45 protein-coding genes, 1 pseudogene and 1 riboswitch are annotated in these 44,932 nt (G+C 69.0%); of the genes and pseudogenes, 22 read left to right on the forward strand and 24 right to left on the reverse strand.

The features are described from left to right. The coding region (locus tag WU80_RS11515) for a glycosyltransferase 87 family protein (protein WP_156371789.1) at positions 1–649 on the reverse strand (649 nt) is incomplete at its 3' end. A gap of 158 nt (positions 650–807) precedes the next feature. On the opposite strand from WU80_RS11515, the gene WU80_RS11520 reads away from it, so the two are divergent. Both WU80_RS11520 and WU80_RS11525 read left to right on the forward strand, forming a co-directional pair. After that, on the forward strand, positions 808–1,470 hold the full coding sequence (locus WU80_RS11520) for a hypothetical protein (protein WP_055398851.1): 663 nt from the start codon (positions 808–810) through the stop codon (positions 1,468–1,470). A gap of 50 nt (positions 1,471–1,520) precedes the next feature. Next, complete coding sequence (locus tag WU80_RS11525; RefSeq protein WP_055398951.1) at positions 1,521–2,636, forward strand: hypothetical protein; 1,116 nt, start codon at positions 1,521–1,523, stop codon at positions 2,634–2,636. 61 nt (positions 2,637–2,697) lie between these two features. Here the strand turns inward: WU80_RS11525 and WU80_RS25395 are convergent, their stop codons facing one another. Continuing rightward, positions 2,698–2,844 (reverse strand): DUF1059 domain-containing protein, encoded by a 147-nt coding sequence (locus WU80_RS25395; protein WP_067277197.1) that lies wholly within the window; start codon positions 2,842–2,844, stop codon positions 2,698–2,700. Beyond that, entirely contained in the window at positions 2,841–3,428 is a 588-nt protein-coding gene (locus WU80_RS11530) for an HhH-GPD-type base excision DNA repair protein (RefSeq protein WP_055398853.1), read from the reverse strand. Before WU80_RS11530 ends, WU80_RS25395 begins: the two co-directional genes overlap by 4 nt. 82 nt (positions 3,429–3,510) lie before the next feature. On the opposite strand from WU80_RS11530, the gene WU80_RS11535 reads away from it, so the two are divergent. Continuing rightward, positions 3,511–4,044, forward strand: a complete 534-nt coding sequence (locus WU80_RS11535) for a nuclear transport factor 2 family protein (protein WP_055398953.1) — start codon at positions 3,511–3,513, stop codon at positions 4,042–4,044. Positions 4,045–4,077: 33 nt separating this feature from the next. Here WU80_RS11535 and WU80_RS11540 read toward each other — a convergent pair whose 3' ends face one another. After that, positions 4,078–4,266 carry a DUF5302 domain-containing protein gene (locus WU80_RS11540; protein ID WP_055398855.1) on the reverse strand — a complete coding sequence of 63 codons (189 nt, stop codon included), beginning with the start codon at positions 4,264–4,266 and terminating at the stop codon, positions 4,078–4,080. 37 nt (positions 4,267–4,303) lie between these two features. After that, positions 4,304–4,747, reverse strand: a complete 444-nt coding sequence (locus tag WU80_RS11545; RefSeq protein WP_055398857.1) for a PPOX class F420-dependent oxidoreductase — start codon at positions 4,745–4,747, stop codon at positions 4,304–4,306. A gap of 32 nt (positions 4,748–4,779) precedes the next feature. Between WU80_RS11545 and WU80_RS11550 the strand changes: the two genes are divergently transcribed. Beyond that, positions 4,780–5,295 carry a DUF1697 domain-containing protein gene (locus WU80_RS11550; protein WP_055398859.1) on the forward strand — a complete coding sequence of 172 codons (516 nt, stop codon included), beginning with the start codon at positions 4,780–4,782 and terminating at the stop codon, positions 5,293–5,295. Between the two features lie 18 nt (positions 5,296–5,313). Here WU80_RS11550 and WU80_RS11555 read toward each other — a convergent pair whose 3' ends face one another. Next, positions 5,314–5,679 (reverse strand): GntR family transcriptional regulator, encoded by a 366-nt coding sequence (locus WU80_RS11555; RefSeq protein WP_055398860.1) that lies wholly within the window; start codon positions 5,677–5,679, stop codon positions 5,314–5,316. A 37-nt stretch (positions 5,680–5,716) separates the two neighbouring features. Here WU80_RS11555 and WU80_RS11560 point away from each other — a divergent pair, with 37 nt between their 5' ends. Then, positions 5,717–6,430, forward strand: coding sequence for an NAD-dependent deacylase (locus WU80_RS11560; protein ID WP_055398862.1), 714 nt, complete (start codon positions 5,717–5,719; stop codon positions 6,428–6,430). Between the two features lie 12 nt (positions 6,431–6,442). On the opposite strand, the gene WU80_RS11565 is transcribed toward WU80_RS11560, so the two are convergent. Next, positions 6,443–7,072, reverse strand: coding sequence for a bifunctional 2-polyprenyl-6-hydroxyphenol methylase/3-demethylubiquinol 3-O-methyltransferase UbiG (locus tag WU80_RS11565; RefSeq protein ID WP_055398864.1), 630 nt, complete (start codon positions 7,070–7,072; stop codon positions 6,443–6,445). A 73-nt stretch (positions 7,073–7,145) separates the two neighbouring features. Then, positions 7,146–9,464, reverse strand: coding sequence for an MMPL family transporter (locus tag WU80_RS11570; protein ID WP_055398866.1), 2,319 nt, complete (start codon positions 9,462–9,464; stop codon positions 7,146–7,148). A 311-nt stretch (positions 9,465–9,775) separates the two neighbouring features. Here WU80_RS11570 and WU80_RS26545 point away from each other — a divergent pair, with 311 nt between their 5' ends. Continuing rightward, positions 9,776–9,898: a hypothetical protein gene (locus tag WU80_RS26545; protein ID WP_003878506.1), complete on the forward strand. Its 123-nt coding sequence runs from the start codon at positions 9,776–9,778 to the stop codon at positions 9,896–9,898. A 131-nt stretch (positions 9,899–10,029) separates the two neighbouring features. On the opposite strand, the gene WU80_RS11575 is transcribed toward WU80_RS26545, so the two are convergent. Together WU80_RS11575 and WU80_RS11580 are read right to left on the reverse strand one after the other, a co-directional pair. Beyond that, positions 10,030–10,782 carry a 3-hydroxyacyl-CoA dehydrogenase gene (locus WU80_RS11575; RefSeq protein ID WP_055398868.1) on the reverse strand — a complete coding sequence of 251 codons (753 nt, stop codon included), beginning with the start codon at positions 10,780–10,782 and terminating at the stop codon, positions 10,030–10,032. 43 nt (positions 10,783–10,825) lie between these two features. Further along, positions 10,826–11,911, reverse strand: coding sequence for a CaiB/BaiF CoA-transferase family protein (locus tag WU80_RS11580; RefSeq protein WP_055398955.1), 1,086 nt, complete (start codon positions 11,909–11,911; stop codon positions 10,826–10,828). 88 nt (positions 11,912–11,999) lie between these two features. On the opposite strand from WU80_RS11580, the gene WU80_RS11585 reads away from it, so the two are divergent. Continuing rightward, positions 12,000–12,809 (forward strand): enoyl-CoA hydratase, encoded by an 810-nt coding sequence (locus WU80_RS11585; RefSeq protein ID WP_055398870.1) that lies wholly within the window; start codon positions 12,000–12,002, stop codon positions 12,807–12,809. An 85-nt stretch (positions 12,810–12,894) separates the two neighbouring features. Next, positions 12,895–14,238: a DUF2867 domain-containing protein gene (locus WU80_RS11590; RefSeq protein ID WP_055398872.1), complete on the forward strand. Its 1,344-nt coding sequence runs from the start codon at positions 12,895–12,897 to the stop codon at positions 14,236–14,238. Here the strand turns inward: WU80_RS11590 and WU80_RS11595 are convergent. Further along, a complete protein-coding gene (locus WU80_RS11595; RefSeq protein ID WP_055398874.1) occupies positions 14,235–14,957 on the reverse strand; it encodes a CPBP family intramembrane glutamic endopeptidase in 723 nt (240 codons plus the stop codon). The genes WU80_RS11590 and WU80_RS11595 overlap by 4 nt on opposite strands. Continuing rightward, positions 14,954–16,099: an NAD(P)H-binding protein gene (locus tag WU80_RS11600; RefSeq protein ID WP_055398876.1), complete on the reverse strand. Its 1,146-nt coding sequence runs from the start codon at positions 16,097–16,099 to the stop codon at positions 14,954–14,956. Before WU80_RS11600 ends, WU80_RS11595 begins: the two co-directional genes overlap by 4 nt. A gap of 179 nt (positions 16,100–16,278) precedes the next feature. Between WU80_RS11600 and WU80_RS11605 the strand changes: the two genes are divergently transcribed. Further along, on the forward strand, positions 16,279–16,779 hold the full coding sequence (locus tag WU80_RS11605; RefSeq protein WP_055398878.1) for an isoprenylcysteine carboxyl methyltransferase family protein: 501 nt from the start codon (positions 16,279–16,281) through the stop codon (positions 16,777–16,779). Continuing rightward, the gene (locus tag WU80_RS11610) at positions 16,776–17,792 is read left to right on the forward strand and encodes an NAD(P)/FAD-dependent oxidoreductase (protein WP_055398880.1); all 1,017 of its coding nucleotides are present in this window, start codon (positions 16,776–16,778) and stop codon (positions 17,790–17,792) included. The genes WU80_RS11605 and WU80_RS11610 overlap by 4 nt, the downstream gene beginning before the upstream one ends. A 5-nt stretch (positions 17,793–17,797) precedes the next feature. Here the strand turns inward: WU80_RS11610 and WU80_RS11615 are convergent, their stop codons facing one another. Beyond that, a complete protein-coding gene (locus WU80_RS11615) occupies positions 17,798–18,544 on the reverse strand; it encodes a crotonase/enoyl-CoA hydratase family protein (RefSeq protein ID WP_055398957.1) in 747 nt (248 codons plus the stop codon). A gap of 47 nt (positions 18,545–18,591) precedes the next feature. After that, positions 18,592–19,740, reverse strand: coding sequence for a thiolase family protein (locus tag WU80_RS11620; RefSeq protein WP_055398882.1), 1,149 nt, complete (start codon positions 19,738–19,740; stop codon positions 18,592–18,594). Between the two features lie 196 nt (positions 19,741–19,936). Between WU80_RS11620 and WU80_RS11625 the strand changes: the two genes are divergently transcribed. Continuing rightward, positions 19,937–20,284 (forward strand): hypothetical protein, encoded by a 348-nt coding sequence (locus WU80_RS11625; protein ID WP_055398884.1) that lies wholly within the window; start codon positions 19,937–19,939, stop codon positions 20,282–20,284. A gap of 22 nt (positions 20,285–20,306) precedes the next feature. On the opposite strand, the gene WU80_RS11630 is transcribed toward WU80_RS11625, so the two are convergent. From WU80_RS11630 to WU80_RS11660, 7 genes are all read right to left on the reverse strand, one after another. Next, the gene (locus tag WU80_RS11630; protein WP_055398887.1) at positions 20,307–21,791 is read right to left on the reverse strand and encodes an aldehyde dehydrogenase family protein; all 1,485 of its coding nucleotides are present in this window, start codon (positions 21,789–21,791) and stop codon (positions 20,307–20,309) included. A gap of 90 nt (positions 21,792–21,881) precedes the next feature. Beyond that, positions 21,882–23,096, reverse strand: a complete 1,215-nt coding sequence (locus WU80_RS11635) for a cytochrome P450 (protein WP_055398889.1) — start codon at positions 23,094–23,096, stop codon at positions 21,882–21,884. A 10-nt stretch (positions 23,097–23,106) separates the two neighbouring features. Next, positions 23,107–24,099 (reverse strand): SDR family oxidoreductase, encoded by a 993-nt coding sequence (locus tag WU80_RS11640; RefSeq protein WP_055398891.1) that lies wholly within the window; start codon positions 24,097–24,099, stop codon positions 23,107–23,109. Next, the gene (locus tag WU80_RS11645) at positions 24,092–25,228 is read right to left on the reverse strand and encodes a spirocyclase AveC family protein (protein WP_055398893.1); all 1,137 of its coding nucleotides are present in this window, start codon (positions 25,226–25,228) and stop codon (positions 24,092–24,094) included. Before WU80_RS11645 ends, WU80_RS11640 begins: the two co-directional genes overlap by 8 nt. After that, on the reverse strand, positions 25,228–26,346 hold the full coding sequence (locus WU80_RS11650; protein ID WP_055398895.1) for an ABC transporter substrate-binding protein: 1,119 nt from the start codon (positions 26,344–26,346) through the stop codon (positions 25,228–25,230). Before WU80_RS11650 ends, WU80_RS11645 begins: the two co-directional genes overlap by 1 nt. A gap of 90 nt (positions 26,347–26,436) precedes the next feature. After that, complete coding sequence (locus WU80_RS11655) at positions 26,437–27,279, reverse strand: CbbQ/NirQ/NorQ/GpvN family protein (protein ID WP_055398897.1); 843 nt, start codon at positions 27,277–27,279, stop codon at positions 26,437–26,439. 98 nt (positions 27,280–27,377) lie between these two features. Next, the gene (locus WU80_RS11660; protein ID WP_082459678.1) at positions 27,378–29,027 is read right to left on the reverse strand and encodes a nitric oxide reductase activation protein NorD; all 1,650 of its coding nucleotides are present in this window, start codon (positions 29,025–29,027) and stop codon (positions 27,378–27,380) included. A gap of 132 nt (positions 29,028–29,159) precedes the next feature. Between WU80_RS11660 and WU80_RS25825 the strand changes: the two are divergent. The 8 genes and pseudogenes from WU80_RS25825 to metE all read left to right on the forward strand — a co-directional run. Further along, a pseudogene (locus tag WU80_RS25825) lies at positions 29,160–29,276 on the forward strand (short-chain dehydrogenase); the annotation flags it as partial. Positions 29,277–29,362: 86 nt separating this feature from the next. Beyond that, positions 29,363–30,508 carry an acyl-CoA dehydrogenase family protein gene (locus tag WU80_RS11670; RefSeq protein ID WP_055398904.1) on the forward strand — a complete coding sequence of 382 codons (1,146 nt, stop codon included), beginning with the start codon at positions 29,363–29,365 and terminating at the stop codon, positions 30,506–30,508. Continuing rightward, the gene (locus WU80_RS11675; RefSeq protein ID WP_055398906.1) at positions 30,505–31,605 is read left to right on the forward strand and encodes an acyl-CoA dehydrogenase family protein; all 1,101 of its coding nucleotides are present in this window, start codon (positions 30,505–30,507) and stop codon (positions 31,603–31,605) included. The genes WU80_RS11670 and WU80_RS11675 overlap by 4 nt, the downstream gene beginning before the upstream one ends. Further along, positions 31,605–32,252, forward strand: coding sequence for a nitroreductase family protein (locus tag WU80_RS11680; RefSeq protein ID WP_055398909.1), 648 nt, complete (start codon positions 31,605–31,607; stop codon positions 32,250–32,252). Before WU80_RS11675 ends, WU80_RS11680 begins: the two co-directional genes overlap by 1 nt. Positions 32,253–32,390: 138 nt before the next feature. Further along, positions 32,391–33,671, forward strand: a complete 1,281-nt coding sequence (locus WU80_RS11685; RefSeq protein WP_055398911.1) for a TetR/AcrR family transcriptional regulator — start codon at positions 32,391–32,393, stop codon at positions 33,669–33,671. Between the two features lie 77 nt (positions 33,672–33,748). Then, positions 33,749–34,591 (forward strand): SDR family oxidoreductase, encoded by an 843-nt coding sequence (locus WU80_RS11690; protein WP_055398959.1) that lies wholly within the window; start codon positions 33,749–33,751, stop codon positions 34,589–34,591. Positions 34,592–34,629: 38 nt separating this feature from the next. Next, positions 34,630–35,271, forward strand: a complete 642-nt coding sequence (locus WU80_RS11695) for an SDR family oxidoreductase (protein WP_055398913.1) — start codon at positions 34,630–34,632, stop codon at positions 35,269–35,271. A 51-nt stretch (positions 35,272–35,322) separates the two neighbouring features. Further along, positions 35,323–35,516, forward strand: a riboswitch (cobalamin riboswitch). A gap of 137 nt (positions 35,517–35,653) precedes the next feature. Beyond that, positions 35,654–37,924, forward strand: a complete 2,271-nt coding sequence (metE, locus tag WU80_RS11700) for a 5-methyltetrahydropteroyltriglutamate--homocysteine S-methyltransferase (RefSeq protein WP_055398961.1) — start codon at positions 35,654–35,656, stop codon at positions 37,922–37,924. A 39-nt stretch (positions 37,925–37,963) separates the two neighbouring features. Here the strand turns inward: metE and WU80_RS11705 are convergent, their stop codons facing one another. Continuing rightward, positions 37,964–39,712: a DUF3556 domain-containing protein gene (locus tag WU80_RS11705; RefSeq protein WP_055398915.1), complete on the reverse strand. Its 1,749-nt coding sequence runs from the start codon at positions 39,710–39,712 to the stop codon at positions 37,964–37,966. 125 nt (positions 39,713–39,837) lie between these two features. Between WU80_RS11705 and WU80_RS11710 the strand changes: the two genes are divergently transcribed. Then, positions 39,838–40,056, forward strand: coding sequence for a hypothetical protein (locus WU80_RS11710; RefSeq protein WP_055398917.1), 219 nt, complete (start codon positions 39,838–39,840; stop codon positions 40,054–40,056). Between the two features lie 116 nt (positions 40,057–40,172). Here WU80_RS11710 and prpD read toward each other — a convergent pair whose 3' ends face one another. Beyond that, a complete protein-coding gene (prpD, locus tag WU80_RS11715; protein WP_082459679.1) occupies positions 40,173–41,672 on the reverse strand; it encodes a 2-methylcitrate dehydratase PrpD in 1,500 nt (499 codons plus the stop codon). Positions 41,673–41,789: 117 nt separating this feature from the next. Between prpD and WU80_RS11720 the strand changes: the two genes are divergently transcribed. Then, the gene (locus WU80_RS11720) at positions 41,790–43,154 is read left to right on the forward strand and encodes a flavin monoamine oxidase family protein (protein ID WP_369808513.1); all 1,365 of its coding nucleotides are present in this window, start codon (positions 41,790–41,792) and stop codon (positions 43,152–43,154) included. 6 nt (positions 43,155–43,160) lie between these two features. Here the strand turns inward: WU80_RS11720 and WU80_RS11725 are convergent, their stop codons facing one another. Further along, positions 43,161–43,670: a DoxX family protein gene (locus WU80_RS11725; RefSeq protein WP_055398923.1), complete on the reverse strand. Its 510-nt coding sequence runs from the start codon at positions 43,668–43,670 to the stop codon at positions 43,161–43,163. Positions 43,671–43,861: 191 nt separating this feature from the next. On the opposite strand from WU80_RS11725, the gene WU80_RS11730 reads away from it, so the two are divergent. After that, positions 43,862–44,932 (forward strand): pyruvate, phosphate dikinase (locus WU80_RS11730; RefSeq protein WP_055405759.1); only part of this gene is annotated, 1,071 nt, incomplete at its 3' end.

Consider the following 44,932-nt stretch of genomic DNA (forward strand, 5'->3'; position numbering starts at 1 on the left):
ATGTGTATAAGAGACAGAGGTAGACGCCCGCGATCGCTGGCGTCAGCTTGATTCCGGCCGCCACGCCGACGAGTAGACCGGACAACCACCACCTCGAAGTCCATACCGCCCACAGCACGGCCAGCATCAGCAACACGTTGACCTGCCCGTAGTCGAACGTGCTGCGCAGCGGCTCGATCCAGATGGTGACGGCGGTCCACAGCATGGCCAGGCGGCGGCCCTCGGCGCCGCCCGCATCGCCGATCAAGCGCTGGCTGATCCGGATCGCACCGTACAGCGCGGCCATCGTCGCGATCTGCCACGCGAAGGCGACCAGGCCGAACGGCAGCCGGGTCAGCGGGTAGAACACGACCGCCGCGAAGGGCGGGTAAGTGAATGGCAGCGGGAAGTCGGGCGTCTGATCCGCGTACACGTAGCTGTAAAGCGTGCCGGGGTGGTCGATTGCGGCGGCACCGCCGAGGTAGACGTGCAGGTCGACGAAGTTCGCGCCGTGCGGCGCCAGATACGTCCAGGCGAACCGGGCGGCCACGCTCGCGACCAGCAGCGCGGGCGCCGCGGCCCGAAGCAGGCTCGCGAACCGCCGGCGCGGGGATGCCGCCGGGGCGGCCGAGGTGGTGTCTATCCGCCCGACTTTAGCGATCCGGGCCAACCGACCCGCACATCCCCGCGGGCCCGGTCGCCGGGCGTTCGGTCACCGCCATCACTCGTATCAATAACGATCAAATAAATGCCACACGTGTCACTTGAGTCCCATCTGTATCAACGTAACTTCGGCCCTGGACCCGTAATCCACAACCAGGGAGAGTCATGCCAACCATCTGGACTTACTTGCGTGCAGCGGCCGTCGTAGTCGGTTCGTCCGCGGCACTACTGACGGGCGGTATCGCCCACGCCGACCCCGTGCCGGCTCCGCCTATCCCGAACATTCCGCAGCAGCTGATCAGTTCGGCGGCCAACGCACCCCAAATCCTGCAGAACCTCGCCACCGCCCTCGGCGCCACCCCGCCGGCCGCGCCGGCCGCTCCCGGCATCACCTTCCCGGGTGTTCCGTCGGCGGCCGCCACGTCACCGGCGACTTCGGCGACCGTGCCCTCCATCCCCGGTCTGGCGCAGGCGCCGACGCCGTCCGCACCGACGACGGCCCAGGGCCTGCAGGGGTTGATCCCCGGCCTGACCCAGCCGGCGCCCGCGGCGCCGGCCGCCCCGGCCACGTCGTCCATTCCCGGACTTCCGGCCATCCCGGGGCTGTCGACGCCGACCGCCCCCGCCACCCCGCCGACCCCGCAGCTTCCTCAGGCGAAGGTCGACATGCCGGCGTTCCTGCCCAATCTGCCGGTCAGCGTGCCCGCGCAGATGACCCTCCCGCAGGATCTGACGGCGCTGGCCGGGGCTCCCGCGGCGCCGGCCGCACCGGCCGCACCGGCGACCGGGGCCAACCCGGTGGCTCCGCTGCTCGCCGGCCTGCCCTGAGTAATTAGCCAGACAGCAACGCCAACCCCCTAATGACCGGAGGACACACCGTGGCAACCACTTGGAATCTGTCCAAAGGTTTGGCCGCTGTCGTCACGGCATCGGCTGCCGCGTTCGGGCTCTGCCCGAACGCGGCGGCCGACCCGGCGGCACCGCAACCGAACTCGACTCAAGAACTCCCGGGCCTGCCGGCGCTGTCGCAGCTGAGCCCGATCATTCAGCAGGCCGCCACCAACCCCGGGCAGGCGACGCAGCTGCTCATGGCCGCAGCGCAGGCCTTCAGCCACAACCAGGGCGCGCCCGGCGAGTCCCGGAACGTTGCCCAGTCGGTGAACCAGTTCCTGGCGATGCCGGGCACGCCGGCCGATCCCGGCACGGCGCTTCCCGACGGTGCGCCCGTTCCGCACGTCCCCGCCGCGGGCGTCGAACCCGGCGCCCAGTCACACCTGCCTACCGGCATCGACCCCGCGCACGCGGCGGGCCCGGGGCCGGTCGCGGCCACACCGGCCGCGCCGCAGGCCCACCTTCCGGCCGGCATCGACCCCGCACACGCGGCGGGTCCCGGACCGGTCGCCGCTCCGCCGGCCCCGTCGGCACCGGCGCCCGGCACGGTCGCACCCGTCGCGGCGCCCGCGCCGTTGCCGCCCACGCCGGCCGCTGCCGCACCGGCGGCCGCACCGGCGGCCGCACCGGCCGCTGCCGCACCGGCGCCCGACGCCGCACCCGCCCCGGCGGCGGCTCCGGGTTTCGGCCCTGACGCCCCACCCACGCAGGACTTCATGTACCCCTCGATCGGCACCAACTGCCTGGCGGACGGCACCAGCGCCATCGCCACCGCGTTGTCGGTGGCGGGGCCGGCGAAGATCCCGACCCCCGGGCCGGGCCCCGGCCAGACCGCCTACGTGTTCACCGCCGTCGGCACCCCCGGCCCCGCCGAGGTGCAGAAGCTGCCGCTGAACGTCACGTGGGTGAACCTGACCACGGGCAAGTCGGGCACGGTGGCGCTCAAGCCGCGCACCGACATCAACGCCGACGGGCCGACGACGCTGACCGCGATCGCCGACACCGGGTCGGGCAGCATCATGTCGACCATTTTCGGGCAGGTCACCACCAAGGAAAAGCAGTGTCAGTTCATGCCCACGATCGGCTCCACGGTGGTGCCGTAGGGCCAGACCCCGGGCGCGCGTGTCCCTTCGGGGGGCACGCGCGCTCGCTTTGTTCGGGCGGCTAGTAGGCCATGAACAGGATCGCGTCGCGGTCGTACTCGAGACCCGGATGATCGCTGGCCAGGTGCGCCTGGGTCAGCTCGACCAACTCGTCCTCGTCCTTGCCGACGATGGCTTCCCCGCACGGACACGTCAGGTGTGTCTTCACGTTGCCGCCCTTCCCTTCTCACCCTTGGCTGCTGCCTTCATCTGCTTCTTGTAGGAACGCACTTCGGCCATCGATTGCGCGTCGACGATGTCGGCGACGGAGATGTGCGTGCCGGCCTTGCCGAACTGCCCGGCCGCCGCGCGCCAGCCCTTGACGTTGACGCCGTACTGCTTGCCCAGCAACGCCAGGAAGATCTGCGCCTTGACCTCGCCGAAACCGGGCAGCCCTTTGATTCGCCGCAGCAGCTCCGCGCCGTCGGGGTCGCCGTGCTTCCACAAGCCGGCGGCATCGCCGTCGTAGGAGTCCACGATGATCTGGGCCAGAGCCTGGATGCGTTTGGCCATGGATCCCGGAAAGCGGTGTATCGCAGGCCTTTCCGAGCACAGCGCGGCGAATTTGTCGGGGTCGTATTCGGCGATCTCATGAGCACCGAAGGCGCCCATCCGGTCGGCGATCTTCTTCGGACCCGCGAAGGCCGTCTCGAAGGGCACCTGCTGATCCAGAACCATCCCGATGAGCAGGGCCAGCGGATTCTCGTCCAGCAGCTCGTCGGCCTCGGGATCTTGAGCGAGCCACAGTTTCACCGTCAACGATCAACCCTTCCGTGCAGCACCTTTGGAACAGACTACTGCGCGCCAATCAGATGACCACCGGGGTTATCGTGACCTGGTGGTGGACGAGGCCCGATTGGCACTGATGCTGGCCCGCGACGAACTGCACGCGCTCGTCACCGCTTACTGCCGGGCCGTCGACCGTGCCGACTATGAGGCGTTACGGGCCCTGTATCACCCCGACGCGACCGACGCGCACGGCTCGTTCTCGACGGGCGGCGTCGAAGAGTTCATCGCCCAGCTGCGCGCCGCCGAACCGTATGTGCGTGTCTCCCAACACAACATCACCACGACGAACTTCGCGATCGACGGCGAGGAGGCCCGCGGCGAGATCTACTGCCTGGTGTTCCACACCTTCGCCGGGCCGGACCACGACCTGGACGTCCTCATCGGCGGCCGCTACCTGGACGAGTACACCAAACACGACGGCCGCTGGAAGTTCCGTCGCCGCACCATCGTGGCGGACTGGGCATACCAGAACGACCCGTCCCAAGTGAACTTCGGACACCCCAGCACCCGGGGAAGCCTGCGCGGCAGACCCGGCCAAGACGACCCTTCGGTCGGCCTATTCACCCCGCCGAAAGGCTGAAGCCGTTGCCGCGCAACGCATGACGCGCGTCGATCACCCGCTCTTGCGGCGGAATTCGCGGCGGTTCTCCACCGGGCCGTGCGCCCGCGACTGCTTGTCGCCACTGTTCTTGTGGTCGGACCCGCCCGACGACTTGGCCATCTTGCGGTCGAGGGCCTCACGGAACTTGCGCTTGGTGTCGTCGTCCGATGCCGGCGCGTCGGGCGACTTCGATTCAGCCATACCGGAAGCCTAGCCCGGGACCGTCGAAAAGGGGCGGCTACCGCACGCCGGGCGGCATGCCGTACACGTGCGCGATCGGCAGGGTCAGCAACACCCGCCGATCGGTGACCATCGCCTGGCGGTATTCGTCCCAGTCGGGGTGTTCGCCGGCGATGTTGCGGTACAACGCAATCAGCGCTTCGACCGTGTCGTCGCCGGGGGCGGCCGCCGGCGGCGTCAGTATCGCCGTGCCCTCGGCCACCGCGTACGACCACCCGTCGTCGGCGTCCACCAGGATCGACGCCCGCGGATCGCGGCGCAGGTTGCGGGTCTTGGCCCGCGGCTCGGTGATGGACACCCGCACCGCCAGGTCACGCGGGTCGAAGTGGTAGCTGACATTCGACAGTTGGGGCCGCCCGTCGCGTTTGATGGTGGCCAGCACCCCGAGGGAGTTGCCACTGATCACGGCCAACAGCTTGTCGTCGAAGACTTGGCGTCCCATGGGGAGAGCCTACGTCGTGGTGAAATCGGGGCATGACCAAATATGCGGCGTTCCTGCGCGGCGTCAACGTCGGCGGGGTCAACCTCAAGATGGCCGAGGTCGCGAGCGCGTTGACCGACGCCGGATTCGCCGATGTGCGCACCATCCTGGCCACCGGAAACGTCCTGCTGGAGTCGTCCGCGCGGGCGGCGTCGGTGCGCAAGAAGGCCGAGGCCGCGCTGCGCGAAAGGTTCGGCTACGACGCGTGGGTGCTGGTCTACGACCTCGAAGCGGTGCGGGCCATCGTGAACGCCTACCCGTTCGAGCCCGAGGTCGACGGCTATCAGTCCTACGTCACCTTCGTCGCCGAACCGGCGGTGCTCGACGAGCTCGCCGGGCTGGGCGCGGCCGACGACGAGAAGATCGCCCGGGGCGACCGCGTCGTCTATTGGCAGGTCCGTAAGGGCGCCACCCTGGACAGCACGATCGGCAAGACCATGGGCAAGCCGCGCTACAAGTCCTCGACGACGACGCGCAACCTGCGCACCCTGGCGAAGGTATTGCGTTGAGTATCAGCCGGTTTCGGCTCAGTCTTCCGGCACGTTGGTGAGGTAGCGCATCGCGTCGGACTTGGTCAGCCCCAGCGCCCGGGCCACCTCGACGTACTCCTTGGCGGCCGCGGCCATCGCCGCGTCCGTCGGGTCGAAGCGCGAAATGAAGGTGCCGAAGCGCCCCCGTGTTTCGACGATCGCCGCCGACTCCAGTTCCCGGTAGGCCCGGGCGACGGTGTTCGCGGCGACCCCCAGCTGGCCGGCCAGGTCGCGCACGGTCGGAAGCCGGGTCCCGGGCGGCAGCGCGCCGGCGCGGACGCCGTCGATGACTTGGGTCCTGAGCTGGTCGAACAGCGGCTTGCCCGCCTTCACGTCGACCTTCAGCAAATCCCGCAGCTCCACGTCTTCAGTATGTCCCACGCACGGCTATCTTTGGGGGATGCGAGTAGCGGTGCTGAGCGGCGCGGGGATCTCCGCGGAGAGCGGGGTGCCGACGTTCCGCGACGACAAGAACGGGCTGTGGGCCCGCTTCGACCCCTACGAGCTGTCCAGCACGCAAGGTTGGCGCGCCAATCCCGAACGGGTCTGGGGCTGGTATCTGTGGCGTCACTACCTGGTGGCCGACGTTGCGCCCAACACGGGGCACCGCGCCATCGCCGCCTGGCAGGACGGCGCCGAGGTCAGCGTCATCACCCAGAACGTCGACGACCTGCACGAGCGCGCCGGGAGCATGCCGGTTCACCACCTGCACGGCAGCCTGTTCGAATTCCGTTGCGACCGTTGCAATATGCCTTACACCGGCGCCCTACCCAAGATGCCCGAGCCGACGCTGGAAGTGGAGCCGCCGGTCTGCCACTGCGGCGGCCTGATCCGGCCGGACATCGTGTGGTTCGGTGAGCCGCTGCCCGAGGGGCCATGGCAGCGCGCCGTCGAGGCGACCGAGGCCGCCGACGTGATGGTGGTCGTCGGAACCTCGGCCATCGTCTACCCGGCGGCCGGGCTGGCCGAGCTGGCCCTGGCCCGCGGCACGGCCGTCATCGAGGTCAACCCCGAGGTCACGCCGCTGTCCAGAAACGCGACGATCAGCATCCGCGAGACCGCCGGCCAGGCGCTGCCCGGATTGCTGCAGCGGCTGCCCGCCCTGCTGGGATAGTCCCGGCGCGAACTACGGCTTGCGGGCGCGGCCCAGCAGGAGTTCCGACACCGGCAACGGCGCCCACGGCGGCAACGTGAGCTCGCGCCGGGAAACGTTGACCTCGAAGCCGGCCTCGACGATCGCGCGCTCGGTGTCTCGGTGGGTGTGGCAGTTGCCGAACAACCTGGGCCACAACGTCGCGTCCGCGAACCGCTGCAGGCGGCCGCGGGCGCCGGCGCTCGCCACGTGCTCGAGGTAGCGCAGCTCCCCGCCCGGCCGCAGCAACGCGTACAGGCGGCGCAGCACGTCGTCCGGGTCGCGCACGGAGCACAACACCAGTGAGCACACCACCGCGTCGAACGGCTCGTCGCCGCTGACCCCTTCGGCCGTCTGGTCCGTCACCACGACGCGCACGGGCACCACGTCGGCCGCGGCCCGGGCCTGGGCCACCAACCGCGGCTCGGGCTCCACCGCGACCACCTCGCGTACCGACTCCGGGTAGTGGGGAAAGTTCGTCCCGATCCCCGCGCCGACTTCCAGCACCCGCCCCGACAGCCCGGCCAGATTCTCCCGCCGCAGGGCCCGGATCGCGTCGGTTTCGTGGGTGGCGACGACGGGCCAGATGCGCGCGAAGAACGGGTTGTCCACCGCCGTTGTCATAGAAGCCAACCTTCCGACTCGTGGCCAAATCCGACTCTGGCCAAAGGATAGGTGCGACGGACCGACCGCCGCCTCAACCGACGTTGGGCACGGGTTCGGCGACCGGGCCCGCGTCGAGCTGGGCCGGCTCGACGTGGTCGGCGGCCGCCCCTGACTCGCTGATGCCGAACCGATCGTGCAGCCACGCCAGTGGCTTGGGCGCCCACCAGTTCCACCGGCCCATCACGTGCATGAACGCCGGCACCACGACCATCCGCACCAGCGTGGCGTCGGCGAAGACGGCGAGCACCAGGCCGAGGCCGAACATCCGCATGAACGACACGTGGGCGGCGATCAGCGCGGCGAAGGACATCGACATCACCAACGCGGCCGCCGTGATCACCCGCCCGGTGCGGGCGACGCCGAGCGCGACGCTCTCGTCGTTGGCGGCGTGCGCCTCCTTCGCGCTCGGCCGTGCCGGCCGGGCGGCCCCGGACGCGAGCCAGTACTCGCGGATCCGCGAGAGCAGGAACACCTCGTAGTCCATCGACAGCCCGAACGCGATGCAGAACAGCAGCACCGGCATGTTGTTGACCAGCGTCCCGCTCGGTGTGGTTCCGAGCGCGCCGAGGTGCCCGTCCTGGAAGATCCACACCAGCGCGCCGAACGCGGCGGTCAGCGACAGGAAGTTGCAGGCGAGCGCCTTGGCCGGCAGCAGCACGCTGCCGGTGAGCAGGAACAGCAACACGAAGGTGACCGCGGCCATCAGCCCGAGGACCAGCGGCAGGATGTCGGTGACGGCGTCGACGCTGTCGCGGTTGACCTGGGCGACCCCGCCCATCATCACGGATCGGCCCGCCGGCCCGGGCACCTCGTGCAGCCGCTTGAGTTGCGCCTCGTTCGCCGGGGAGAAGAGCGGGGCCGTGCTGCTGACGGTAAGGAAGGCGCTGCCGTCGGCCAGCCAGGTGGCCCCGGCCGGGGGTGCCGTCCGGTTGCCGGCGACGAACGTCCCGCCGGGGGCCGACACCGCCGACACGTCGGGCACCCGCGACAAGGCGGCGGCGTAGGAGTCGAGGTCGGCCGGGTCCAGGCCGCGCGCGTCGGGGACGACGATCGGCACGGCCGTCGCGGAGTCGTGCGCGAAGTCGTTGCGCAGTCGGTCGCCGACTTGATGGGACGACGCCGAACGTGGCAGCACCCGGTCGTCCGGGAAGCCCCACTTCACCCCCATGAACGGCGACCCGAGCAGCAGCAGCAGCGCGACGACGGTGAGGCCGATCGGGGCCCAGCGGCGCATCACCAACTTGGTCGACCGGTACCAGAACAGCTGCTCGACCGGCTTGTGCACCGGCTCCGGACGCCGGAACACCCGGCGCATCAGCCGGCGCACGTCCAGTGCGTCCAACCGCGGGCCCAGCAGCACGATGGCGGCCGGGGTTATCACGATCGAGGCCGTCGCGACGAAGGCCACGGTCGCCACCCCGGCGTAGGCGAACGACTTGAGGAAGTACATCGGGAACGCCACGGTCGCCGACATGGACAGCGCCACGGTGACCGCGGAGAACAACACCGTGCGCCCGGAGGTGGCCATGGTCCGGATCAGCGCCTCGTCCCGGTCGCTGCCCTCGGCCAGCTCGTCGCGGTAGCGGCTGACGATCAGCAGGGTGTAGTCGATGGCAAGCGCCAGGCCCAACGCGGTGCTCAGGTTGAGCGCGAAGATCGACACCTCGGTGGTGAACGTGATCAGCCGCAGCACGGTCATCGAGCCGACGACCGCCAGGGCGCCCAGCGCCATCGGCAGCGCCGCCGCCAGCAGCCCGCCGAAGACCCAGATCAGGATCAGGAAGCTCAGCGGAAGCGCGATCATCTCCATCACCAGCAGGTCGGCCTGGTTCTGCGTGTTGATCTGGGCGTACTGCATCGCGGCGCCGCCGGCGCGCACGGTGACGCCGTCCCGGTCGTGGATGTATTGGTCCGCCAGCGTCTGGGCGTTGCTCTGGGCGTAGTTTTCGCCGCCCTTGAGGTTGACGATCAGCAGGCCCGACTTGCCGTCGCGGCTGACCAGGTCGGCCGCCGCTTGCGGCGGGACCGTCCACGGCGACGTCACGTTGTATACCAGCGGCGACGCCTGCAACTGGTGCACCAGGTCGGTGCCGACGTCGCGGGCCTGTGCGCTGTCGGTGCCCCCGGGGGCCGTCACCAGGATCAGCAGCTGCTGACCGCTCTGGCCGAACTTGTCGCTCAGCACACCGATCGCGCGGGCGGACTCCGAATCGGGGTCCTGGAACCCGCCGGGGGACAAGCTCTTGGCGACGGGGATGCCGAACACGGCGGCGGCGATGAAGACGAGGACACCCAAGGCGATGATGCGGCGCGGCGCCGCGATGGCCATTCGGGCGATCCCCTGCAGCATTTTCAGCCCTTCCGCCGCCGGTGCCGATCGCACCTGGCGCTGGCGTACCTGCGACAACGTAACAAACGCTAGTTTTCACGAGTCAAACAGCGTCGTTCTTAAACACGGAAGGCGGCGGCCGCGGGGTTCAATCGCGACGTTCTAAACCGCTGCGACGCTAAGAGTCCGGCCAGAAAATTGTGCGGCAACTAAGCAGGTCAAGGGGCTAAATGCCGCGCTCGACGGTGTACAACCTACCCGCCGGTAAATTGCCACCATTTTCCGAATCGTGACTCAAAGATTCCTTAATGGTGGCCCATACGCTCAGTGTCATGTGGATCGACGACACAAGTGCCGACGTCATCAAGGTTGACTTCGAAGCCCTCTACCACGGCGACGTGCTGGTGGAAGGCGAGACCTCCGAGCAGTTCGACGAACTGCAAGCGGCGAGCTGAGGTACGACCATGAGCATGCTCGCACGCCTGCTGATGGCCGAACCCGCCGTCAGTCGATGGTTCCGTAAATAAGTTTTCTCTCTGCTACGAAAGCCCCCCGCTAGTCGCGGGGGCTTTCGTGTCTGCGGGTCTCAGCGCGGCGCCATGCGGATCGCGCCGTCGAGGCGGATCACTTCGCCGTTGAGCATCGGGTTTTCGATGATGTGCACGGCGAGCGCGCCGTACTCGTCGGGATCACCCAGCCGGGCCGGGTGCGGCACCTGCTTGCCGAGCGAGGCCTGCGCCTCCTCGGGCAGCGATCCCAGCAGCGGGGTCTTGAACAAGCCGGGCGCGATCGTCACCACGCGGATCAGCTCCCGCGACAGGTCGCGCGCGATGGGAAGCGTCATGCCGACGACGCCGCCCTTGGACGCCGAGTAGGCGGCCTGGCCGATCTGGCCCTCGAACGCGGCGACCGAGGCGGTGTTGATGATGACGCCGCGCTCCTCGCCGATCGGTTCGGTCTTCGCGATGCGCTCGGCCGCCAGCCGCAGCACGTTGAACGTGCCGATCAGGTTGACCTCGATCACCTTCTTGAACCCGTTCAGCGGGAACGGCCCGTCCTTGGACAGCGTCTTGATGGCGTTGCCGATGCCCGCGCAGTTGACGTTGATGCGCAGCGGGCCCAGCGACTCGGCGGTGTCCAGCGCCTCGCCGACGGCGGCCTCGTCGGTCACGTCGGCCTCGACGAACCGGGCGCGCTCGCCGAGCTCTTGGACCGCCTCCTCGCCCCGCAGGTCGATGACCACGACCTGCGCGCCTGCGTCCAGCAGCCGCTTGGTGGTGGCCAGGCCCAGGCCCGAGGCGCCCCCGGTGACGACGGCGACGGCGTCCTTGATTTCCATGCGAGTCCTTTCTCGGGATTCCAGCCAACCAGTTGGTTGGCGACTATACCCAGTCGTTCAGCACGGCCTCGGCGTCGGGCAGCGGCGCCGCCGGCGGGCGCGGCACGTCGGGCGTGGTGCGGGAGAACCGCGGGGCGGGCAGCGGCTGCAGGCCGCCGTCGGCGTCGTAGAACGTCTTGCGCTCGGTGATGTGCGGCTCGGTGTGCACCTCGCCGAACGCCAGCACCGGGGTCACGCAGGCGTCGGAATCCGCGAACACCTTGGCCCAGTGGTCGCGGTCGTGCGCGGCGAAGGCCGCCGTCAGCGCCCCGCGCAACTCGGGCCAGCGGGTGACGTCGTTCTGCGGCGGCAGGTTCGCCGCCTCCAAGCCCAGGCCGGCCAGCATGGCCGCGTAGAACTGCGGCTCGATGGCGCCGACGGCGACGTAACGCCCGTCGGCGCACTCGTAGGTGTCGTAATAGGGGGCGCCGCCGTCGAGCATGTTGGTGCCGCGCACGTCGGTCCACATGCCCAGCCCCCGCATGGCCCACATCATCTGGATCAGCACGCTGGAGCCGTCGACCATGGCGGCGTCGATCACCTGACCCTTGCCGGAGTTCTGCCGCTCCCACAGCGCGGACAGGATCCCGACGAGCAGGAACATCGAGCCGCCGCCGAAGTCACCGACGAGGTTCAACGGCGGAACCGGGCGCTCGTTCGCCCGGCCGATGGCGTGCAGGATCCCGTTGAGCGAGATGTAGTTGATGTCGTGGCCCGCCTGCTGGCTGCGGGGTCCGGTCTGCCCCCAGCCGGTCATCCGGGCGTAGATCAGCCGCTCGTTGACTTCGGCGCACTGCTCCGGGCCGAGGCCGAGCCGCTCGGTGACGCCGGGCCGGAAGCCCTCGATCAACACGTCGGCTTTGGCGACGAGCCTGAGCACGGTGGCGCGCCCCTCGTCGGACTTGAGGTCGACCGTGACGACACGCCGGTTGCGCAGCATGGCGTCCTTGGCGGCCCCGCCCGGTCCCGTGGATGGCCGATCGATGCGCACCACGTCGGCTCCCAGGTCCCCCAGGATCATCGCCGCGTGCGGGCCCGGCCCGATGCCGGCCAACTCGACGACCCGAAGTCCCTTCAGCGGTCCAGCCACGATTGCACCGACCTTTCGTCTGCCCTGACGCCCGTTGTAGTTGGCATCTTCGCAGCCGCCCCGGATCGGCCTCACTTAGGGTGAGCCCATGCCGCAATCCGCAATCGACACCCTCGCTCCCGTCGCGGGCCTTTCCGTCACGCTGTCCGACGGCGTGCTGTCGGTGACCATCGACCGGCCCGACAGCCTCAATTCGCTGACCGTGCCGGTGATTACCGGCATCGCCGACGCGATGGAACGCGCCGCCACCGATCCCGAGGTGAAGCTGGTGCGCCTCGGCGGCGCGGGCCGCGGCTTCTGTTCCGGCGCGGGCATCGGCGCCGACGACGTCTCCGGCGCCGGCATCCCGCCGGACGAGATCGTCCTCGAGATCAACCGGCTGATCCGCGCGATCGCGTCGGTGCCGCACCCGGTGGTGGCCGTGGTTCAGGGCCCGGCGGCCGGCGTCGGTGTTTCCCTGGCGCTAGCGTGCGACGTCGTATTGGCCTCGGAGAGCGCGTTTTTCATGCTCGCCTTCACCAAGATCGGCCTGATGCCCGACGGTGGCGCGTCCGCGCTGGTCGCCGCCGCGGTCGGCCGCATCCGGGCGATGCGCATGGCACTGCTGCCCGAACGCCTGCCGGCCGCCGAAGCGCTGTCCTGGGGGCTGGTGAGCGCGGTCTACCCGGCCGACGAATTCGACGCCGAGGTGGACAAGGTGATCGCGAGGCTGCTGACCGGCCCCGCCGTGGCGTTCGGCAAGACCAAGCTGGCCATCAACGCGGCCACGCTCCCCCAGCTCGATCCTGCCTTGCAACGCGAATACGAGGGGCAGGCCGTGCTGCTTCGATCGCCCGATTTCATCGAGGGCGCAACCGCTTTCCAGCAGCGGCGCGCGCCGGAGTTCACCGACCGCTGAGGCCGGCACGCTTGAGGGTGGCCCAGGCCGGTAATCCTCCCCGTCGTCGGGTCCGAATAATTGGCAGACGACGAACGGAGAATCCATGGCTGGACAGCTTCGCTGTCTCGTGACCGGGGCGACCGGCTACATCGGCGCCCGGCTCGCGCCGCGACTCCTGGACGAAGGCCACGGGGTCCGCGCCCTGGCCCGCGACCCGGCCAAGTTGGCAGACGTGCCGTGGCGGGACCGGGCCGAGGTCGCGCGCGGCGACCTCGCCGATGTCGATTCGCTGATCGCCGCGTTCGACGGCATCGACGTCGTCTACTACCTCGTCCACTCGATGGGCACCGCCAAGAATTTCGCCGACGAGGAGACGCGCGCCGTCCGTAACGTCGTGACCGCGGCGCGGCGCACCGGGGTGCGGCGCATCGTCTATCTCAGCGGGCTGCATCCCGAGGGCCGGCGGCTCTCGCCCCACCTCGAATCGCGGACGGCCGTCGGCGACGCGCTCATCGCCTCGGGCATCGAAACCGTCGTGCTGCAGGCGGGCGTCGTGGTCGGTTCGGGCTCGGCGTCGTTCGAGATGATCCGGCACCTCACCGACCGGCTGCCGGTGATGACTACCCCGAAGTGGGTGCACAACAAGATCCAGCCGATCGCGGTGCGCGACGTGCTCTACTACCTGATCGCCGCGGCCACGGCGGCGGTGCCGTCCTCCCGCACCTGGGACGTCGGCGGACCCGACGTCCTGGAGTACGGCGACATGATGCGCATCTACGCCGACGCGGCGGGGCTGGGCAAGCGCTACCTGATCGTGCTGCCGTTTCTGACACCCACGATCGCCAGCCTCTGGGTGGGAACGGTGACGCCGATCCCGCCCGGGCTGGCGCGGCCGCTGATCGAATCGCTGGAATGCGACGCGGTCATGCGCGACCACGACGTCGACGGCATCATCGAACTACCGCCCGGCGGCCTGACCGGCTACCGCCGGGCCGTCGAACTGGCGCTGGACCGCGCCGCGCACGGCGTCCCGGAACCCTCGTGGTCGTCGTTGCAGTCCGAACCGGCGGAGGCGCTGCCGTCGGACCCGGACTGGGCGGGCGAGATCGTCTACACCGACGCGCGCACCGTCGACACCACCGCCGAACCCGGCGCCCTCTGGAAGTCGGCGGAGGGCGCCGTGACTTCGCTCCCGGGCGGCTGGCGGGTCGAGGAACGCGCGCCGGGAACCCTGCTGCGGCTGCGCTCGACCAGGCGCGCGCCCGGACGGCAATGGCTCGAGATCACGGTCACGCCGCGGGACGGCGGCGGCAGCCGCTACACCCAGCGGTCGATCTTCCTGCCGAGGGGCCTGCCGGGCCGGGCGTACTGGCTGGCCGCGCGGCCGGCCCACGCCGCCGCGATGCGCGCGCTGGCCCGCGAGGTCGTCGGTTCGGACGGCGTCTAGACGCCGAACATCGGGGGCAGCACCAGGACCATGATCAGCCCCCACACCAAGTGGGTGAGCACCGGCGCCAGGACGCCGCCGGTCGCCCGGCGCTCGAACGCGCACACCGTTCCCAGGATGACCGCGGCGAAACCGAGCATCGGGTTGCCACTGGCCAGCGTCGCGACGGTGTACAGGATGGTCGAGATCACGACCGGGTGGTAGCGGCCCAGGGCCGTATAGAGCGCGCCGCGGAAGAACACTTCCTCCGCCACGCCGTTGACGAGCGTGATCGCCACGATCACCGGATACCAGCCGTGGTGGGCGTATTCCAGCACCCGGGTGATCAGCTCGGCCACCGGCGTGATCTCCCGGGCGATCAACCCGCCGACTATGAAGATCGCGCCGAGCAGCAGGCCGATAGCCGTCCCGGTGATGACCGGCCGCTGGTTGCGGCCGCGCCAGCAGATGCCGCCCAGGTGCAGCGGGCCGGAGGCGAACCCGCCGACGACCCACACCCCGGCCAACGCCAGGGTCAGCCAGTAGAAGCTCGAATCGCCCGGATGGCGGCGCAGCGAGAAGCCGAGCACCGCGGCACCCACGACCACCGTGACGGCCACGATGACCCGTCGGCGCCGCACCACCGCGGGCGACTCATGATGGGGCACAGCGACTTTGGTGAGGGCGCGCCACCACTCGGACAGCGCGCCGGTGTCGGACGGGGCGGTGGACTGGCTCATGCGGGGTGCACCTTCGGAGTCAGGGCTATCAACAGGTCGAGACCGGTTCGAAGCGCTCCGGCCACCGGGCCGGGGACCAGGCCCACCAGCCGCAGTGCCGGGCGCACGACGGGTGGGGTGAGCCGGCGCGCGACGTGGCGGATGCGGCGCGCGTCGCCCCCGGCCCACACGGGATCGGTGTTGGCCAGGTGATGGGGATCGGCCAGGGCGTTGACCGGGGACGGGCGATTCGTCTGATCGGCCAAGGCTAGGGCAATGGCTTCCTCAACGCCGAGCAACCCACCGGGCGGGTCGGGCACTCGATCGCGCAGATCGCTCTCGGACGCCACCATCGGATGGTCCAGCGATTCGACCAGATCCCCGGCGAGCCCGGGCGGCACCGGCAGCGCGACGCCGGTGATCAGCGACGCCAGCCCAGTGTCGACCCTGCCGACCGGCAACCCGGCATGCCACCGCCCGGAGATCCGCGCGTACGTCTTCAGCAGCTCGCGGTAAGAGGTGGTGTCCGGCCCGCAGATGTCGTACGCCCCCGCCGGCAGCAGGTCGGGGTCGGCCGCGGCGACGAGGTAGTGCAGCACGTCGCGGATTGAGATCGGGTCGATCGGGTTGTCCATCCAGCGCGGGATCGGCATGACCGGGAATCGGTCTCCCACGTAGCGCATCATCTCGAACGACGTAGAACCGGCGCCGATGATCATCGCGGCGCCCAGCCACACCAGCTCCGGGCCGTCCGGGACCGTCAGCGCCTCGGCCACCTCGGCGCGGCTGGTCAGGTGCTCGGACAGGACCTCGTCGGCGGGCACGAATCCGCCCAGGTAGACGATGCGCCGCACACCGGTTTCGCGGGCCGCGGCGGCTACGTTGGCGGCCGCGGCCTTGTCGGCGTCGCGAAAGCCGGGCTGACCGATGGCGTGCACCAGGTAATAGACCACCTCGACGGGGCCCGCGTCCGCGAAGGCCGCTCGGGTCGACGCGGGGTCGGCGGCGTCCAGCGTCACGGGCGTGACCTCGTCGAACCAGCCGAACCGCCTCAGGCGCTCCGGGTTTCGGGTGGCGGCCACGACGTCGTGCCCGGCCGCCAGCAGCGCCGTGACCAGCCGCGATCCGACATAGCCGGTGGCGCCGGTGACGAGGATCCGCATGTCTCCAACCTAGCCCGGCGGCGATGCACGCAAACCTGGCGGCCGCCGATCGCCGTCGTGACGCCACGGCGCTTTTCGGGCCGGATAGTCGCCATGCCGTTACGCTCGCGGGGTTGAACCCCCGCGGCGCCGGCATCGTGGACCCGGTACGGGAGTCCCGGTCAAGAGATAGTGGAGACATGTATTACCTGCTGGTCCTGGCGGTCGGCATCGAACGCGTGGCGGAACTGGTGGTGTCCAAGCGCAACGCGCAGTGGTCTTTTGCCCAGGGCGCCAAGGAGTTTGGTCGGACGCACTATCCGGTGATGGTGGTCATCCACACCGCGCTGCTGGTCGGCTGCGTTCTCGAGCCGTGGGCCCTGCACCGGCCGTTCCTGCCATGGCTGGGGTGGCCGATGCTGGCGGTGGTGGCGCTGAGCCAGGGCCTGCGCTGGTGGTGCATCGCCACGCTGGGTCGACGGTGGAACACCCGGGTGATCGTGTTGCCGCAGGCCCCGCTGGTGCGCGAGGGGCCCTACCGGTGGTTGCACCATCCGAACTATGTTGCAGTGGTGGCTGAGGGGTTGGCGCTGCCGTTGGTGCACACGGCGTGGCTGACCGCGGCCCTTTTCACCCTGGCCAACGCGGTGCTGCTGAGGGTGCGGCTGCGGGTCGAGAACTCGGCTCTGGGCTACACGTGAGCGACTACGACACCGACCTGTTGATCGTCGGCGGCGGGCCGGGGGGCCTGGCCACGGCGTTACACGCTCGCCGGCACGGACTTTCGGTGATCGTCGCCGACCCGCGGGAGGGTCCCATCGACAAGGCGTGCGGCGAGGGCCTGATGCCCGGTGGGCTCGCCGAGCTGACGTCACTCGGGGTCGACCCGGCCGGCATGCCGTTTCACGGCATCGCCTACGTCGACGAACGCCGCCGCGCGCAGGCGCGGTTCCGCAGCGGGCCCGGCCGGGGCGTGCGCCGCACCACGCTGCACGCTGCGCTGGCCGCGCGCGCGAAAGAGCAAGACGCCGAATGGATTCGGGCACGGGTGACCGGTGTGCAACAGGACGCTCACGGGGTGACGGCCGCGGGAGTGCGCGCGAAATGGTTGGTGGCCGCCGACGGGCTGCACTCACCGCTGAGGCGGGCCGTCGGAATCACGGCGACGGCCGGAAAGCCGCGACGCTATGGCGTGCGCTGGCATTTCCGCGTGCCGGCGTGGTCGGAATTCGTCGAGGTGCACTGGTCGCGCTGGGGCGAGGCGTACGTGACACCGGTCGAGCCGGATCTGGTGGGCGTCGCGATCCTGTCGGGGGGCCGGCCCGACCTGGCCTGGTTCCCCGAGCTCGCCGGGCAGCTGGCGGGCGCCGCGCGCGGCGAAGCGCGCGGCTGCGGCCCGTTGCGGCAGGTGGTCTCGCGCCGGGTCGCGGGGCGGGTGCTCCTGGTCGGCGACGCGGCCGGCTACGAGGACGCGTTGACCGGCGAGGGCATCAGCCTGGCCGTCAAGCAGGCGGCCGCGGCCGTCGCCGCCATCGTCGAGGAGAACCCGTCGTCGTATGAGGCTGGGTGGCAACGGATTACCCGCAACTACCGCGTGCTCACCCGGGCCCTGGTGCTGGCCAGCGTCCCACCGGTGACGCGCCGCGCCATCGTGCCGGCGTGCACCCTGCTGCCCGGCGTGTTTCGGCGCGGGGTGAACATCCTCGCGAGTTAGCTGTACTAGCGCGCCTTCCAGACCGGCTCGCGCTTCTCGGCGAACGCCAGTGGACCCTCCTTGGCGTCTTCCGACCGGATCAGCACGCGCATCTCGTCCATGGTGCGCCGCCAGCCCGCCTCCTCGTCGGTGACGACGCCGTTGTCGACCCCGGTGGCGATGCGCTTGCTGGCCTGCACCGACAGTGGCGCGTTGACCGTCACCCGCGCGGCCAGCGCCAGGGCGGCCTCGAGCACCGAGCCCTCCTTGACGACCTGGTTGATCAGGCCCCATTCGAAGGCGTCCTCGGCGGTGATCGGCTCGCCGGTCAGTAACAGCTCCATTCCCACCTTGCGCGGCAGTTGCTGCACGATCCGGAATACCCCGCCGGCGGCCGCGACCAGTCCGCGCTTGACCTCCGGCAGGCCGAACTTGGCCCGCTCGTCGGCCACCACCAGGTCGCTGGCCAGCGCCAGTTCGGTGCCCCCGCCCAGCGCCGTGCCGTTGACCGCCGCGATGGTGGGCTTGTCGATGAAGTGGTGCACGTAACCGGCGAAGCCCCACTCGCCATGGTCGGGGTGGTAGAGGTTTTCCCGGCGGGAGATCGCCTTGAGGTCGGCGCCGGCGCAAAACGACTTGTCGCCGGCGCCGGTGATCACCACGGCCCGCACCTCGGGGTCGTGCTGCGCCTCGTCGAGCGCGTCGCCCACGCCGATGCTGACGGCACCGTTGACCGCGTTGCGGGCCTCGGGCCGGTTGATGGTGATCACCATGACGTTGCCGCGGCGCTCGACCAACACCGCCGGCGCCTCGGCGTCGGTCACAACAGCTCCACGATGGTGGCGTTGGCCTGGCCACCACCCTCGCACATCGTCTGCAGACCGTAGCGAATTCCCTTGTCCCGCATGTGATGCAGCAGCGTGGTCATGATCCGCGCGCCGGAACCGCCCAGCGGGTGACCCAGTGCGATGGCCCCCCCGTTGGGGTTCAGCTTCTTCTCGTCGGCGCCAATGTCTTTCAGCCAGGCCAGCGGGACCGGGGCGAACGCCTCGTTGACCTCGTAGGCGCCGATGTCGCCGATGGACAGGCCGGAGCGCTTCAGCACCTTCTGGGTGGCCGGGATGGGCGCGGTCAGCATGATCACCGGGTCGGCGCCGGCCAGGGTCGCGGTGTGCACCTTCGCAATCGGCTTGAGGCCCAGCTCTTTCGCCTTCTCGGCCGACATGAACAGGATCGCGGCCGAACCGTCGGAGATCTGCGACGAGTTCCCGGCGTGAATCACGCCGTCCTCCTTGAACGCCGGCTTCAGCGACGCCATCTTTTCCATCGGGGTGCCGCGGCGGATGCCCTCATCCTTGAGCACCACATTGCCCTCAGAGTCCTTGATGCCCACTATCTGGTCGTCGAATGCGCCCGAATCCTGTGCGGCCGCGGCCTTTTCGTGCGAGCCCAGCGAGAACTCGTCGAGCGCGGTGCGGTCGAAACCCCACTGCTCGGCGATCATCTCCGCGCCGATGCCCTGGTTGGGGATCCGCCCCTGGTAGCGGTCCAGGAAGGTCTGCGGGTAGGGCCGCCCGCCGTTGGCCAGCGACGAACCCATCGGGGTGCGCGACATCGACTCCACCCCGCCGGCCACCACGACGTCGTAGTGCCCGGCCACCACGCCGGCCGCCGCGAAGTGAATGGACTGCTGGCTCGAGCCGCACTGGCGGTCGACGGTCACCCCCGGGACGCTCTCCGGCCAGCCGGCCGCCAGCAGGGCGGTGCGGCCGATGTCGAGGGCCTGCTCGCCGGCCTGCATGACGCAGCCCCAGATGACGTCGTCGACGAGCTCGGGATCGACGCCCGCCCTTTCCACCAACCCGTTGAGCACCTGCGCGGACAGGTCGGCCGGGTGCACCCCGGAAAGGCCGCCGTTGCGCTTGCCGATCGGTGAGCGCACTGCCTCGACGATGACGGCTTCAGCCATGGTTGTGTCTCCTTTGACGCTAGAACCTCGGGTATCGGTGAAAGTGAGCCTTGCGTCGATTGTCAACCAACGCGTTGGGAGGTCGCGGGCGGGGGTGGTTTTGGGCGATCAGCTGGCCTTCCGATTGCCAGCTCTTCGGCACACCGTCATGTGCGGTTCAACTTTCCGCGAGCCTCGGCGACGTAGGGTGCCCCGGGTGAGCACCCCTTCACCCGGCCCAGGCTGGTGGCTGGCTTCGGACGGCAATTGGTATCCCCAGCAATGGGAGAGCACGTTTGTCTCCTACACGAACGAATCCCTGCAGGCGGTGCTGGATGAGGCGAACCGCCTCACGCAGGCCTACGGCCAACAGGGTTGGGAGATCGTGGGCTCGTCGGTGCAACGCACCCAGGTTGCCCGCGGCTTCAAGGACTACGACAAGGGCGGGGACCACTACTTCGAGTGGAGCATCGTCTGCACCCTGAAACGGCCCGTCGCCCCGGGTGACCGCACAAGCACCGAGATTGCCGCCGTGGTCGCGATCGAGCCAAAACCGCGACCGTGACGGCAATCTCGTGCAGCGAGCCTCAGCCGGCGGGGTATCCGACCGATTTGATCTCGGTGTACTGGTCGAAACCGGCGACACCGTTCTGGCGTCCCACACCGCTGTACTTGTAGCCACCGAACGGGGTGTCGGCGCCGTACGGCGCGCCGCCGTTGACGCCCATGAAGCCGGCCCGGATTCGCCGGGCCACGGCCAGCGAGTGCTCCAGCGAGCCCGACATCACGTTGCCCGCCAGTCCGTACTTGCTGTCGTTGGCGATCCGGATCGCGTCCTCCTCGTCGTCGAACGGGATCACGGCCAGCACCGGCCCGAAGATCTCCTCCTGGGCGATCGTCATCGAGTTGTCCACGTCGACGAAAAGCGTTGGCCGCACGAAGTATCCCTTGTCGAAACCGGTGGGCGCGTCGGGTCCGCCGACGAGCGCCGTCGCGCCCTCCTCGACGCCCTTGCGGATGTAGCCCATCACGCGATCGCGTTGTACCTCCGAAATCACCGGGCCGCACAGCGTTCCCGCGTCCTGCGGGTCGCCGCACGTGACGTTCTCGTAGATGCTCTTCAGAATCTCCACGCCCTCGTCGTAGCGGGACCGCGGCAACAGCATCCGGGTGGGATTCGCGCAGCCCTGGCCGGCGTGCATGCACGGTGCGATGCCGATGGCGCACGCCATGCCGAAGTCGGCGTCCTCGAGCACGATGGTGGCCGACTTGCCGCCCAGCTCCAGGAACAGCCGCTTCATGGTGGCCGCGCCCTTTTCCATGATCCGCTGCCCGACCACGGTCGACCCGGTGAACGAGATCAGGTCGACCTTCGGCGACAACGTAAGCTCTTCGCCCACAAAGTGATCCGATGCGGTGACGACGCTCACGACGCCCGCGGGGATGTCGGTCTTCTCCGCGATCAGCCGGCCCAGGCGGGTGGCGTTGAACGGGGTGTTCGGGGCCGGCTTGAGCACCACGGTGTTACCGGTCGCCAGCGCCTGGCCGAGCTTGTTGATGGTGACCTCGAACGGGAAGTTCCACGGCACGATCGCGCCGACCACCCCGACCGGCTCGCGCCACACCTTGCGGCTGGTGAGCGTGCCGGTGAGGCTGATGACCTTGTCACCCAGGTCGGTCTCCCAGGCGTACTCGTCGATCAACCGGGCGGGGTAGCGCAGCCCGTCTTCCAGTGGGGCGTCCAGCTGCGGCCCGAACGTGATGGCCCGCGGCGAACCGACCTCGAGGATGAGCTCCTCGCGCAGCTCTTCCTTCTCCGATTCGATCGCCTCGTGCAGCTGCAGCAGGCAGCGCTTGCGCAGCTCGCGGTTCGTCGACCAATCGGTCTCGTCGAACGCGCGCCGGGCGGCGTCGATCGCCCGGTGCATGTCCTCCTTGGAGGCGTCGGCGACCTCCCCGAGCGGCTCCTCGGTGGCCGGGTTGATGTTGGTGAAGGTGCCGGACTGCCCGTCGACGAGCTTGCCGTCGATCATCATCTTCGGCTCGAAGCGGACCTTTACAGCCTCAGTCATATCTGTCACTCTCTTCTGGATCGTGGAGGGGCTACAGAGAGCCTTACCGGAAACTAGCCGATTGGCAAGCTGCTACCGCTGCCGGGCTGGCTATTGGGGGTCGAACAGCACCGGCACCGAGGTCGGCGAGCGGAAAACCTGGCCCCGAATGTGCGGGTCGTCGGCGTCGGGGTCCAGCCGCAGGTTGGGCAGCCGGTCGAGCAACAGGTTGATGGCGGTGCGCATCTCCAACCGCGCCAGGTGCATGCCGAGGCATACGTGCACGCCGTGCCCCCAGCCCAGGTGCGCCCGGGGCGAGCGGAAGATGTCGAACGCGTCCGGGTCCGGGTAGCGGTCTTCCTGCCGGTTGGCGGAGCCCAGCATCGGCATCACCGTCGACCCGGCCGGGATCGGCACCCCGCCGAGTTCGGTGTCGCGGGTCGCGACCCGGGTGATGGTCAGCAGCGGCGGTTCCCAGCGCACCCCCTCCTCGATGGCCTGCGGCAACAGCGACCGGTCCGCGCGGATGGCGTCCAGTTGCGCGGGATCCGACAGCAGCGCCAGCAGCAGGCTGCCCAACGACCGGTACGTGGTCTCCACCCCGGCGGGCAGCAGTAAGCGCAGGAAGGAGTAGATCTCCTCGTCGTCGAGCTTCTCCCCGTCGATCTCCGCCTGGGCCAGGGCGCTGATCAGGTCGTCCTTCGGTTCGGCGCGGCGGGCCGCCAGGATCGGCGCGAAGTAGTCACACAGCGCGGCCGACGCGGCAAGGCCGCGTTCGGGATTCAGGATCCAGCTCAGCAACGAGATGGACCACCGCTGAAACTGCGGGTAGTCCTCCTCCGGCAGGCCCAGCAGGCCCGCGATGATCTGGCTCGGGTAGTCGAAAGTGAACTCCCTGACCAGGTCGGCCTTGCCGTTCGCCGCGAACTTGTCGATCAGGCTGTTGCCCACCCGGCCGACCAACTCGTCTTCCCACCGCGCCAAGGCCTTCTGCGAGAAGGCCTTTGACACCAGCGACCGCAACCGGCCGTGCACCGGCTCGTCCATGCCCAGCATGACGCGCTCCCCCAGCACCGGGCCGAACGCGGCGATGACCGCCGCCGACGAGAACGTCTCGTTGTCGCGCAGCATCTGCTGGGCTTCCTCGTGGCGGTACACGATGAAGACCGGTTTGGATTCCTCGTGCGGCATGCCGGAGGTGTCCAGCCGCTGAATGGGTTCCTCGCGGCGCAGCCGCGCCAGTTCCGTGTACGGGTCGCGCACGTCGCCGGAGACGGCGTCGTCGAAGGCGCCGAAGTCTTCCAGGTCGTCGAATAGCTGTTCCATGCCTACCCCTCTAGTCCCCTTGAGTTTCCTTGCGGCGCTTGGCCGCCAGCGCGGTCAGGCGTTGCAACGCCGGCTGAGGCAGCACGCGCGCCGCGAATACCATCGCCCGCTGGGCCGCCGTCAGCGGCCACGCCCCGTCCCGCATCGACCCCTGCCTGGGTATGCCGAGCACGACCCGCGACATGTGGTGCATGCCGGCGGCCGGAAGAATCCTGTTGGCGGCCAGCAGCATCGACGCATCCGGCCCAATGCCACGGCGGCGGAACGGGGCCCGGTCGTCGAGCGCCTTGAGCAGGCCGTCGGTGAACTTCTCGGGTGGCCTGGCGAGTTTCATCGCGGCCCGGCCCCGGCTGTTCATCGTGTTGTGCAGCCGGGCGTACGGGCCGCCGAAATCGCGGTTGTCGGTGGTGCCCGCGTCGGTGATGATCTCGGTGTCATACGTGCCGGCGACCAAGACGGTGACGCCCAGTCCGAACGGCGCGATCTCGCACGCCATGGCCTCACCCCAACGCTCCAGCGCTCCCTTGGCCGCCGAGTACGGGGCGGTGGCCGGCTGCCCGCGCACGCCGGCCGCGCTGGACACCAGCACGATGCGCCCCTCGCCGGCAGCCCGCATCGACGGCAGCAACGCCTGGGTGAGCGCGACGGGCCCCAGGACGCTGGTGGCGAACATGTTCTGCCACAGCGCCATATCGGTCTCCTCGACCATCCCTGCGGCCGAGATCCCGGCGTTGTGAACCAGCGCATACGGCGCGCCGACGGTTTCTTCGACGGCCTTGGCGGCCACGGATATCGACGCGGGGTCGAGCAGGTCCAGCTGCACGCCGATCAGCCGGTCGTCCTCCTCGCCCGCCCCTGTGGCCGCCCGAAGCGCCGGCATGCCGCAGTCGGGCGTGCGCATGGCGGCGACCACGCGCCACCCCTCGCGGTACAACCGCACCGCCGAGGCGAAGCCCAGCCCGCGGGACGCGCCGGTGACGACGACGCCGCGCGGCTCAGCCATGCGCGCTCGGGGTTGCGCAGGCACCGACACCCGGCGGCGGTGGATCGACGTGCGGACGCCCGTTGGGCTCCCCGCTCGCCCAGGTAGACCAGATGCCGACCGAGAACGGGCCCTGCGCGCCGGCCTTCTCGTAATAGCCCTGCGGGTCATACACTTTCGCCTCGGGGTAGGGCCACGGGCACGCGACGGAGGTCGCCGCATGGCTGACCTTGATGACCCAGAACCACGCACCATAGGCGAAGTAGGACACGTTGATGATGGCGAACATCACCAGGAAGGTGCCGAGCACCGGACGCGTCGGGAAGATCCTGGCCTTGGCGGCCAGCTTCTCGGCCACCGACTTACCGGTGTCGTCGCGGTAGCACAGGATCGCCGCGGGCACCATCACGAAGGTCACCGAAAACGACTCCCAGATCAACGGGAATTGGAACGTCGTGCCGGTGAACACCGAGCCCCACGGGATCACCTGGGAGTAGATGTACATGCCCATGTGCACGAGCTGAATCTCCAGCCACGCGTCGAAGACGAAGCCGATCGCACAGGTCAGCAGGCCCAGGCTGACCAACGGGTGGCGCGACACGAAGGCCGTCGGCCCGTACTTGGCCTGTAGCTTGCGCAGAATCCACACGGCCGGGAAGTAGGGCCCGAAATAGAACATCACGTAACCGAAGACGACGAACGGCTCGACGGTCGGCGACAGCGAGACCAGCGGCCAGGACTCCGGCCAATGGATCAGGTCGGGGTTGTACACCGCGAACGGAGACCAGTTCATGATCGGGTCCTGCCACACGATCAGCGTGGTGCACAGGAACATCAGCATCACCGGGCTGCCCGGATTGCGGCGCCATCCCCTGATGAACACCGCCAGCAGCACGAGCAGCATGACGCATGTGGCGATGTGTAGGAAGGTGATGTAGTCCAGGCCGAAGATGAACTTGACGGGGCGGGGCCGGCCCTGCACGTTCGGGTTGGCGACCCGCGGGTCGAGGGCGACGCGACAATTCGCGATGAAGAAGAGCGCGAAGGCCGCCAGCGCAGCGCCGGCGATCCAGCCGCCCCAGCCGCGCTTCGCAGGGCGAGCTGCCGACTTCTCTTCCGCGACAATCGGTATGGACTGTTCCGTCGACATCAGCCGTCCTCTCCGAAGCGATCGACCAGATGCGAGTTGGTGCCGTCGGCGTCCAGGGTGCGGGCCACCAGGTAGCCGGCTCCCATCCATGCGCGACGAGTCCATTTCCCGAACGAGACGCGAGTGCCGGGCGCGCCCGAGGCGGCGGGCATCATCTTCACCCGCTCCAGCGCCTCCTTGACGCCACGGGGGCTGAGCGGGTGGGCGTCGGCGAACGCGCGGACGAGGGTGGCGGCGACGTCGCGGTTGACCACCGACACGCAATACTCGGGACGGCTGCCGTCGTACTTCTTCGCATACCGGTCGAGGAATTCCTGACCGAGCCGGTTCGCCTCGTCGTACTGGTCCACCCCGACCCAACCCATGAACGCGTTCCACATGATCGGGTTCACCCAGGCGTTCTGAAAGGCGGTGGTGGTGAACCGCGGTGGGTCCCAGTTCACGGCTTCCAGCGCGGGGTTGATGAAGACGATGCCGAAACCGAAGCCCAGATGCACGATCGCCTGGGACTTGGCTTCGTGCAGGGTGCTGACGGCATCGTTGATGTCTTGCGCGGTCTGGGCGATCGCCGCCTCCGCGACGATGCGAATCCCCTTGCGCCGGCACGCGCTTCGCAGGTTCTTCAGGTAGCTTTCGCCGATCAGGTTCTGCTCCACGAGGACTCCGATTTCGGAGAAGCCCCGTTTGGCGACGAGGTCGGCGATGAAGATCGGCTCATCGGTCATCGAGCCCTGCGGGAAGGCGAAGGTCCATTCACCCAGCCAGTCATCGGTGCCGGTGACACTGATCGCCGGCACCTTGAACCGCTCCTCGATCGCCTCGCGGGTGGGCACGCAGTTGTCGGTGATGTGCGGCCCGAACACCACCAGGCAGCCCTCGTCGACGAGCTCGCCGAACGCGTCGATGACCGCCTTGACCGAGCCCTTGGGCAGGCCCTCCACCTCGCGGTAGATCATTTGCACGGGGCGATCGATCAGGCCCTGTTCGACGGCTTCTTCGAAGATCAGGTCGAAGCACCGGGTGAAGCTCGCCATCAGTTCTTCGGGGAATCCCGGCGGCAGCGTGAAGTCCATCAGGTAGCCGACCTTGATCGGCTGAGCGCTGCTCTCGTAGGACATCTGACCTCCCGGGTGGCAACATCACGCGCGTCGAACCAGCACAAACCTAATATTTGTTCAGACCCTAGCGGGGGCCTTATGCAGCGTCAATCATTCGCCCGCCGTGCCCAAATAGATGTCGATCATCTCGGCCAGCGCCTTGCCGACCGTCACGTCGTCGGTGAGCGGTCCCGCGATCGCGGCCCGGGCGGCGCAGGGCAAACTCAGCCCTTCCGCGACGAGCCTGCCCGCGGCGATCAGCACCCGCGTCGACGCGACCTCGCGCAGGCCGCCCGTCTCCAGCCGGCGGATGGCCTGCCCGAAGCGCACCAGCTCCGCGGCGGTGGCACCGTCCACGCCCGCCTCGTGCGCGACGATCACCTCCTCGACACCGGCTGCGGGAAAGTCGAATTCGATGGCGACCATCCGCTGACGGGTGGAATCCTTCAGATCCTTCAGCACGCTCTGATAACCGGGGTTGTAGGAGACCACCAGGCCGAACCCGGGCGCCGCGTCCAGCGTGACACCGAGCCGCTCGATCGGCAGCTGCCGCCGGTGGTCGGCCAGCGGATGCAGCACCACGGTGGTGTCCTGCCTGGCTTCCACCACCTCGTCGAGATAGCAGATCGCCCCCTCGCGCACCGCCCGCGTCAGCGGGCCGTCCACCCACACCGTCTCGTCGCCCTGCAGCAGATACCGGCCGACCAGGTCCGCGGTGGTGAGGTCGTCATGACAGGCGACGGTGATCAGCGGCCGGCCGAGATCGTGGGCCATCGCCTCGACAAAGCGGGTCTTGCCGCACCCCGTCGGCCCCTTCAGCAGCAGGGCCAGTCCCTGGCGGTACGCCGCCTTGAAAACGGCTTCCTCGTCACCGATCGCCTTGTAGTAGGGCCGTGCCCCCTCGACGTCGGGCCTCGCGCCGTTCCGTTGAGCAAGCCCGGACTCGTCGGCCATCGCTTCAGTCATGGTGAATGGAGCCTATCGCGGAACAGATGTTTGTTTCAAGCCGCCTGACTGGCCCGTATGGGCGCGACGACGAAATCACGCGGCGCTCACGACACCCTGCGGCGGACCTCGGCCGAACGCAACGCGGACCGGAACAGCGGGCCGATCACACCGGCGAGTTGATCGGGGCGCGCGATCGTCGCGTGCGCGGCGCTACCGAAGACCCGGCGCAACGACTGCACGTCGGTTCCCGCGCCGATGGTCAGGCACACACAGCCGGTGCCGCGGCGGCGGGCCTCGGTCAGGGCGCGCCGCGCGTCGGCGGCGCCGTAGGCCCGCTCATATCCGTGGTCGTATGCGAGCCCGTCGGAAAGCACCACCAGCAACCGCCGTGCGGTGCCCCCGCGCGCCTCCAGCACCGCGGAGCCGTGCCGGATGGCCGCCCCGAGGCGGGAGTACGCGCCGGGTTCAAGGCTGTTGAGCCGCTTCATGACTCGCGCATCGAGGTGATCATCGAACCGCTTGACCGGCACCATGCTCACCGCCCCACGGCCCTGCGAGTAATAGGCGTAGAGCGCGACCCGGTCGCCGAGATCGTGCAGCGCGACGGTGAGGTTGGCGACCGCCACGCGCTGCTGCTCGTGCACGGTGCGCCCGACCGTGCCGGGCTCCGCCGCCGACCCCGACACGTCGAGAAGCAGCAGCACGGACAGGTCCCGGCGGCGCCGCAGGCTGTCCAGGTACACGGCCTCGTCGGGCACCGACCCGGCCAGCACCTCGACGCGGGCTTCGACCGCCGCGTCGATGTCGATGTCGTCGCCCTGCGGCTGCCGGTGCCGGCGGTGCAGGCCCATCCCGAGCCGCGACAACGGGCGGCGCACGCCGATGGCGGCCTCGATCGCATGGGTCGCCGACGCTTTGACCTCGGGCTCGACCTCGCGCACGGTGCACCACGCGGGCCGGTACTTCCGGCGCGCGGCGTCCCATTCCGGATACGCGACGCCGTTCGCGGCACCGAGTGCCGGCCGATCGTCGCCGTCGTCGCGGGCCGTGGCCGCCAGCGACGTCACCGCGTACAACCCGCGCCTGCCGGAGTTCGTCCGATGCGTCGGGGTGTCGGCGCCGGGCGGCCCGCCGCCGCTGCCCGTCTTGCGGGCCGACGAAAGCATCTTCTTGAGCCACTTGCCGATGAAACCGCCGCCGCCGACCGGGCTGGTGAACACGTCCGGGTCGTCGGAATCGTCGACCTCGCCGTCGTCGAGTTCCTCCAACTCCCGCGCGGCACGGTCTCGCGGGACGTGTCCGGCGTTTTCGCCCTCTTGCCGTTCGGCCGCCCGGGCGGACGCGGCCAGCACCTTCGCCGCGCGGATGACGCCGAAATCCGGGGCCGGGTCGTCGATCGCGTCGCGGCTCTCGGCGATCCGCAGCGACGCGGCGGGCGAATCGCTGCGACTCGCCGTGTCCCGGTCGCCCAGTGACACCAACACGTTCGGCAGCAGGCCGGCGTTCGCGACGAGTGCGCGGTGCCCCTCCACCGCCAGGTAACGCCGGGCCAGTCGGGGATGGCGGAGCAGCGGCCGGATGACCTCCGGGTCCAGGCTGCCGGCCGCGATCATCGAGGCGTGCACGGCCACCGCCTCGAGCTGACCGCGCGGGTCCGCGCCGACGTGAATCGTCTGCCCGTCGGTCCACGACGGCTCACCCGGCCGCGACACGGCCACCGCGACGGCGCGCCCCGCGAGCGCCGAGGCGAGCATGCCGAGGCCGGGAGCGCCGGGAACTTCGGTGGACACCCTCAAACTCCGAACGGTTGGACGACGTTGACCAAATATCTGTTCCACCGTAAAGTCCGCTGCGATCGCAGTCAATCGGGCAAGGAGCACATCGTGAGGTTCCTGGTGCCCTCGTCGATCGTGGACGAGGTGTTGGAGGTGTGTGCCCGGCGCGGCGTCAGCGCGATGCCGGGCAACGCCGAGGTCAGCTTCCCCGAACCACGAGGCAGCTGAGGTGCCCGCCGACGCCGACGTTGACCGGCTATCCGCTCAACCGTAAAGTCCGGCTAGGTCGCAAATTCACCAGAAAACAAGGAAAAGTGGACTTTTCATACCCGGCGGAAGTGGAGCAGTTCCGCACCGAGTTGCGCGACTGGCTGGCCGCGAACCTGACCGACGAGCTGGTGGCCGCCCGTCGTCCCGCCGGGCGCGACGACGCCGCAATCGAAATGCTGCGCGCCTGGAGCGCGACGATGGCCGAAGCGGGCTGGGCCGCCGTCTCGTGGCCCCGCGAGTACGGTGGCCGCGGCGCGACGGTGCTCGAGCAGCTGGTCTACACCGAGGAAACCACCCGCGCGCGGGCGCCCATGCCGCTCAACGTGATTGGGCTGAACAACATCGCGCCGGCCATCATGCAATATGGGACCGAATCCCAGAAGCGCACGCTACTGCCCCGCATGATGCGCGCCGACGACATCTGGTGCCAAGGGATGTCGGAACCCGAAGCCGGGTCGGACCTCGCGGCGCTGCGTACCCGCGCGGTGCGCGACGGTGACGACTTCGTCGTCAGCGGCCAGAAGATCTGGACCTCGCTCGGACACCGGGCGGACTGGTGCCAGCTGTATGTGCGCACCGATCCCGACGCGCCCAAGCACAAGGGCATCTCGTGTCTGATCGTCGACATGTCCCTGCCCGGCATCGAAGCCCGCCCGCTGGTGACGCTCAACGGCGAAGCCGATTTCGCCGAGGTCTTCTTCCACGACGTGCGGGTGCCGGCGGACGCGTTGCTCGGGCCGTTGAACGCCGGCTGGCAGGTGGCCACCACCACGCTCAGCCACGAACGGGCCGGGGCCGCAAGGCTATACGCCGAGATGCAGGTGCGGCTCGAGGAACTGGTGGACGACATCGCCGCGCACACCGACGCGCTCGACGACGCCGTGACGCTGCGCCGCCTCGGCGAAATCGCCCTCCGCATCAAGTATCTCGAGGTGCTGTGCCAGCGGTCGATCTCGGCCACGCTGCACGGCGGTGACGCCTTCGGCTCGGCCAGCCTCGCCAAGACGGTGTGGGGCGAGATCGGGCAGGACATGGCCGCCCTGGCCTTCGACGTGCTGGGCACCCGCGGTGCCGGCGCTCCGTGGGCGAACTACCGCCTGACGTCGCGCTCGCTCACCATCGCCGGCGGCACCAGTCAGATCAACAAGAACATCACCGCCCAGCGGGTACTCGGGTTGCCGCGCGCATGAACCTCGAACTCACCGACGAGCAGGCGGCGCTGCGCGACACCACCCGGCGCTTTCTCGCCGAAAAGGCGCCGATATCGCAGCACGTGCGCCCGCTGCTGGACGACCCGACCGGCATCGACGAGGCGGTGTGGCGTGGGCTTGCCGAGCTCGGAACGACCGGCCTCCTGGTCCCGGAGGACCACGGCGGCGCCGGCATGTCGATGGTCGAGGCCGGCATCGTGGCCGAAGAGCTGGGCGCGGCGCTGCATCCGGGACCGTGGTTGTCGACCGCCGTCGCCGCGCCCCGGGCGTTGACCCGGCTCGGCGCGACCGGCGCCGGGGCCGGGCTGCTGACCGGGATCGCCGACGGCACCACCGTCGCCACCGCCTGCCTCCTGGCCGATGCTCCCGTTGCCGCGGCCCGAGGGGAAGCGGGGGGCGTCGTGTTGCGCGGCGAGATCGCCGCGGTGCCCGACGCCGCCGCCGCGGGCGTCTTGTTGGTGGTCGCCGAGGATGACGGCGGGCTTGGGCTGTTCGCCGTGCGAACGGACTCCTCGGGCGTTGCGGTCACGGCCGAACACGGTATCGACCAGACCCGCAAGCGGTTTCGCGTCAAACTCGACGCGGCGCCGGCGGAGCGACTGGCCGCGGCGTCGGCGGAGGACGTCGCGGCGGTGGTCGACGACGTGCTGGTCGCCGCCGCCGCTGACGCCCTCGGTGCGGCGCGCGCCGTCATGAACATCGCGGTCGAATACGCCAAAACCAGAACGCAATTCGGGCAGCCGATCGGCTCGTTCCAGGCGGTTCAGCATCTGTGCGTCGACATGTTCGAGACTGTCGAACTCGCCCGCAGCGGCGTGATCCACGCGCTGTGGGCCGCCGACAACGCCGATCCGGCCGAGCGGCATCTATCCGCGGTACGCACGAAGGCATTCGCCGGGCGGCTGGCCACCGTGGGCGACACGGCCATTCAGGTTTTCGGCGGGATCGGTTACACCTGGGAGCACGACGCGCACCTGTATCTCAAGCGCCTGCTGAGCTGGAGCGCGTTCCTCGGTGGGTCCGACCGGTACCTGACGGAACTCGGTGCGCGCCTTGCGAAGAGGGACCGGCCGTGATGGATATCGACTACCTGCTCACCGCCACCCGCTCGGCGCGCAAGACGCTCGATCTGGATGCCCCGGTCGACCGCGAAGACATTCGGGAATGCCTGCGCATCGGGCTGCAGGCGGCCAACGGCTCCAATCAGCAGTCGTGGCGCTGGCTGGTGATCACCGACCCGGCGTTGCGCGAGGAGATCGCTCGGCTGTACCGCGCGGCCTACCTGCTGCGTGTGGGCGGCCAACTGATCGCCGATTTCGTGCCGGCCGGGACGCCGGAGGGCCGAATCATGTCGTCGACGGAGTGGCTGGTCGAGCACATGGCAAAGGTGCCGCTGCTGGTGATTCCGTGTTACGAGCCGTATCTGCCGCGCATCGAGGGCGACGAATCGTTTCATCAGGCCACGCTCTACGGCTCGATCTTCCCGGCGGTGTGGAACTTTCAGCTGGCGCTGCACACCCGGGGATACGGCACTTGCATCACGACGCTGCACCTGCATCGCGAGCAGGAGGTGCGGGAGTTGCTGGGCATCCCCGAAACCTACGTGCAGGGCTGCCTGCTTCCGGTGGGCCGGCTGCGCGCGGGGCACACGTTCCGGCCGGCCCGGCGCAGGCCGGTCGCCGAGGTGGTCGTGCGCGACGGTTGGGACGGGCCGGGGCTCTAGAATGGGGGCCATTACCGCTGTTAGCAGCGTGTTCGCCGCGCCGGGTCTGATAACCTCTAACAAAGATTTGGTTCGGCGAGAGGGACGAATGCGTATGGTTGTCGAACCGCAGTCGTCCGGAAGCGCGTAGCGCTGACCATGCCCAGAGCGGAGTCCTTGCGAGCCGGCGCCACAGCCGATTTGGGCACGCGCCGGACCGAAATCCTGACCACCGCGGCCTCTTTGATCGCACAGTCGGGGTTGCGAACCTCGTTGCAGGAGATCGCCGACGCGGCGGGAATTCTTCCCGGCAGCCTCTATCACCACTTCGAGTCCAAAGAGGCGATCCTGATCGAGTTGATCCACCGCTATCAGGAGGATCTGGACCGGATCGGGCTTGCCGCGCAAGCGAAGTTGGACAAGGCCGACCCCCGCCCGGTCCCCGAGCAGATCGTCGAACTGGGCTCGGCGATCGCGAACTGCGCCGTGCAGCACCGCGCCGCGCTGCAGATGTCGTTCTACGAGGGGCCGAGCACCGACCCGGAGTTGATGAAGCTGACCCAGCAGCGCCCCGTGGCGATCCAGGAGGCGATGCTGCAAACCCTGCGCGCGGGACGGTGGAGCGGCTACATCAAGCCCGACATCGATCTGCCCACGCTGGCCGACCGGATCTGCCAGACCATGCTGCAGGTGGGCCTTGACGTCATGCGTCACAAGTCCCCCGCCGACCAGGTGGCGGCCCTACTTTGTCGAATCATGTTGCAAGGGTTGGCAACCCGGCCGCCCACCGACTCGGCGCTGGATAGGTCGAATGCCTTGGCGGCCGCTCGGGACGTCATCGAGACCTGGTCGGACGACAGCGACGCCGACCCCAGCGACAAGGCGGCGCACGTCCGGGCGGTGGCGCGGACGGAGTTCGGCCGCAAGGGTTACGAGGCCACCACCATCAGGGACATCGCCTCCGCGGCCGGCCTCGGCACGGGAACCGTCTACCGCGTGATCGGGTCAAAGGACGAACTCCTGGCGTCGATCATGGAATCGTTCGGCCGGAAGGTCGAGGCGGGCTGGGTCGCCGTGCTGCGTTCGAACGCCACGCCGGTCGAGAAGCTGGACGCCTTGAGCTGGGTCAACGTCAATGCGCTCGATCGGTTCTCCGACGAGTTCCGCATTCAGCTCGCCTGGATGCGGCAGTCGCCCCCGGACACCCCCAACCCGGGGTGGCTGTATGCGACGCGACTTCGGCAGATGAAAACGCTTCTTTCCGAAGGCATCCGATCCGGGGAGATCACCGCCGACGCCGCATCCACCGCGATGCTCGCCCGCTGCGTCATCGGCCTGCAGTGGATACCGGAGAACATCCTCGCCGACGTCGGCAAACGCGCCGCGCTCGTGCACGTCCGCGACACCGTTTTGCGTGGCGTCGCGGTTCGTGCGGGGTAGGTGTTGAACCAAAAAACTGTTACCCATACAGTTGGGCAATTAGAACCGCGTTGGCAGTGAACGAGAAGGGGATTTCCATGACTGTTGTCGATCGGTTGCGCTACGACGGCAAGCGGGCTCTCGTCGTTGGCGGCGCCACCGGCATGGGCGCGGCGGCGGCCAAGTCCGCGGCCGAGCTCGGCGCCGAGGTGATCGTGATGGACTACGCGCCGGTGAACTACGACGTCGCCAAGGCCATCCAGGTGGACCTGCGCGATCCCGCGTCGATCGACGCGGCGGTCGAGCAGCTGGACGGGCCGGTCCACGCCCTGTTCTCGGCCGCCGGCATCGCCGACGGGACAACCGACCTGATGGCCATCAACTTCCTCGGCCACCGCCACCTCATCGACCGCCTCCTCGAGCGCAACCAGCTTCCCTCCGGCTCGGCGATCTGCTTCATCTCCTCGGTCGCCGGCATGGGCTGGGAAAACGACCTGGAGCTGCTGACCGAATTTCTCGCCACGCCGGATTTCGCCTCGGCGCAGGAGTGGGTCAAGGCACACGAAGCGGAAGGCATCATCCACTACGGCTTTTCCAAGAAGGTCGTCAACGCCTACGTCGCGACCCAGGGCTACCCGCTGCTGAAGAGGGGCATCCGCATCAACGCGATCTGCCCCGGCCCCACCGACACCCCGCTGGCCCAGGCCAACGCCGACCTCTGGCTCACCTTCGCGCAGGACTACCGCGAGGAGACCGGCTCGAAGGTGCATACCCCCGAGCAGATGGGTGACGTGATGGCGTTCCTCAACAGCGCCGCCGCCTTCGGCATCAGCGGCATCACGCTGCTGGTGGACTACGGGCACACGATGGCCTCGCTCACCAACGCCTACCCGCCGGGCAAGCCGATCATCGACATCATCATGGGGCGGGTGAAGCTCTAGAGACGGGTGCCCGTTTCGGCGCCGGTACCGTCGGGGGCATGGCACGAGTCATCGTCATCGGCGGGCACGGCAAGGTCGCACTGCAGCTGGCCCGCATCCTGACCGAACGCGGCGACGAGGTCAGTTCGGTCTTCCGCAACCCCGAACATTCGGACGACGTCGCGGCCACCGGCGCAAAGCCGGTGGTCGCCGACATCGAGCGCCTGGACACCGACGCGCTCACCGAGCTGCTGACCGGTCACGACGCGGTCGTCTTCTCCGCCGGCGCAGGCGGCGGCAACCCGGCGCGCACGTACGCCGTCGACCGCGACGCGGCCATCCGGGTGATCGATGCCGCCGAGCGGGCGGGCATCCTGCGATTCGTGATGGTGTCGTATTTTGGGGCGGGTCCCGATCACGGTGTCGCGCAGGACAGTTCGTTCTTCCCGTACGCCGAGGCGAAGGCGGCCGCGGACGAACACCTGCGCGCCAGCCGTTTGCACTGGACGATCCTGGGACCGGGCCGGCTCACCCTCGACCCGCCGACGGGCCGAATCGCCCTCGGTGAGGGCAAAGGCGAGGTATCCCGTGCGGACGTTGCGCAGGTGGCCGCGGTCGCCCTGGAAAACAACGCGACGATCGGCCGGACCATCGACTTCAACAACGGCGACGTCCCGATCGCGGCGGCGTTGAAGGGCTGACTAAACTGCATCTCGCAGCTGGTCTGCCGTCGCCGCACCACGCGACTTCGGCATCGAGCGAGGCGGGTTGGTAACGCTTCGCGAGAGGGAACCCGGTGAGAGCCCGGGACTGTCCCGCAGCGGTATGCAGGAACGACCGCCGTCAAAAGCACTGGTCGCAAGACCGGGAAGCGACGGCCATTAGGAACACCAATCGGGGTGTGCGCCTGCGAGTCCGAAGACCTGCCAGCTGTGCCGGGCGCGCCGCGCCCGGCGGCTCATCGCCTCGTGGAATGGGCGTTCGGCCGCGACGGTTGAGATGCGTGTACCTTGCGCACCGCAGCCGGATCGGCTTGCGTCCGCATGGCGGTGACCACCCCGTCGATTGAAGGACGAAAATACCGTGATCTCCCAACCATTCACCGCCACGGTCGTCGGCTCGCCCCGCATCGGCCCGAAGCGCGAACTCAAACGCGCCACCGAGGGGTACTGGGCCGGACGCACCAGCCGGTCCGAGCTGGAATCGGTCGCCGCGACGTTGCGCCGCGACATGTGGGCCGGCCTCGCCGCCGCCGGCCTGGACTCGGTGCCGGTGAACACCTTCTCCTATTACGACCAGACGCTGGACACCGCCGTCATGCTCGGCGCCCTGCCGCCCCGGGCCGCACGGGTCCCCGACGATCTGGATCGCTACTTCGCCGCAGCCCGCGGCAATCCCGACGTCGCGCCGCTGGAGATGACCAAGTGGTTCGACACCAACTACCACTACCTGGTCCCCGAGATCGAGCCCTCGACCACCTTCTCGCTCAACCCGGACAAGGTGCTCGCCGAACTGAAAGAGGCTCTCGCGCAGGGGATCCCCGCCCGCCCCGTCGTCATCGGACCGATCACCTTCCTGCTGTTGAGCAAGGCGGTCAACGGCGGCGGCGCACCGATCGAGCGACTGCAGGAACTCGTGCCCATCTACTCGGAGCTGTTGGGGCTGCTCGCCGCCAACGGCGCGCAGTGGGTGCAGTTCGACGAGCCGGCGCTGGTGACCGACATCTCCCCCGACGCCCCGGCCTTGGCGGAGGCCGCGTACAACGCGCTGGGCAAGGTGACCGACCGGCCGGCCATCTACGTCGCCACCTACTTCGGTGATCCCGGCGCATCGCTGGCCGGTCTGGCCCGCACCCCGGTCGAGGCGATCGGCGTCGACCTCGTTTACGGCGCCGACACCGCGGTGGCGGGCATACCGGAGCTGTCCGGCAAGACCCTGGTGGCCGGCGTCGTCGACGGGCGCAACGTGTGGCGCACCGACCTGGAGGCCGCGCTGAACAAACTGACCACCCTCCTGGGTTCGGCTGGCACGGTTGCGGTTTCGACGTCGTGCTCCACGATGCACGTGCCGTATTCGCTCGAACCCGAGGCCGACCTGGACGACGCGCTGCGCAGCTGGCTGGCGTTCGGTAAGGAGAAGGTCGCCGAGGTGGTGACGCTCGCGCGCGCCCTGCGCGAAGGGCGCGGCGCGGTCGCCGACGAGATCGCCGCGTCCAACACCGCGGTGGCCTCCCGCAAGAGCGACCCGCGGCTGCACAACGACCGGCTGCGGGAACGCATCGAGGAGATCGTCGCCACCGGCACCCACCGCGGCGACCCGGCGTCACGTCGTGCCCGCCAGGACGAGCGGTTGCGCCTGCCGGCGCTGCCGACCACAACCATCGGCTCCTACCCGCAGACCGCCGCGATCCGCAAGGCGCGCGCCGCGCTGCGGTCCGGCGAGATCGACCAGGCGGAGTACGAGAAGCGGATGCGCAAGGAGATCGCCGACGTCATCGCGCTGCAGGAGGAGCTGGGTCTCGACGTGCTGGTGCACGGCGAGCCGGAACGCAACGACATGGTGCAGTACTTCGCCGAGCAGCTACAGGGCTTCTTCGCGACGCAGAGCGGCTGGGTGCAGTCGTACGGCAGCCGCTGCGTGCGTCCGCCGATCCTCTACGGCGACGTCATTCGCACCCACCCGATGACCGTCGACTGGATCTCCTACGCGCAATCGTTGACCGACAAGCCGGTCAAGGGCATGCTGACCGGTCCGGTCACGATCCTGGCGTGGTCGTTCGTCCGCGACGACCAGCCGCTGGCCGACACCGCCAACCAGGTGGCGCTCGCCATCCGCGACGAAACCGTGGACCTGCAATCCGCCGGCATCGCCGTCATCCAGGTCGACGAGCCGGCGCTGCGGGAGCTGCTGCCGCTGCGCCGCGCGGATCAGGAGGACTACTTGCGTTGGGCCGTAGGTTCTTTCCGGCTAGCCACCTCCGGCGTCGATGACTCCACCCAGATCCACACCCACCTGTGCTACTCGGAATTCGGCGAGGTGATCGGGGCCATCGCCGACCTGGACGCCGACGTGACGTCCCTCGAGGCGGCGCGCTCACACATGGAGGTGCTCGACGACCTCAACTCGGTCGGCTTTTCCAACAGCGTCGGTCCGGGCGTCTACGACATCCACTCGCCCAGAGTGCCGAGCACGAAGGAAATGGCGGAGTCGTTGCGCGCGGCGCTGAAAGCCGTTCCGGCGGAACGGCTGTGGGTCAACCCGGACTGCGGCCTGAAGACACGAAATGCCGACGAGGTCACCGCTTCACTGCAGAACATGGTGGCCGCGGCGCGGGAGGTCCGAGCGGGCGCCTGACCGCGAGCGTCACGCCAGCGTGGCCCTCGGGTGCCACCGTCACTCTGGCGTGACGCTCGGCGCCTCGTCCGAAAGCACTTCAACGGGAACGTCGTCAGCCCACGGTTGCCGGGTCACCATGTCGGCGACGCGGACGATGCCGCGCTCGAACTCGCCCGTCGCCGCGTCCACCAGCCGGTAGGCCTGCACCTGTTTGTGGATGGGCTGCGCGTCGAGCAGCACCACCCGCACCTCCCCCGGCTCGAAATGGCAGCGCTCCTGCAGCGCGGTGATGAGCTGCTCGTTGTGCATGTGGCCGTCGCCAAAGTTCCAGCCGATGGCGGTGCTGCAGATGCGTTCGCCGTCGGTGAGGACGTAGTCGTCCTCGTTCTGGCCCGCCATCGCGCGGTGCGCGAGGGTGAACAGCGCGCGGCCGTGAGTGTTGAAGCCGCGGAACGCATATCCCATGAAGAGCGGGATCTGCGCGGCCTCCGGGCTGCCGTAGAACCGCTCGAGCTGGGCCTGCGGCATGCTCGCGATCGCCACGATGCCCCTGGCGATCTTGTCGCTGGCCGATCCTTTGATGCACCACAGCGTGGTGTCCCAGTTGCCGGCGTAGTACCGCATCCCCGGCAGGAACGAGATCTTGCGGGGGAACATGTTGCCCAGCAAGACGATTCCCGCGATGACGACGAACAGTATCGCCACCACCACCGGGTGCCTCAGATCGCGCAGGCCCGGTCGCGCGTGCGCGACGAACAGCGACAGCACGCCGAAGATCATGAAGACGTTCCACTCCAGCGGCACGCCCATCGGTATCGACACCAGGATCCCCAGGTGGAAACAGACCATCACGATGGCCGCGATCGTGATCGGCCAGCCGCTGTGGCAGAAGAACAACGGCAGCGGCACCAGCATCTCGATGGCGGTGCTCAGGTGCGCCAGCCATCGCGACAGCCGGCCGGGCCGCAGGTCGTCCGGGAACTTCTCGAAGAATTGCCGCTTGAGCCAGCGGGGCCGCACCAGCGGATTGTTGGACATCATCGTGGAGATCACGAACGGGAAGTGCTTGTTGAGCTTCGACGTGGCGGCGCCCATCCAGATGACCAGGAACACCACCTTCGACCCGACGATCATGTCGACCCCGCCGAAGAGGAAGGTCACCGCCATCGTCGCGTACACCTCCCCGCGGGCGGCCAGGAAGATCACCTTGTCACGAAGCCCGACCACGGCGAGCAGCAACAGGATGAGCACGATCTTCCACGCCGGCAGCAACCCGATCGTCGTACCGAGCTCGGGTATCGGTCCGGTGCCGTCGGCGAACAGCGCGCTCAGGGTCACCAGCAAAAACAGCGCGTAGAGCGCGACGTCGATCGGCTTGCGCTTGGTGCCCCTCGTCAGCGGGACCCGGTCCGGCCACGGTGGCAGCCGGATGGTGCCGAACCGCATCCAGTACAGGATCGACCCCATCGGCGGGAAGAACCGGTTGTTCAGCGGGCCGAAGCCACAGCCCAGCCCGATCACCTCGAAGAGCATCGTGTACAGCACGACCTTTTCGAACACGATCGGCTCCGACCACCAGGACGCGACGTGGGTGAACCCGCCGAGTCCCTTGGTGGCCGAGGCGAACAGCCAACCGCCGAGGATGTAGAGCAGGATCTTGACGACGTAGAACAGGTGCAGCGCGACCGGCGTGCCGAAGCCCACCTCGGCCCAGTGCTTGGCCATCGGGCGGATCTTCTCGCTACGGGTGCCCTTGTTCCACTCGGCCATGTCGAGCTGCGGCAGCTCAGGCTTGAGAAATCCCATGGTGGTCAGATTAGAACGTGTTCTAGGCGAACCGCACTCAAGCCGGGCAACAATCCTTTGCCTGTGCCCTCGCCGCCGGATAGCGTGAAACCCGGATCGGCGCGGCTCGCTAGGAGGCGTCCATCATGAGCAGGCTTTTCGTTTCCATATCGGCTGCGGTGCTGGTCGCCGCCGCCGCACCGATCGCGGTGGCCCGAGCCGACGCGCCGGCACCCGGCGACGGGTGCGCGACGCTGCACGCGACCACCCAGGACGGCAACGGCAGGACGATGTGGTGCAACCCCACGATGACCGGCGCCCACAACCTGGTGTGGCAGTACGGCGGGCCGGCGCCCAGCCCGTAACGGCTTTCCCACTCGAGGGTGAACTGAGGGCGTTCAGCGCGAACTGAGGGCGAGAAATCCGCGAAGACTCCGCCCTAGCCGCACGCTCAAAGCCGTGACCGCACACCCGATTTCGGTCACCCGAAGATGCCCGGCGGGGTCGCCGGCCCCCGCCGCAGAGCCTCTGGGTAAACGCGTGGATTGAGCGCATCCAGCGCGCCGGCCCGCAGGCCGGCCAAAGAATCGACGGCGTCCAGAAACCGTTGCCGCTCGGCGGGTTCCACGACGTCGCCGGCCAGCTGGGTGAACTTCTCCACGTACTGCGGGCGCCGGAACGGCCGCGCGCCCAGCGGATGCGCGTCGGCGACGGCCAACTCGTCGGAGATCACCTCCCCGCCGCGTAGCGTGATCTCGGCGCGCGCCCCGAACGCCTTCTGCGCCGGGTCGCTCGAGTGGTAGCGGCGCGTCCACTCCGGGTCCTCGACCGTGGAGATCTTGCGCCACAGCTCGATCGTGTCGGGCCGGTGCGCCCGTTCCGCGGCGTAGGAGCGTTCGTGGTGCCATACCCCGTCCTGCAGGGCGACGGCGAAGATGTACGGCAGCGAATGGTCGAGCGTTTCCCGGGAAGCGTCCGGATCGAACTTCTGCGGATCCCCCGAGCCCGTTCCGATGACGACGTGGGTGTGGTGGCTCGTGCGCAGCACGATGGTCTCGACCTGACCGAGGTCGGGTATGCGCTCGCGCAGCCGCCGGGCCAGGTCGATCGGCGCCTGGCTTTGGTATTCCGCGGAGTGCTCCTTGGTGAAGCTGTCTCCGATGGCGCGCTTGGGTTCTCCGGGGGCGGGCAGCGGCACGTGGTATTCGCGCTCGGGTCCGCCCAGCAGCCAGGCGATTACGCCGTCCTCGCCCTCCCAGATTGGGGCGGGCGATCCCTCGCCGCGCATGGCCCGGTCCACCGCCTCGATGCCGACCTTGCCCGCGTGCGCCGGGGCGAACGCCTTCCAGCTGGAGATCAGCCCCTTGCGGGATTGGCGGGTGCTGGTGGTCAGGTGCAGCGCCTGCCCGACCGCCTGGTAGATGGTCTCGGTGTCCAGCTTCAGCATGGTCCCGATGCCGGCGGCCACCGCCGGACCCAGATGCGCGACGTGGTCAATCTTGTGCTCGTGCAAGCAGATTCCACGGGAGAGGTCGATCTGGATCTCGTAGGCGGTCGCCAGGCCGCGGATCAGGTCGGCGCCGCCGATGCCCAGCTGCTGGGCGACCGCGACCAGCGGGGGGATGTTGTCGCCGGGGTGGGCGTACTCGGCGGCCAAAAACGTGTCGTGAAAGTCGAGTTCGCGCACCGCGACGCCGTTGGCCCACGCCGCCCACTCCGCCGAGTAGGTGCCGTCGACGCCGAATACGTTGGCGCCGCGGGCCGCGGGATGGGCCAGCGCCTGCCGCCGCGCCACCGTCACCGGTCGACGCAACACCGCGGCCGCGCTGACCGCCGCGTTGTCGATGATCCGATTCGCCACCATCTCCGCGGTTTCCGCCTCGACGGCCACGGGATCGGCTGCGACTTCGGCGATCTTGGCCGCCAGGTGTTCGGCGCGGGGGAAGTCGTCCGAGCTGCGCCGCGCCCGAACCGTATGCATCAACACAAGTCCGCACCCTATGACCAACGCGCGCAGAAATCTGCGTTAACCCGCCACCACCGGCACCGCCCGCGGTGTAGTTTGCTGCTGGGGCGGAACGAGGTTGAGGAGTCAGCCGTGTCAGAGGTCGATTACTGCGTGGTCGGAGCGGGATTCGCCGGTTTGACGGCCGCCCTGCGGCTGAAACAGGCCGGCCATTCGGTGGCCTTGCTGGAGGCGCGCGATCGGGTGGGGGGCCGCACCTTCACCGAGTACCGCCCGGACGGCACCTGGATCGATCGTGGCGGCGCGTGGATCGGGCCGGGCCAGGACCGCATCTATGCGTTGATGAACGAGTTCGGTGTGCCGGAGTACAAGCAGCACAATGACGGCGACGCGATGATGATCGTCGGCGGCAAGAAGCACCGCTACGGCGGAACCATTCCGTGGACCATGAGCCCGTGGGCGGTCGCCAACCTCGGGATCGGCCTGGTCGCCATCGAGGAGATGTGCAAAGCCATTCCGCGCGAGGCCCCGTGGGAGGCGAAGAAGGCCAAGGAGTGGGACCGAATCAGCATCGGGGAATGGATCAACAACAAGACGGCGTCCAAGCAGGCCGCCGAGATGCTGGACATGGCCTTCGCCGGCCTCTACACGTCGGCGGCGTCGGAGACGTCGCTGTTGTGGGGGTTGCTCCAGACGGCGTCGGCCGGCGGGCTCACGTTCGCGATCTCGGGCAAGGGGGGCTCCCAGGATGCCCGCCCCGTCGGCGGGATGGGCGCCATCTACGGCCCAATCGCCGCGGAATTGGGTGACGCGCTACATCTTTCGCAGCCGGTCCGGCAAATCGCTCAGGATGCCGACGGCGTGACCGTCACCGCCGCCGACTTGACGGTGCGGGCGCGTCGCGTCATCGTCGCCATTCCGCTCGCGGTCGCCACCTCGATCGTTTACGAGCCGATGCTCCCGGTGGACCGCGCGCTGCTGCACCAGCGCATGCCGAGCGGCGCGGTCATCAAGACGTCCATCATTTACGACGAGCCGTTCTGGCGCGCCGACGGGCTCTCGGGTCAATCGGCCGCGCCGGGATCCCTGGCCAGCCTGACGATCGACGCCTGCACCGACACCGGCAACCCCGGGGTCATGTGCGTCATCACCGAAGGCCCCGCGGCGCGCCGGCTGACAAAGCTCGACGAGGCCGAGCGCAAAGCGGCCATCATCGGCGAGGTGGTCGACCGATTCGGCGATAAGGCCAGATCGCCGTCGGAATATCACGAGCAGAACTGGACCGTCGAGCGCTACTCCGGCGGCGGGATGATCGGCCACGCGCCGCCCGGCGTGCTGACCGAATTCGGCTACACCCTGCGCGAGCCCTGCGGCCGCATCCACTGGGCCGGAACCGAGAGCTCGGCCGTCATGTGCGGGTGGATCGACGGCGCGATCCGCTCCGGCGAGCGCGCCGCGACCGAGGTCCGGGAGGCCGAGACCGCCGCGGTCGCCTGACCCCAGCTAACCGGCCTGCTTAGCGGGCGGCCGGTAGAAGATGACCAGCTGGCCGATCGCGCCGGCCAGGCCCAACCCCACCGAGATCAGCAGGCCGCGCCAGCCGTCCATCCAGTTGTGGCCGAACACCACATAATCCAGGCTGATCTTTCCCGCGCCCAGGGTGGCGATGGCGATGGCGCTGACCGCCAGGACCAGGTTGTACTCCCAGCCCTCCTTGACGATGAAGAATCCGTTGGCGCGGTGCACGGTCCAGGCCGCGACCAGCATCAACGACACGAAGCCCGCCGCGGGGATCGGGGTGAGCAGCCCGGCGGCCAGGCCCAGACCGGCGGCCATCTCGGTGGTGGCGGCCACGGTGGCGTGGAACTTGCCCGGCTTCATGCCGATGCTTTCGAACCACCGCGCGGTGCCCGGGATGCGGCCGCCACCGAAGAACTTGTTGTAGCCATGCGCGGCCAACGTCACGCCCAACACCAGCCGCAGGATCAGTAACCCGACGTCGTAGGGAGTCATACCTGCAAACCTAGATCATGGTGCTCCCCCGACAACAGGAGCGCCGAGCGGCCAGTCCACGTCCGTGTGGGACCATTGCGGGCGTTCCGGGCCATCAGCAACAGATCACGAGGGGGTGCACCACGGCTCGTATCGCACGAGGCAGCGGCGCCCGCCGTGACGCGTCCGGGTCCGCTTCCGACGGGCAATCCGTGGTGTTGTTGGACGGCACAGCGAATCACCCCCGAGAGCTGCTGGGCAACAAGGGCCACGGCATCGAGGCGATGCGCCGGCACGGTCTGCCGGTGCCCCCCGCGTTCTGCATCACCACCGAGGTGGGCCTGCGCTACCTCGCCGACCCCCGGGCGACGATGGACGCGATCTGGGACGACGTGCTGCACCGGATGAACTGGCTGGAGGCGCAGACGTCGCGCACGTTCGGGCGGGGCCCGCGTCCGTTGCTGGTCAGCGTCCGCTCCGGGGCGACCCAGTCGATGCCGGGCATGATGGACACGATCCTGGACCTCGGCATGAACGACGACGTGGAGCAGGCGCTGGCCGCGGCCGGGACCGCGGCGTTCGCCCGCGACACCCGCCAGCGGTTCGACCGCATGTACCGGCGCATCGTCGGCCCGGACGAGGTGCCCAACGACCCGTATGCCCAGCTGCGCGCCGGCATCGAGGCGGTGTTCGCCTCATGGAACTCGCCTCGTGCGGTCGCCTACCGCGCCCACCAAGGCGTCGACGATCTCAGCGGCACCGCGGTGGTGGTGCAGGCGATGGTGTTCGGCAATTTCGGCCCGAATTCCGGTGCGGGCGCTTTCATTTCACGCAACCCCATTTCCGGCGACAACGCACCCTTCGGCGAATGGCTGCCGGGCGGGCAGGGTGACGACGTGGTGTCCGGGTCGGTCGACGTCGAGCCGATCACCGCCCTGCGCGACGAACAGCCGGCGGTCTACGACGAGCTGCTGGACGCCGCAGGCAGATTGGAGCGGCTCGGCGCCGACGTGCAAGAGATCGAGTTCACCGTCGAAGAGGGCAGGCTGTGGCTGCTGCAGACCCGGGACGCTGAGCGGTCCGCGCAAGCCGCGGTGCGATTGGCGCTGCAGCTACGGCACGAGGGGCTCATCGACGACGCCGAGACGCTGCGGCGGGTCACCCCGGCGCACGTACGGACGCTGCTGCTACCCGCCCTTCAGCCCGAAATAAGGCTGTCGGCAAGGCTTTTGGCCAGAGGATTGCCGGCCTGCCCGGGCGTGGCGTCGGGCACGGCCTATACC

The organism is Mycobacterium sp. UM_11 (assembly GCF_001414075.1).
Classification (GTDB): domain Bacteria; phylum Actinomycetota; class Actinomycetes; order Mycobacteriales; family Mycobacteriaceae; genus Mycobacterium.

What these genes read in the sequence shown, in the direction of transcription:
- WU80_RS11520 (WP_055398851.1), top strand. Translation starts at nt 808, where the DNA reads ATGCCAACCATCTGGACTTACTTGCGTGCAGCGGCCGTCGTAGTCGGT.
- WU80_RS11540 (WP_055398855.1), bottom strand. Translation starts at nt 4,266, where the DNA reads ATGGCTGAATCGAAGTCGCCCGACGCGCCGGCATCGGACGACGACACC.
- WU80_RS11545 (WP_055398857.1), bottom strand. Translation starts at nt 4,747, where the DNA reads ATGGGACGCCAAGTCTTCGACGACAAGCTGTTGGCCGTGATCAGTGGC.
- WU80_RS11550 (WP_055398859.1), top strand. Translation starts at nt 4,780, where the DNA reads ATGACCAAATATGCGGCGTTCCTGCGCGGCGTCAACGTCGGCGGGGTC.
- WU80_RS11560 (WP_055398862.1), top strand. Translation starts at nt 5,717, where the DNA reads ATGCGAGTAGCGGTGCTGAGCGGCGCGGGGATCTCCGCGGAGAGCGGG.
- WU80_RS11565 (WP_055398864.1), bottom strand. Translation starts at nt 7,072, where the DNA reads ATGACAACGGCGGTGGACAACCCGTTCTTCGCGCGCATCTGGCCCGTC.
- WU80_RS11570 (WP_055398866.1), bottom strand. Translation starts at nt 9,464, where the DNA reads ATGCTGCAGGGGATCGCCCGAATGGCCATCGCGGCGCCGCGCCGCATC.
- WU80_RS26545 (WP_003878506.1), top strand. Translation starts at nt 9,776, where the DNA reads ATGTGGATCGACGACACAAGTGCCGACGTCATCAAGGTTGACTTCGAA.
- WU80_RS11575 (WP_055398868.1), bottom strand. Translation starts at nt 10,782, where the DNA reads ATGGAAATCAAGGACGCCGTCGCCGTCGTCACCGGGGGCGCCTCGGGC.
- WU80_RS11585 (WP_055398870.1), top strand. Translation starts at nt 12,000, where the DNA reads ATGCCGCAATCCGCAATCGACACCCTCGCTCCCGTCGCGGGCCTTTCC.
- WU80_RS11590 (WP_055398872.1), top strand. Translation starts at nt 12,895, where the DNA reads ATGGCTGGACAGCTTCGCTGTCTCGTGACCGGGGCGACCGGCTACATC.
- WU80_RS11595 (WP_055398874.1), bottom strand. Translation starts at nt 14,957, where the DNA reads ATGAGCCAGTCCACCGCCCCGTCCGACACCGGCGCGCTGTCCGAGTGG.
- WU80_RS11600 (WP_055398876.1), bottom strand. Translation starts at nt 16,099, where the DNA reads ATGCGGATCCTCGTCACCGGCGCCACCGGCTATGTCGGATCGCGGCTG.
- WU80_RS11605 (WP_055398878.1), top strand. Translation starts at nt 16,279, where the DNA reads ATGTATTACCTGCTGGTCCTGGCGGTCGGCATCGAACGCGTGGCGGAA.
- WU80_RS11615 (WP_055398957.1), bottom strand. Translation starts at nt 18,544, where the DNA reads ATGGTGATCACCATCAACCGGCCCGAGGCCCGCAACGCGGTCAACGGT.
- WU80_RS11620 (WP_055398882.1), bottom strand. Translation starts at nt 19,740, where the DNA reads ATGGCTGAAGCCGTCATCGTCGAGGCAGTGCGCTCACCGATCGGCAAG.
- WU80_RS11630 (WP_055398887.1), bottom strand. Translation starts at nt 21,791, where the DNA reads ATGACTGAGGCTGTAAAGGTCCGCTTCGAGCCGAAGATGATGATCGAC.
- WU80_RS11635 (WP_055398889.1), bottom strand. Translation starts at nt 23,096, where the DNA reads ATGGAACAGCTATTCGACGACCTGGAAGACTTCGGCGCCTTCGACGAC.
- WU80_RS11640 (WP_055398891.1), bottom strand. Translation starts at nt 24,099, where the DNA reads ATGGCTGAGCCGCGCGGCGTCGTCGTCACCGGCGCGTCCCGCGGGCTG.
- WU80_RS11645 (WP_055398893.1), bottom strand. Translation starts at nt 25,228, where the DNA reads ATGTCGACGGAACAGTCCATACCGATTGTCGCGGAAGAGAAGTCGGCA.
- WU80_RS11650 (WP_055398895.1), bottom strand. Translation starts at nt 26,346, where the DNA reads ATGTCCTACGAGAGCAGCGCTCAGCCGATCAAGGTCGGCTACCTGATG.
- WU80_RS11655 (WP_055398897.1), bottom strand. Translation starts at nt 27,279, where the DNA reads ATGGCCGACGAGTCCGGGCTTGCTCAACGGAACGGCGCGAGGCCCGAC.
- WU80_RS11660 (WP_082459678.1), bottom strand. Translation starts at nt 29,027, where the DNA reads ATGCTCGCCTCGGCGCTCGCGGGGCGCGCCGTCGCGGTGGCCGTGTCG.
- WU80_RS11675 (WP_055398906.1), top strand. Translation starts at nt 30,505, where the DNA reads ATGAACCTCGAACTCACCGACGAGCAGGCGGCGCTGCGCGACACCACC.
- WU80_RS11680 (WP_055398909.1), top strand. Translation starts at nt 31,605, where the DNA reads ATGGATATCGACTACCTGCTCACCGCCACCCGCTCGGCGCGCAAGACG.
- WU80_RS11685 (WP_055398911.1), top strand. Translation starts at nt 32,391, where the DNA reads ATGCCCAGAGCGGAGTCCTTGCGAGCCGGCGCCACAGCCGATTTGGGC.
- WU80_RS11690 (WP_055398959.1), top strand. Translation starts at nt 33,749, where the DNA reads ATGACTGTTGTCGATCGGTTGCGCTACGACGGCAAGCGGGCTCTCGTC.
- WU80_RS11695 (WP_055398913.1), top strand. Translation starts at nt 34,630, where the DNA reads ATGGCACGAGTCATCGTCATCGGCGGGCACGGCAAGGTCGCACTGCAG.
- WU80_RS11705 (WP_055398915.1), bottom strand. Translation starts at nt 39,712, where the DNA reads ATGGGATTTCTCAAGCCTGAGCTGCCGCAGCTCGACATGGCCGAGTGG.
- WU80_RS11710 (WP_055398917.1), top strand. Translation starts at nt 39,838, where the DNA reads ATGAGCAGGCTTTTCGTTTCCATATCGGCTGCGGTGCTGGTCGCCGCC.
- prpD (WP_082459679.1), bottom strand. Translation starts at nt 41,672, where the DNA reads ATGCATACGGTTCGGGCGCGGCGCAGCTCGGACGACTTCCCCCGCGCC.
- WU80_RS11725 (WP_055398923.1), bottom strand. Translation starts at nt 43,670, where the DNA reads ATGACTCCCTACGACGTCGGGTTACTGATCCTGCGGCTGGTGTTGGGC.